46 protein-coding genes and 1 pseudogene (1 of these 47 running past the window's edge) are annotated in these 57671 nt (G+C 49.9%); 16 read left to right on the forward strand and 31 right to left on the reverse strand.

The annotated features are described in order from the left end of the window. Positions 1–177, forward strand: a pseudogene (locus Q4Q54_RS19295) (IS630 family transposase); the annotation flags it as partial. A 164-nt stretch (positions 178–341) separates the two neighbouring features. On the opposite strand, the gene hemB reads toward Q4Q54_RS19295, so the two are convergent. From hemB to rraA, 12 genes are all read right to left on the reverse strand, one after another. Next, complete coding sequence (gene hemB / locus Q4Q54_RS19300; protein WP_311989290.1) at positions 342–1349, reverse strand: porphobilinogen synthase; 1008 nt, start codon at positions 1347–1349, stop codon at positions 342–344. Between the two features lie 13 nt (positions 1350–1362). Further along, the gene (locus tag Q4Q54_RS19305) at positions 1363–3246 is read right to left on the reverse strand and encodes a diguanylate cyclase (protein WP_311989291.1); all 1884 of its coding nucleotides are present in this window, start codon (positions 3244–3246) and stop codon (positions 1363–1365) included. Next, complete coding sequence (locus tag Q4Q54_RS19310) at positions 3239–4042, reverse strand: TatD family hydrolase (protein ID WP_311989292.1); 804 nt, start codon at positions 4040–4042, stop codon at positions 3239–3241. The genes Q4Q54_RS19305 and Q4Q54_RS19310 overlap by 8 nt, the downstream gene beginning before the upstream one ends. Further along, positions 4042–4569: a hypothetical protein gene (locus tag Q4Q54_RS19315; RefSeq protein WP_300483046.1), complete on the reverse strand. Its 528-nt coding sequence runs from the start codon at positions 4567–4569 to the stop codon at positions 4042–4044. Before Q4Q54_RS19315 ends, Q4Q54_RS19310 begins: the two co-directional genes overlap by 1 nt. A gap of 45 nt (positions 4570–4614) precedes the next feature. Continuing rightward, entirely contained in the window at positions 4615–5370 is a 756-nt protein-coding gene (gene tatC / locus Q4Q54_RS19320) for a twin-arginine translocase subunit TatC (RefSeq protein ID WP_012586613.1), read from the reverse strand. Between the two features lie 3 nt (positions 5371–5373). Next, positions 5374–5874: a Sec-independent protein translocase protein TatB gene (gene tatB / locus Q4Q54_RS19325; RefSeq protein WP_311989293.1), complete on the reverse strand. Its 501-nt coding sequence runs from the start codon at positions 5872–5874 to the stop codon at positions 5374–5376. 6 nt (positions 5875–5880) lie between these two features. Beyond that, a complete protein-coding gene (gene tatA / locus Q4Q54_RS19330) occupies positions 5881–6120 on the reverse strand; it encodes a Sec-independent protein translocase subunit TatA (protein ID WP_006083329.1) in 240 nt (79 codons plus the stop codon). A gap of 59 nt (positions 6121–6179) precedes the next feature. Next, the gene (gene ubiB / locus Q4Q54_RS19335) at positions 6180–7829 is read right to left on the reverse strand and encodes a ubiquinone biosynthesis regulatory protein kinase UbiB (protein WP_311989294.1); all 1650 of its coding nucleotides are present in this window, start codon (positions 7827–7829) and stop codon (positions 6180–6182) included. Further along, the gene (locus Q4Q54_RS19340) at positions 7826–8446 is read right to left on the reverse strand and encodes an SCP2 domain-containing protein (protein WP_006083327.1); all 621 of its coding nucleotides are present in this window, start codon (positions 8444–8446) and stop codon (positions 7826–7828) included. Before Q4Q54_RS19340 ends, ubiB begins: the two co-directional genes overlap by 4 nt. Then, complete coding sequence (ubiE, locus tag Q4Q54_RS19345) at positions 8446–9201, reverse strand: bifunctional demethylmenaquinone methyltransferase/2-methoxy-6-polyprenyl-1,4-benzoquinol methylase UbiE (RefSeq protein ID WP_006083326.1); 756 nt, start codon at positions 9199–9201, stop codon at positions 8446–8448. The genes Q4Q54_RS19340 and ubiE overlap by 1 nt, the downstream gene beginning before the upstream one ends. A 245-nt stretch (positions 9202–9446) precedes the next feature. Next, positions 9447–10511, reverse strand: a complete 1065-nt coding sequence (locus Q4Q54_RS19350) for a formimidoylglutamase (protein ID WP_311989295.1) — start codon at positions 10509–10511, stop codon at positions 9447–9449. A 129-nt stretch (positions 10512–10640) separates the two neighbouring features. Next, entirely contained in the window at positions 10641–11126 is a 486-nt protein-coding gene (gene rraA, locus Q4Q54_RS19355; RefSeq protein WP_006083324.1) for a ribonuclease E activity regulator RraA, read from the reverse strand. 324 nt (positions 11127–11450) lie between these two features. Here rraA and Q4Q54_RS19360 point away from each other — a divergent pair, with 324 nt between their 5' ends. The 4 genes from Q4Q54_RS19360 (at position 11451) to Q4Q54_RS19375 (ending at position 15350) form a co-directional block, all read left to right on the forward strand. Beyond that, positions 11451–11699 carry a YgjV family protein gene (locus tag Q4Q54_RS19360; protein WP_006083323.1) on the forward strand — a complete coding sequence of 83 codons (249 nt, stop codon included), beginning with the start codon at positions 11451–11453 and terminating at the stop codon, positions 11697–11699. Positions 11700–12112: 413 nt separating this feature from the next. Then, the gene (locus Q4Q54_RS19365; protein ID WP_300483027.1) at positions 12113–12625 is read left to right on the forward strand and encodes a phosphatase PAP2 family protein; all 513 of its coding nucleotides are present in this window, start codon (positions 12113–12115) and stop codon (positions 12623–12625) included. Positions 12626–12700: 75 nt separating this feature from the next. After that, a complete protein-coding gene (locus tag Q4Q54_RS19370; protein ID WP_311891336.1) occupies positions 12701–13741 on the forward strand; it encodes an MJ1255/VC2487 family glycosyltransferase in 1041 nt (346 codons plus the stop codon). Positions 13742–13883: 142 nt separating this feature from the next. Further along, complete coding sequence (locus tag Q4Q54_RS19375; RefSeq protein ID WP_311989296.1) at positions 13884–15350, forward strand: thioesterase; 1467 nt, start codon at positions 13884–13886, stop codon at positions 15348–15350. 44 nt (positions 15351–15394) lie between these two features. On the opposite strand, the gene Q4Q54_RS19380 is transcribed toward Q4Q54_RS19375, so the two are convergent. From Q4Q54_RS19380 to Q4Q54_RS19395, 4 genes are all read right to left on the reverse strand, one after another. Next, the gene (locus Q4Q54_RS19380; RefSeq protein WP_311989297.1) at positions 15395–16009 is read right to left on the reverse strand and encodes a DedA family protein; all 615 of its coding nucleotides are present in this window, start codon (positions 16007–16009) and stop codon (positions 15395–15397) included. Positions 16010–16221: 212 nt separating this feature from the next. Further along, entirely contained in the window at positions 16222–17142 is a 921-nt protein-coding gene (locus Q4Q54_RS19385) for a manganese-dependent inorganic pyrophosphatase (protein WP_311989298.1), read from the reverse strand. 143 nt (positions 17143–17285) lie between these two features. Beyond that, positions 17286–17747: a YhcH/YjgK/YiaL family protein gene (locus Q4Q54_RS19390; RefSeq protein WP_006087102.1), complete on the reverse strand. Its 462-nt coding sequence runs from the start codon at positions 17745–17747 to the stop codon at positions 17286–17288. 148 nt (positions 17748–17895) lie between these two features. Beyond that, the gene (locus tag Q4Q54_RS19395; protein WP_311989299.1) at positions 17896–20289 is read right to left on the reverse strand and encodes a TonB-dependent receptor; all 2394 of its coding nucleotides are present in this window, start codon (positions 20287–20289) and stop codon (positions 17896–17898) included. Between the two features lie 350 nt (positions 20290–20639). Here Q4Q54_RS19395 and Q4Q54_RS19400 point away from each other — a divergent pair, with 350 nt between their 5' ends. The 4 genes from Q4Q54_RS19400 (at position 20640) to Q4Q54_RS19415 (ending at position 23963) form a co-directional block, all read left to right on the forward strand. Beyond that, positions 20640–21695, forward strand: a complete 1056-nt coding sequence (locus Q4Q54_RS19400; RefSeq protein ID WP_311989300.1) for an alpha/beta hydrolase — start codon at positions 20640–20642, stop codon at positions 21693–21695. A 184-nt stretch (positions 21696–21879) separates the two neighbouring features. Beyond that, positions 21880–22455 carry an LON peptidase substrate-binding domain-containing protein gene (locus Q4Q54_RS19405; RefSeq protein ID WP_311989301.1) on the forward strand — a complete coding sequence of 192 codons (576 nt, stop codon included), beginning with the start codon at positions 21880–21882 and terminating at the stop codon, positions 22453–22455. Between the two features lie 53 nt (positions 22456–22508). Continuing rightward, a complete protein-coding gene (locus tag Q4Q54_RS19410; protein WP_311989302.1) occupies positions 22509–23426 on the forward strand; it encodes a pseudouridine synthase in 918 nt (305 codons plus the stop codon). A gap of 147 nt (positions 23427–23573) precedes the next feature. After that, positions 23574–23963, forward strand: a complete 390-nt coding sequence (locus Q4Q54_RS19415; RefSeq protein WP_311989303.1) for a hypothetical protein — start codon at positions 23574–23576, stop codon at positions 23961–23963. A gap of 4 nt (positions 23964–23967) precedes the next feature. Here the strand turns inward: Q4Q54_RS19415 and Q4Q54_RS19420 are convergent, their stop codons facing one another. Beyond that, positions 23968–25818, reverse strand: a complete 1851-nt coding sequence (locus tag Q4Q54_RS19420; RefSeq protein ID WP_311989316.1) for an alkaline phosphatase D family protein — start codon at positions 25816–25818, stop codon at positions 23968–23970. Positions 25819–25996: 178 nt separating this feature from the next. Between Q4Q54_RS19420 and Q4Q54_RS19425 the strand changes: the two genes are divergently transcribed. Genes Q4Q54_RS19425 through Q4Q54_RS19435 form a run of 3 tightly spaced genes read left to right on the forward strand, consistent with a single transcriptional unit; the run spans position 25997 to position 28778 of the window. Then, entirely contained in the window at positions 25997–26911 is a 915-nt protein-coding gene (locus Q4Q54_RS19425) for an SDR family oxidoreductase (protein ID WP_311989304.1), read from the forward strand. An 8-nt stretch (positions 26912–26919) separates the two neighbouring features. Next, positions 26920–28230, forward strand: coding sequence for a sensor histidine kinase (locus Q4Q54_RS19430; RefSeq protein ID WP_259586678.1), 1311 nt, complete (start codon positions 26920–26922; stop codon positions 28228–28230). Further along, a complete protein-coding gene (locus Q4Q54_RS19435; protein WP_259483819.1) occupies positions 28227–28778 on the forward strand; it encodes a response regulator transcription factor in 552 nt (183 codons plus the stop codon). The genes Q4Q54_RS19430 and Q4Q54_RS19435 overlap by 4 nt, the downstream gene beginning before the upstream one ends. A gap of 209 nt (positions 28779–28987) precedes the next feature. On the opposite strand, the gene Q4Q54_RS19440 is transcribed toward Q4Q54_RS19435, so the two are convergent. The 11 genes from Q4Q54_RS19440 to Q4Q54_RS19490 form a co-directional block, all read right to left on the reverse strand. Next, positions 28988–31324 (reverse strand): M4 family metallopeptidase, encoded by a 2337-nt coding sequence (locus tag Q4Q54_RS19440; RefSeq protein WP_311989305.1) that lies wholly within the window; start codon positions 31322–31324, stop codon positions 28988–28990. A gap of 612 nt (positions 31325–31936) precedes the next feature. Beyond that, on the reverse strand, positions 31937–32644 hold the full coding sequence (locus Q4Q54_RS19445; protein WP_311989306.1) for an SDR family oxidoreductase: 708 nt from the start codon (positions 32642–32644) through the stop codon (positions 31937–31939). A 13-nt stretch (positions 32645–32657) separates the two neighbouring features. Then, positions 32658–34223: a cryptochrome/photolyase family protein gene (locus Q4Q54_RS19450; protein WP_311989307.1), complete on the reverse strand. Its 1566-nt coding sequence runs from the start codon at positions 34221–34223 to the stop codon at positions 32658–32660. Between the two features lie 513 nt (positions 34224–34736). Further along, on the reverse strand, positions 34737–36206 hold the full coding sequence (locus tag Q4Q54_RS19455; protein WP_311989308.1) for a P-loop NTPase fold protein: 1470 nt from the start codon (positions 36204–36206) through the stop codon (positions 34737–34739). Between the two features lie 477 nt (positions 36207–36683). Further along, positions 36684–37070: a gamma-butyrobetaine hydroxylase-like domain-containing protein gene (locus Q4Q54_RS19460; RefSeq protein ID WP_071938738.1), complete on the reverse strand. Its 387-nt coding sequence runs from the start codon at positions 37068–37070 to the stop codon at positions 36684–36686. 207 nt (positions 37071–37277) lie between these two features. Then, on the reverse strand, positions 37278–38606 hold the full coding sequence (gene hslU / locus Q4Q54_RS19465) for an ATP-dependent protease ATPase subunit HslU (protein WP_311989309.1): 1329 nt from the start codon (positions 38604–38606) through the stop codon (positions 37278–37280). A gap of 19 nt (positions 38607–38625) precedes the next feature. After that, positions 38626–39150, reverse strand: coding sequence for an ATP-dependent protease subunit HslV (gene hslV / locus Q4Q54_RS19470; RefSeq protein ID WP_006083300.1), 525 nt, complete (start codon positions 39148–39150; stop codon positions 38626–38628). Between the two features lie 144 nt (positions 39151–39294). Further along, positions 39295–39870, reverse strand: a complete 576-nt coding sequence (locus Q4Q54_RS19475; RefSeq protein ID WP_311989310.1) for a type II secretion system protein — start codon at positions 39868–39870, stop codon at positions 39295–39297. Between the two features lie 165 nt (positions 39871–40035). Beyond that, positions 40036–40587: a dihydrofolate reductase family protein gene (locus Q4Q54_RS19480; protein ID WP_311989311.1), complete on the reverse strand. Its 552-nt coding sequence runs from the start codon at positions 40585–40587 to the stop codon at positions 40036–40038. A gap of 15 nt (positions 40588–40602) precedes the next feature. Continuing rightward, complete coding sequence (locus Q4Q54_RS19485) at positions 40603–40878, reverse strand: hypothetical protein (protein WP_259541889.1); 276 nt, start codon at positions 40876–40878, stop codon at positions 40603–40605. A 414-nt stretch (positions 40879–41292) separates the two neighbouring features. After that, positions 41293–41895, reverse strand: a complete 603-nt coding sequence (locus tag Q4Q54_RS19490) for a response regulator transcription factor (protein ID WP_063883311.1) — start codon at positions 41893–41895, stop codon at positions 41293–41295. Between the two features lie 206 nt (positions 41896–42101). Here Q4Q54_RS19490 and Q4Q54_RS19495 point away from each other — a divergent pair, with 206 nt between their 5' ends. Next, complete coding sequence (locus Q4Q54_RS19495) at positions 42102–43913, forward strand: PhnD/SsuA/transferrin family substrate-binding protein (RefSeq protein ID WP_311989312.1); 1812 nt, start codon at positions 42102–42104, stop codon at positions 43911–43913. Between the two features lie 7 nt (positions 43914–43920). Here the strand turns inward: Q4Q54_RS19495 and Q4Q54_RS19500 are convergent, their stop codons facing one another. Beyond that, positions 43921–44832 (reverse strand): LysR family transcriptional regulator, encoded by a 912-nt coding sequence (locus tag Q4Q54_RS19500; protein ID WP_071938732.1) that lies wholly within the window; start codon positions 44830–44832, stop codon positions 43921–43923. A gap of 111 nt (positions 44833–44943) precedes the next feature. Here Q4Q54_RS19500 and Q4Q54_RS19505 point away from each other — a divergent pair, with 111 nt between their 5' ends. Genes Q4Q54_RS19505 through Q4Q54_RS19515 form a run of 3 tightly spaced genes read left to right on the forward strand, consistent with a single transcriptional unit; the run spans position 44944 to position 47707 of the window. Continuing rightward, positions 44944–46080, forward strand: a complete 1137-nt coding sequence (locus Q4Q54_RS19505; RefSeq protein ID WP_311989313.1) for an alkene reductase — start codon at positions 44944–44946, stop codon at positions 46078–46080. Then, positions 46080–46718 (forward strand): ester cyclase, encoded by a 639-nt coding sequence (locus Q4Q54_RS19510; RefSeq protein WP_261272954.1) that lies wholly within the window; start codon positions 46080–46082, stop codon positions 46716–46718. The genes Q4Q54_RS19505 and Q4Q54_RS19510 overlap by 1 nt, the downstream gene beginning before the upstream one ends. Then, positions 46715–47707 carry a polysaccharide deacetylase family protein gene (locus tag Q4Q54_RS19515; protein WP_006087074.1) on the forward strand — a complete coding sequence of 331 codons (993 nt, stop codon included), beginning with the start codon at positions 46715–46717 and terminating at the stop codon, positions 47705–47707. Before Q4Q54_RS19510 ends, Q4Q54_RS19515 begins: the two co-directional genes overlap by 4 nt. A 120-nt stretch (positions 47708–47827) precedes the next feature. Here the strand turns inward: Q4Q54_RS19515 and Q4Q54_RS19520 are convergent, their stop codons facing one another. Continuing rightward, the gene (locus tag Q4Q54_RS19520; protein ID WP_311989314.1) at positions 47828–48988 is read right to left on the reverse strand and encodes a putative sulfate/molybdate transporter; all 1161 of its coding nucleotides are present in this window, start codon (positions 48986–48988) and stop codon (positions 47828–47830) included. 259 nt (positions 48989–49247) lie between these two features. Beyond that, on the reverse strand, positions 49248–57671 hold part of the coding region annotated (locus Q4Q54_RS19525) for a VCBS domain-containing protein (protein WP_409438293.1) (this coding region is incomplete at its 5' end). The annotated region continues 10299 nt past the right edge of the window; 8424 of 18723 annotated nt are visible.

The raw sequence follows: 57671 nt of genomic DNA on the forward strand, positions 1-57671 counted from the left end.
AATGCGGAATGGTATTATGCACCGGAGTTGAATCCGATGGAGCCGGTATGGCAATGGCTGGGTCAAAATGTGTTGGCCAATCGTCGTGTTAGTGGCTATGGCGACATTGTCGAGCAGTGTTCTATCGTATGGAATGAGAGGAAAGTAAGAGTGATAGAGTTGCGTACTAGCCAGTGAAATGTTCTGACCAGTTAATTCATTAAGTTGGTATAGGTTTGTCTCCGGTTACTCTCTCCATAACTCCAAATGTGCTGATTTAGTCTCGATAGTTATCACCGGCTAGATACAAAAAAGCAGCCATAAGGCTGCTTTCTTCAATTGATTCACAGCTATCGCGAGGTCTAAGCTTCTTTAAGCCACTGGGCGGCACGTTTAGCGAAGTAAGTTAAGATGCCGTCTGCGCCTGCGCGTTTAAAGCAAAGTAGAGATTCCATGACGATGGCTTTTTCGGCTAACCAACCATTTTGGATGGCGGCCATGTGCATGGCGTATTCACCACTGACTTGATAGGCGAATGTTGGCACTGCAAGTTCAGTTTTAACGCGATGCACTATATCTAAATACGGCATGCCTGGCTTAACCATGACCATGTCAGCACCTTCTTGAATATCAAGTGCGACTTCATGCAGAGCTTCGTCACTGTTTGCAGGATCCATCTGGTAGCTGTGTTTATTGCCGCCTTTGAGATTGCCTGCTGAGCCTACTGCGTCACGAAACGGGCCGTAGTAGCTTGAAGAGTATTTTGCTGAGTAAGCCATGATTTGGGTGTTTACGTGGCCTGCAGCTTCTAAGGCTTGGCGAATAGCGCCTATGCGGCCATCCATCATGTCTGACGGTGCAACTATGTCTGCACCGGCTTCAGCGTGTGACAATGCTTGCTTCACTAAAATCTCGGTGGTGATGTCATTAAGAATGTAGCCTGTCTCATCTATGATGCCGTCTTGACCGTGAGTAGTGAAGGGGTCTAGTGCTACGTCTGTCATGATGCCAAGTTGAGGAAAGGCATTTTTGAGCTCGCGTACAGCACGTTGCACTAAGGCATCGGCATTATAAGCTTCTTCTGCCATTAAGGTCTTTTTCTCTGCAGGCGTCACAGGGAAGAGCGCAATTAATGGGATGCCTAACTCAACCGATTCTTCTGCTTCTTTTAGTAGGAGGTCTATTGAGTAACGTTCAATACCTGGCATAGAGGCGATCTTTTCACTGCGATTGCTGCCTTCTAGAACAAACATAGGATAAATCAGGTCGTTGACCGTCAGCTGATTTTCAGCCATGAGACTACGGCTAAAATCATGTTTACGCATGCGGCGCATTCTGCGCTGAGGGAAGGCACTGGTAATGATATTCAAATTTGACTCCTAATTAGGTACTGGTCTTACTTGGAACGGATGAATACAAGCTGACTTGATTACGTCCACTATTTTTGGCTTGGTAGAGGGCTTTATCCGCTTGTTCTAATAATTTGGTGCTGTGTTGATCGTTAGTGACGATATCGGCACTGACCCCAATACTGATAGTCAAAGGTATCACTTCACCTTCCCATTCGAAATGGAGAGAGGAAACTGCGTCTCTTATCGTTTCAGCGACTTGGAGTGCACCATCTTCTGCTGTATTAGGCAGGATGATAGCAAACTCCTCGCCTCCATAACGTGATACGAGATCTGTTGGCCGCTTTAAATGTTGCTGTAATGTTTGGGCTATGGTTCGTAAGGCTTCATCGCCTGCAAGATGGCCAAATCTATCGTTGATCAGCTTGAAGCGATCGATATCGAGCATCAACAGGGCTATGGGTGTTTCTTGCCTGCGGCTGATCCGGCTTTCAGCAATCAAACGTTTATCGAAAGCACTGCGGTTTTTAACCCCAGTTAAACTGTCAATAGTGCTTTGTTCGGTGAGCTTTTGGTTCACCTCATGCAATTCTCTGAGGGTGATTTCAAGTTCTAAGGTGCGCTCTTGCACCATTTGCTCGAGTTTCTCATTGCTCTCGGCTTCCGCTTTTAGGGCTTCTTCCCGTGCACTACGAATTTTCTGTGCTTGCTTTAAGGCTTCTTGCTGGATACGTAGTTTAGCTTTGCGCTCATCGTTATAGCGGATGGCGAGCACCAGAGACATGAAGATAATTTCAAAAGTCAGCCCAAGCATCACAGGCGTTTGCGGTTTTAAATTGAGGTCAATCACGCTGAGGTACAACAAGCTACTGATGCAAGCTCCTGTCAGCATACTCACCCAGCCAATAGTGTACATACGTGCGAGTTTATGGCCATTGATAGCCTGAGTAATGGCAAAGACCATCAGTACCAGGCTGAGCACTGCAACGGAAATGATCTCGATATAGAGCGCCGTTCCATATTGGATAAAAGGCGTGGCGAGTCCAATACATAGGATATACACAGCGCTATAGCGACAAGTCAGCAGCATGCGGCGGTTTAAATATTTGAGCTGTAATATTTTTTCGGTAAACATCAGCGCAAACGCCATAACGATTGGCAGTAAAAATGGCACCATAACTTGCTGTAATATCGGCCAATTGGGCCAGAGAAATCGAAAGGCAAAACCGTTGATGGTAGCGACGAGTAAGGTCATGCTCAGCACGTAGCCGGAATAATAGCTGTAACTGAATGAGCCCGATGCAATGGCAATAAAGAGGCTAAAGATACCAATCGCGGCCAGTACGCCGAGTTGGAAACCATGTTCGACGGCGGTTGATTCAGCAATCTGGGCTAAGTCGTTAGATGACCAGAGATTCAACGATACCGCAGCGCTGCCTTCGGTCTGAATATGCAAATAAAAAGTATGGGTATCATCCATGTTGAGCTTAAAAGGATACAGGAAGATATTGCTCAAAAATGGCCGTTCGTTATAGAGAAAGGTGTCGCCCATAAGCACAGTATTAGCGAGCTTATTATTGACTAAATGGTAGATAGTCACTTTGTCTAACAAGGGGTTATCTAACGCTAAAATGCGTGAAAGTGTTTCGTCTGGGCTGGTTAAGCTGAAACTCAGCCAAAAATCATGGCCGCTGAGTTTTTGAATGTCTTTATTGGTGAAGTTATGCCAATCCGTTTTTGGCAAGGCTTGGATCTCGGTAAATTCCTTCGCCGAAGTGGGGTGGCTCACCATCAACCAAGGCGTAAGGTTTAACGGTGTTGCCGTTGATTCATCAATGCTTAATAGGGTTGCGAATGAAGGTGTTGAACACATCCATAGCCACAGCAAGAGTATGAGTGACGAGTTTCGTTTAAGCATGGACTCGGTCCAAATTAAAAAAAGCTACGCTATTCTGGTAGCAACGCGCTGCAAACTCATCAGCATTTTCACCGCGCAAGTTTGCAATATAACTCGCGATGTAGGGGAGATATTCGGGCTTGTTCTTACTCGATTTAGGCTTAGGCCGCATGCTGCGAGGCAATAAGTACGGGCTATCTGTTTCGATTAAAATGCGGTTCTGCGGAATAAATGGCACGAGTTGCGCCAATTCTTGGCCACGTCTTTCATCGCAAACCCAGCCTGTAATGCCTAAATGCAAATCGAGGTCGATATAGGCTTCCATTTGGGTGTGAGTGCCAGTGAAACAATGCAAAAGCGCGCCACTAAGCTGTGGGCGATATTCCCGCAGGATAGCAATAAAGTCTTGGTGGGCATCGCGTTCGTGCATCAGCACGGGCATTTGCAGTTCAACGGCTAAGGCGAGTTGGGCAATAAATGCTTGGCGCTGGATAGGGCGAGGAGAGAAATCACGATTGTAGTCTAAGCCACATTCCCCAACGGCAACCACTTGCCGTGCTTGGCAGAGTTCGGCTTGTTGCTTGCTTGAGTCAGCTTGCCAGCCACTGGCATGGTGAGGATGTACGCCAGCAGTGCAATAAAGTTGATTGGGATATTGTTGGCAAATCGCGATGGCAGCTGCACTTTCAGTTAAATCGCTGCCAATAACAATTAACGGCGAAACCCCTTGGTCCGCCGCCGCTTGTATTATCGATGCTGTGTCTGGCTCGAGTGCGCTGCCAAGTAAATTGACAGCGATATCTATGTATGAGGGCATTAGTTTAGGCGTTTTACCCGTGCCTTGGCATTGCGCTCATCAGTGCCCATTAAGAAAGAGCCTAGGGCTGCTTTTTCAATGTAGACTTTTTCGCCTTGCTTTAAGTTGAACTTACGGCCGTCGGTTTGTTTCCACACCTGACCATTAGTGAATGTTACTTTGATAGCACCGTAGGGATCTTCAGTAATAGACTGTACTTCCAGATAAATCTTATCGACCGTATTTTCTTGAACGCGCTTAGCTTCCATCCCAAAGTCATCGACAATATTAGCGGCTTGCGCTTGGGGCGCGGTGGCCGCTACTGCTACAGCAGTCGGGGCTGCAATGGTTGCTACAGTCGCAGGCGCGGCTTGAGTGCTCGCTAAAGCAGGCGTTACGCTTTTGACGTTTTCTGCTAGCTTGTCATAGCAAATCAAGCGGTCGAGTTTATCGGCTGTTGCTGCACATTGGGTTAACTGTTGTTCAATGCTGGCATTTGCTTGGACTGATACCAGCATAATTGCTGCTGCCATAAGAGTTAAGCGCATGAGAATGTTCCTTATTATATTATTCCCCTAACGCCATCGAGGACGTTAGTCGTTTGTTTGTTCGCTATCTTTGTCAGACTCGTCGTCACCTTGCTTACTGTAGAAACGAGCCGCTAATAAACCGCCTTCGAACAATAACAGCATTGGTACGGCAAGCATAGTCTGGGAAATTACATCGGGTGGGGTTAACAGCATGCCCACAACGAAGGCGCCTACGACGATATAAGGACGTTTTTGCTTAAGTTCTTCAGGTGTTGTCACACCCGCCCAGCATAGTAAAACAACGGCGATAGGGATTTCAAAGGATAGACCAAAGGCAAAGAACAGCTTCAGAATGAAGTTAAGGTAACTGGTAATGTCGGTCGCAACTTGAACGCCCTCTGGCGCATTGTTAGCAAAGAAGCCAAAAACGACGGGGAATACTATGTAATAAGCGAAGGCGATACCAAGATAAAACAATAAGGTACTGCTAAATAGCAGTGGCATCACTAAACGTTTTTCATGCTTGTATAAACCCGGTGCGACAAAAGACCAGATTTGGAACAACACATAGGGCACAGCCACAAAAAACGATAATACTAGGGTCAATTTAAAAGGCGCGAAGAAAGGTGCAGCGACATCCGTGGCAATCATGCTGCCACCAAGGGGTAAAGACTGCATTAAAGGTATTGCCATGTAATGGTAGATATCATTTGCCCAGTACACGCTGCAAATGAATACTAATAACACGCTGGCAATGGATTTTAGCAACTTGGACCTAAGTTCAAGCAAATGGCTGATAAGTGGCTGCTGTTGCGACATGAATTATCCGTTGGCTTTCGGGTTAGAACGGGTATCCGCGCCCTGAGATGGCTCACTTGGAGTAGCGGGAGATGCCGGTGCTGGACTCGCCTCTACAGTGGCAGTCGGATTAGCTTGGCTCGATTGAGCTGGACTAGTTTGAACTGGGCTCGCAACTGGAGAATGTATTTGATTCTCTGACGCAGGCGTGTCTTTTACCGGATCCTGAACTTGATAAGGACGGTTCACAGACTGTGCCGCTTGCTTCAGTTGTTCAATAGACTCTTTGAGTTCAGGTGAGAGGTTAGATAAACCTTTGCTCTCGGCTTTTTTAAGATCCGCATGTAACTGCTCGATCTTCAGCTCCTGCTCAAGTTCTTCTTTTACCGAGTTAGCCATGCGTTTCATCGCACGGATCCAACTCGTTATCGAACGCACCGCAACCGGTAGACGTTCGGGGCCAAGAACCACTAGCCCCAAAACACCGATCAGCAGCAGCTCCATAAAGCCGATACCGTCAAACATAAAGAGTTACGCCTGTTCTTTGTTAGACTCAGGTTTCTTTTCAGTCGCCTGTTGAGTCGTTTGTGCTGTTTTAGCCGCTTCGGTGTCTTCTAATGCCTTTTTATCTTCTTCTGAAGACATGGCGTTTTTGAAGCCTTTCACCGCACCACCTAAATCACCGCCTAAAGAGCGTAATTTTTTAGTTCCAAACAACAAGACAACGATTAATGCAACGATAAGAAGTTGCCAAATACTAATACCACCCATGAAGGTATCCTCTTAATTGATATCGGTTCTATTATGAACCTATGATTTATTAGTGCTAGCTAAAATTTGCGATTCTTTGGCCTAGATCGCCATCCGACAAACCACAATATAATGCCTGAAACTAGACAAACATAAGGGGTCCATAGTGTAGCGTCTCTATTGATCAATAACGTGCCACAGATCAATAAAACTGCAGAAGTGATAAGCAAGTAGTTACTCTTGTGAGCCTGCTGCTGGTATTTCAAATACTTATCTAGCATTTGTTGCTGAGAACTCAGCAATTTCCTGCCTAACTTAAGGTTATCGTAAATCAGTTCAGGGAATTCTGGTAGTTTATCAGCCCAATATGGCAGTTTTGTGGATACCTTTTTAAACATAGCCTTAGGTCCCACTTGGTCGGCCATCCACTGCTCTAAAAACGGTTTGGCGGTTTGCCATAAATCCAACTGCGGATACAGCTGACGACCTAAGCCTTCGATATAGAGTAAGGTTTTTTCCAGCAATACCAATTGCGGTTGCACCACAATATCGAAGTGGCGTGCAGTGCGGAATAATTCCAGTAACACATGACCAAAGGAAATCTCGTCGAGCGGCTTGTTGAACATAGGTTCGCACACTACTTTGATGGCCTGTTCAAAGGCCTGTAGATCGGTTTTTTCCGACACCCAGCCTGATTCAATGTAGAGCTGGGCAATTCGGTGATAATCGCGATTAAAGAAGGCGAGGAAATTCTCGGCGAGATAGCGTTTATCGACTTCGCTGAGTGTGCCCATGATGCCGCAATCGAGCCCTATGTAATAAGGGTTCTCTGGGTGATCGCGGGAAATAAAGATATTGCCCGGATGCATGTCGGCATGGAAAAAGTTATCTCGGAACACTTGGGTGAAAAACAGCTCTACTCCGCGCTCAGCCAATAACTTAAAGTTGGTGCCTTGCGCTTTAAGGGCGGCAATATCCGAGACCGAAATACCGTAAATTCGTTCCATCACCATGAGGCGCGGATAGCAAAACTCCTCATACACATAAGGCACATAGAGTGCATCTGAGTCGAGGAAGTTGTTGCGTAACTTGACTGCGTTTAAGGCTTCGAGCTTAAGGTTTAACTCACCTAAAATGGTCACTCGGTAATCTTCAATTACTTCTGCAGGGCGCAGGCGGTTACCTTCACCTAGGAGATATTCAATCAACTTGGCGGTTTGCGACATCAACTGCAGATCGGCCTGAATCTTGGTTTCTACATTCGGCCGTAGTACCTTAAGCACGACGTCTTTACCGTTAGATTTTAAGGTCGCTGTATGCACCTGCGAAATAGAGGCTGAGGCCAGCGGGATTTCATTAAAGTCATCGAATAGGGATTCAATCGGCGCTTTTAGCTCAGCTTCAATCGCTTGGCGGGCCAGCGCACCATCAAAGGGCGGCACCTTGTCCTGTAGCATGGCCAATTCACTGGCCCATCCATCGCTGAGTAAATCGCGGCGGGTCGAGAGCATTTGTCCAAGCTTGATATAAACGGGGCCGAGTTCCTGCATCGCCAATTTTAAGCGTTCGCCACCGGGCTTATTTTTATGCTTATTGCGGATCCAGAACAGACTATTACGGGCGAGTTTAAAGTACCAAGGTGTCATCTTTGGCGGCAATACGTCATCTAACCCGTACTGAAGCAAGGTCTTGATGACATGGTAACCGCGGCGGATACTGGCAAGGGTCATGGCTTAATTTGGTCTCTTAATTGGGCAATCCGTTGTTCAATCGCGCGGGTATCGGCAACTAAATCATCCATTTGATCGCGAAAATGAAGTAACTCAATTGGGTGCGGTGCGAGGCGATACTCTTCAACGGCGAGTTGGCCTAAGTGGGAGCGCGTTTTACGCAACACTTCGAGTGCAAAACCCTTTGCCTGATGGCCAGTGCTGATGAGCTTATGGGTGGGACCATCGCCTAAATAACGCGAAATTGGCTCGGCAAAGTCAAACTCGATGCCGCGTAGATATTGGCTAAAGCTTTGTAATAGATTGAGATCTCCCTCAAGCTTGAGCTTATCTTGCTTGATAAGTTCAGTCAGGTTTGCGCCTTCGGACACGCGATAAAGCGTGGTCGCATCGGCATGCAGACTGACATCGACATCGCCTTCATAGCGGCTCAGTACTTGGATCTCTTTGGCAAACACCAAATAGAGTGGCCAGCTGAGCTGCGATAATTGGATGCGGAACACTTTGCCATGCAACTGGCGCTGGCGCGAATAGTCGTCACCCGCTTGAGCCTGAAGTTTTTTCAGGCCCGTTTCAATTGCGGCGCAGACAAGCAGCACAACTTCTTGCGGCATCATTAGAATTTATAACCACGGTGCAATGCGACAATGCCGTCGGTCATGTTGGTGTAGTCGACTTGCTCGAAGCCGGCATCTACCATCATTTGCTTTAATGTATCTTGATCTGGATGCATACGAATCGATTCAGCCAGATACTCGTAGCTGTCGGCATCTTTAGTGATGAGTTCGCCCATCTTAGGTAAGACTTTGAAGCTATATAAATCATACACTTTGCGCATGATTTCATGCTGAGGCTTAGAGAACTCAAGCACTAATAACTTGCCACCTGGCTTAAGCACGCGGTTCATCGAACGCAGCGCCGCATCTTTATCGGTCACGTTACGCAGACCAAAGGCGATGGTAATGATGTCGAAGTGGTTATCGGGAAACGGCAGTGCTTCGGCGTTGGCTTGCACATAACTGACATTGTTGACTATGCCCTTGTCGCGCAACTTAGTGCGACCGACTTTCAACATGGAATCGTTAATGTCAGCTAAAACCACTTCACCTTTATCGCCCACTAAGTGAGAGAATTTTGCGGTTAAGTCGCCGGTGCCGCCAGCCAAATCGAGCACTTTCATGCCAGGGCGTGCGCCAGATACTTCAATGGTGTAACGCTTCCAAAAACGGTGAATGCCGAAGGACATCACATCGTTCATTATGTCGTACTTAGCGGCAACAGAATGAAACACGCCGGCAACGAGTTCGGCCTTTTTATCGGCCTCTACGGTTTTGTAACCAAAGTGGGTACTTTTAGATTCGCCCTCAGACATCAATGTGTTCCTATTGTTTTGCAATGTATTAGTTGCGAGTGTAAGCCATCGCCTGCATTTGCTGAATCTTTGATCTATCACTCTGTGATCGAGCTAGTAAACTAACTGCAATGCCTTAGCTTGAGGCACTCCCTAACAGTCGTAGGATTAAGTGCTTGTCGACCACGTAAAATGGACTGGCATTAGACCACAATATCAGGATTTGGTGAATAGCTTAGCGTCCAGTTGGCTATAACTGATGGCGCTCATTGTGCCAAAAACTGCATCCGAGCCTGCACATAAGCGTAGATAAGCTCGCTGAGGCTTTGGCCAACATCCCTAAATCCAGCTTCAATTCCCGCTTCGTGGCAACTTGGCGCAGCCTCGGCTAAATGCAAATAAGCACAAGGGCAGTGGCGGGCGATATAACTGACATAATGCGCCGCATCGAGCAATGGCACCCCCGCTGCCGTTGAGGCGCTACTGGGCATTTTAGCGATAGCGTCGACGTCGAGCTCCAGCCCTACGGGCAAACCTGTGTCATTCAGTTTGGCGGCGATCTCAAGCAAGGCTTGGCTGAGACTGATTTCGCGGCGCACCCAAATCTGTTGCAAGCTATGCCAAGTACCACCAAATTCGCCGAGTTGACTTAGATTGGCTTCGCTGTTTTTTAACTCGTGTAAACCCAGCACATGGTAGCAACCTAAGGCGCCGCGATCGGCTGCGTAACTAAAGCCATTGCCGCTGTGACGACCTTCGAGCAGACGAAAATCCGAATGAGGGTCAAGATTTACCGCCGCAACTTGGCGCTGATAGTGGCCGTAGGTCGCCATCAATAAACCATAGGCATTGTTATGCCCGCCGCCGATGAGTATGGGTTCTAAACCCGCCTTTAAAATTGCACTAACGATGCGGATCACGCGCTCATCGAGTTGCTCCACCGCGTCGCGTAATTCATCTAAGGTGACGTCGGTATTAGCTGTTGTATTGTTCGCGGTTTGTTGTTGCAGATCGGCGGTGTTAACTTGGCCTAACACTAGGCATTCGGCACCAGAAAGAAAGCGATTCGATTGCAGATTGAGCCATTGGCGCATACTGGTAGTGAACGCATCGGTCGCACCGCCACGGCCTAAGTTGGCACGTGGGCCGATATCTTCACCGACGCCGAAAATAGCAAAGCTTGCCCCGTGGGCTTTGGCAGTGGCGAGTATGGTCTCTAACGTATGTTCGTGATTAGCCAGATGGACGCATTGGCCTAACTTAGTTTCGCCGGTTCTTGGGCTGACTAATGAGGCAATATCTGTATGGGTAAAGGGAATAAATTCAGGCATAGATTGATATTCTTATTCGGCCGGAGTCGAGCTATTGTGGCCAGTGTGGCGCGAGGATTCAATGGGGAAACGCTGAAAATAGTGAATAAAAAAGCCAGCTTAGCTGGCTTTCTTGGCTGAACAGTGAGATTACTCAATGTCGAGTGGTTCAGGTGATAAAATCACACCTGTGTTATCAGCATAAATGTGATCGCCGGGTAAGAAGGTCACACCGCCAAAATTGACCGGAATTTCCACTTCGCCCACTGAATTGCCATCAGCACCCACTGGAATTGAGGCAAGGGCTTGAATACCAATGTCTAACTCTTCCAATGCATCCACATCGCGTACAGAACCGTAAACGATAATGCCTTCCCAGTTGTTGCTAACCGCAAGTTCAGCGATAGCACCATCGATCAGCGCACGGCGTAATGAGCCACCGCCATCAACGAGTAAGACTTTACCTTGACCATCCTCTTGTAGGACTTCGGTGATTAGGCCGTTGTCTTCAAAGCACTTGATGGTGCTAATAGAACCGCCAAAAGAGCTACAACCACCGTAGTTACTGAACATGGGCTCGACTACATCTACGACATCTAAGTACATGTCACATAATTCTGAGGTGTTGTATTCCATATTTACACTCCTATTGATCCGCGTTGCGTACAGTTTAGCGAGTTTACGCCAGTATAAAAGGGATTCTTGAAAAGAAAAGTGTTATCAATCACGGTATTGTTGCCATTGGGCTGTTAACACATCTGTAGTAAATTTTCGTCGCACTTTAGAAGTTATGCGGTAAAACTTGATATTAGTCATTAAATAACGGTTTTTTATTACAACTCTGTTGCGTGCTTTGGTATTATATCCCAAGTTTAAATTAACTTACTTAACTTAATTTGCTTTAGGGGCATGGACCCCCCGTTACGCTTATGGACGGTAGAGGGCCTTCGAGAGGTGCCTATGGAAGCTGTAAATACGATTGAAATTATTGGTTATTTTGCCTCTGTAATGGTGGCGATCTCTCTAATGATGAAGAATATCATTTGGTTGCGATGGTTGAATTTTGTGGGATGTACCCTATTTGTTGTTTATGGGGTGTTTATTTCTGCTTGGCCAGTGGCTGGCATGAATGCGTTTGTTGCTTGTATTAATATTTACCATTTGACGAAAATTTACCGCGCTAAGGCGAATACTCCCGCCGCAGCCTAAGTTTATTTGATTGTGTTGCTCTTGGGATTCACATTTAGAGCAACACAATATCCTGTCTCAGTCCTATCGCTATAACTGAAAAAATCCTTTAGCTCCAGCATAATGTCCCTAGAATCCTTCTAGATCAAAGCCCAAGACATGCTTCTTGTCATAAAACCTTCGAGCAGATGTCACTTAGCCGTCACAGGTCTTTCTTAGTCTCAAGTTATCTAATAGTGCTTTAGCTAATTCGACTCGGGTTTGACCATTAGCAAACTTTAAATTAGCCAGCAAACGGTAAATAACGAATTCAATCGTGAGTAGGGCCTTGGTGAGTCGGTTGCGTGATACCAAGCACTCTAAGCGTCGTCGAGAGAATGCACAGATTAACATCGCAGTAAAACTCGCTGGCATGCCAGCAAGGAGCCTGTTTTATGTTGAGTTACGTTGCTGACTTAGATAAGCGAATGTTTTGCCATATCGTGAGTTTTACCCAACGTCATGGTTTATATGCCCATGCAAAGCGGGTATCGGCGAGTGGCGATGGGCATGTGTATTTATATTTGTCAGTGGGCTTGATGCTGACTCACGCTCAAGGGCAGGCCTTATTCAACTTGATGTTAGCGAGTTTTTTGGTGGAGTTGCCGCTGTATTTACTGCTGAAAAATAGCATTCGCCGTACACGACCTTGCCATGCGCTTGTGGGATTTGAGAGTGGTTTTGAGCCATCTGATCGCTTCAGTTTACCGTCGGGTCATACGGCCGCAGCCTTTGTGATGGCAACGAGTGTGGCGCAAGTTTATCCCGTTGCGGCTCCTATCGCGTTTTTATGGGCTTTTAGCATAGGGGGCTCACGTATTGCACTCGGCGTGCATTATCCCTTAGATATTTTGGCGGGAGCCTCATTGGGGATGGGGGCAGTATTACTGGTCCATCCGGTGATTTAATTCAAGTAAGCGCACGTTAATCATTTCATCTCATTAGTTGGAATTCTCCTTCACTCATCAGTTTAAGGATACGTAATGCGAATACTCTACGGAGTTCAAGGCACAGGGAATGGCCACTTAAGTCGTGCACGCGTCATGGCTAAAGCACTGATGAAACAAGATATTGAAGTGGACTTTTTATTTTCGGGGCGTAAGCCAGATCAGTTTTTCGATATGGAATGCTTTGGTGATTATCGCGTACAAGCGGGCATGACGTTTGCGACTCACTCCGGGCGCGTGAATGTGCCGCAAACGGTTCGGCAGAATCTGTCATTGTCGTTATTTAAAGATATTAAAGCCTTAGATCTCAGTTGCTACGATCTTGTGCTCAACGACTTTGAGCCAGTATCGGCTTGGGCGGCGCGGCGCCAAGGCGTGCCATCGATTGGCATTAGCCATCAGGCGGCGTTGACTCATCCTGTGCCAAAACTCGGTAGCACTTGGTTTAATGAAATGCTGCTCAATTACTTCGCCCCTGTGGATATCGCGCTGGGGTGCCATTGGCATCACTTTGGTTTCCCTATCTTGCCGCCTTTTGTCGAAGTGGATGCCAGCCCATTCGAACACACGCATCAAATCTTAGTGTATTTGCCATTTGAGGATGCGGATGTGATTGCTCGTTTCCTGTCGCATTTCAGTGACTATCAGTTTTTGGTGTACCACAGCCAACAGCCTAAGGGACAAATTGCGGAACACATTAAGTGGCACGGCTTTAATCGTGAGGGCTTTAAGCAACATCTTGCCAGCTGCGGTGGTGTTATCGGCAATGCGGGCTTTGAGCTTGCCAGCGAAGCATTAACCTTAGGTAAAAAGTTGTTAGTGAAACCACTGATTGGCCAGTTTGAGCAATTATCGAATGTGGCGGCGCTGCAACTCTTGGCGGCCGCAGATAGCATGATGAGTCTCGATGTGAACGTCGTTAAGCGCTGGCTGAAAACGGCATCACCTAATCCGATTGCCTATCCTCAGGTTGGGGATGCGCTGGTTAAATGGATTGATGGCGGCGATTGGCACGATAGTCAGCCGCTATGTAAAGAGCTGTGGAGCCAAGTTACGCTGCCTGATACTTGGCGTTAAATCAGCTCATAAGCTGTGGCGAAAAGCAATTTAGGCACTAGCTGGGTCAATGGGGTTAGCGTATAATTTCGGCACTTTTGCTGTTAGCCCCTTTCAGCACGTCTATTTTGGCCTAGCTTGGCCGTTAATTATGTTGTTATAAATGAGCCTGAAAAAGTTTACCCAGTACAAGTTACTGTTTTTAATGTTGTTGTCGCTTTGTGTCTTACTCCCTTTTATTCCAGATCAGGCTTACCACATTCCCGGCCCAGATATCGCGAAGCAAAACTTCCATGTGATTGAGTTTAACGATCAAGGTCAGCCCCATGACGAAAGGCAATGGCAAGGTCTAGAGGCGCGCATATCTCAGCCTGAGCCTGCTCAAATCCCTGAACTATTGATCTTTATCCACGGCTGGCACCATAGTGCAGAGCCTAAAGATGAAAACTTTATCGCCTTCGAGCAGTTTTATCAGCAGATGGCGGCGTCCGATACGCAGCGCAACTTATTGGGTTTGTATATTGGCTGGCGCGGCGATAAATACGATCCTTTCTGGCTCGATGGCTCAGATGATGCGAAAAGCTGGATTGAACCCTTAGATTTTCCTACCATTTTACAGCGTAAACGGGTTGCTAAACGCATAGGTCAGCTAGGTTTATCCCAACTGCTTGATAAGCTAGATGGCTTAGTGACAGAGCATAAACTGCTGCGTTATACCGTAATTGGTCATAGTCTTGGCGGGGCGGTTGTTTTGCATGCCAGCAAAGACCGCATCAAGGCTGCTATCGATCATCAGCAGGATAATCCTAATTTATTCTTACTGTTAAATCCTGCCGTGCCCGCGAAGGAGTACCAGCCACTCGATACCTTAGTGAGCTTAGATAGGCAAAAACCAAGTATGGTGGTATTGCAGTCGAAGGGCGATTTTGCGGTGAAAGAAGCCTTCAATTATATCAAGGATGGCGAGCGCGCCGTCGGTAACTCTTGGGCTATTACCCACGATATCGACAAATGCTCAGGTGGCAATTGCACTACGCCGATGAAGATGCCATCGGCTTTGATGGCGCACGATCAAATCCCTGGCTGTATGATGACCTTGCCCCATTCTGGCTGGAAAATTCGTGCTCGTCTGCAGGCCCGTCGTACCGTGCAAACCTGTCCCGATGCCAATATGCAGGCCGTGTGGGTGCTGGCGGTGTCGGATGAAATCGTCTCAGGACACAATGGTATTCTGACGCCGGATCATGCCAAAGCTTTGTCTGAAGTGATGAGTATGATTGATTTGTATCGAAATCAATTACCTAAACATGCAGTGGAAAGTCCCGCAAACCAAGATCTCGGTACTTTAGCGCCAGAGTCAGAAGCTGCAACATCCACACAAGGTGAAGCGCCTGTGCCACAAGAGCCGGTGATGATTGTCGAGCCCTTACCTGAAGAACAAGGTTCACCGACGCCTGAGGTCAACGCACCATTGCAGGAACCAAACGTATCACAGGAACAAGATAAGTCTGCCGTTACTGAGGTACCGCACGCGCCAATCAAAGCGCCAGAACTAGAATCAAAACCTGAGGCTAAGCCAAATGACGGCGCAGAGCCTCAACCTAAGGTTGAGACTGAAGGCATAAAGTGATTTAGGTAATCCAAAAGGAATCGGAAGAATAGATCCTAAATCGCTTACTGCGGATTTTTGGTTTGCCACTTGCGCCAAGTAAAAGTGATTAACGCGGCGAGTATTAGGCTGACAATGGCCCATGTGGGGTATTTGTGCTGGTGGTAAAACGTCAGCATAGGAGCAATTTCATCGCGGATTAACACTGGGCCTAACCCAAAAAGTGCCACCCAAATGCTGGTGGCTAGGGCATTACCTATTACAAATTGCTTAAGTGGCATTTTAGCCAAGCCGCAGCCGATAAACATAAATTGTTTTAATCCCTCAACAAAACGACTCAGCACTAAAGCGGCAATGCCATATTGACCAATAACGCCATGGATTTTGTCTTCCAATTGCGGTTTTATCCAGCCCTTCTTAAGCAACACATCACCAAAGCGCCAACCGATAAAATATCCCAAACTGTTACCGCAGAGTGCAGCGCAAGCTGCGACGATCAAGACCAATGGCAGTGACATTTGCCCTGCAGCAGCTAATAAACTTGCGACAATCAATAAGGATTGCCCCGGCGCTGGAATGCCAAAACCCTCGACAGCAATCGCGATAAATAGCAGCACATAGCCGTATTGCTGCAGCCAAGGGATGAGTTCGGTGATGATATGTTGTAGCGCTTCTGGCATGGATGAAAGTGATCAAATCAGTGTGACGATTGGCCCATCATACTCGCCAACTTCTCTGGCTGGATAGATTTATGAGCAAAGTTTCATGCCAGTTTTAATTAGCGGCGGTGAATAGACGTAACGCAGGGGTTATGAGCTTTTACCTGAAATATAAAAAAGGCCGAACTCAGTTCGGCCTTAATATCAGTACTACCGTCGCGACCATAAAACGACTATGCGAATGCCGCTTGTAGCTGAGGAACAACTTGTTTCTTACGGCTTAACACGCCGTCTAACCACACTTTGCCATCAACCGGGGTTTTGCCATAGGCGCGTTGGGTTAGGTCGCTATCGTCAGACACGATTAACAGCTCTGAGCCTTCTTTCATAATGTCAGTCAGCAGTAACAATACGCTGTGGCGATTGCCTTCCACTTTCAGTGCTTTGATATCGGCTTCTAACTCGGCCTTGATATCGTCAAATACTGACAGGTCGATGACTTCTAACTGGCCAATACCGACTAAGTTACCGTTCATGTTGAAGTCTTTAAAGTCACGCATAACGAGGTCGCGTGCTGGCGTGCCTTGTACGGCTGATTTCACTTTGAACATTTCCATGCCCAGTTCTTTGAAATCTTCAACGCCAGCTATTTCAGCTAAGGCTTCAACGCAACGAATGTCGGCAGTGGTGCAAGTCGGTGATTTGAAAATCACGGTATCGCTCAGAATGGCGCACATCATGATGCCAGCGATATTTTTAGGGATAGCGACTTGGTAAAAGTCGAACATCATCTTGATCACTGTGTTGCTGCAACCTACTGGGCGGATCCAGCATTCTAACGGGGTATCTGTGGTCAGATCGCCAAGCTTGTGGTGATCGACAATCCCGACGATGGTCGCTTGGGCGATATCATCCGGTGCTTGAGTCAGTTCTGAATGGTCAACAATATACACTTGCTCGCCAGCGTAGCTGGTTTTGTATTCCGGTGCTTCGAAGCCGAAACGTTCCAGAATAAAAGCGGTTTCGGGTGACAATTCACCTAAACGTGCGGCAATGGCTTCTTCACCGATTTGGTTTTTTAAATAGGCTAACGCGATAGCACCGCAGATTGAATCAGAATCGGGGATCTTGTGACCGACAACGTAAATAGGCATTTCAGGGACTCTCCTTTAAATTTGTGGCAATTTTAGCAATATTTGGCTCGGATCGGAAATAGCCAAAGCGCATATCACTGCGCGCTTAAGACGCTATAACGCTAAAAATCCCGAGCTGAGATTCGGTAAAGATGGCTTAAGGGTTAGATCTTTACTTTTATCACGACTTTACGCACTGCTGTGGCGATATCGCCCGTGCCAGGCATATGCATGTCACCGGGGAAAAATAGCGCAAACATACCCGCTTTGAGTTGCACATAAGAGGCATTGGCTTTGTTTGTCTCGTAATCAAACTCGGCGTAATCGTGTTTGTCAAAATAGGGCTTTGAGGGTGTTTGGCCCGCTAGTGGCAAATAACCAAACTCTTCTTCACCGCTGAACACATATTGCACATCGATATATTTTTGATGTACTTCAAAGGGTTCTGTTGATTTATGCTTAGTGTGGTAGTCGTTGACTATCACAAAAATGTTGTCGCCATCGAGGGGATAATTGCCCACGGGCAGCTGACTAAAGTCTGTGGTGGCAAGATGTTCTAATGCTGTGGCAAGCCGAGGGCTTAGGGATTGATAAATATGGCGGTTTGCTAAGGTATCGACGATCATCGGTTACTCGACATGGCGGATGTGAATGAGTGAATTGTAAAGATTATAATCAGATAGTCGCCGTTAGGACATAAGCTTTAGACATAAAAAAACAGGCCGTAGCATGGCCTGTTTTATATCAAGTGTCACTTTGTTCGCTAAGACTCGCTTAGTAAGTGTATTTAGCTTCTAAGAAGTAATAGCCACCATTAAAACCAAACGGGGTGTTGGTTAATGGGTAGACGAAGATGCCTCCGAAGTTATTGTCATCAGGGCGTTTTTCTGGATACACATCAAACAGGTTTTGTACCCCAGCGGTGAAACTTAGCGCATCGGTTGCCGCGTATCTCACCGACAGATCCATCACCCATTGATCGCTGTAATTCACATCGCCCGTTGAATAGCCGACAGTGTAATCACCAAAGTAGCTGAGGCGAATATTGGTCTTAAAGTCGCCTAGCTCATGGGTCAAGCCCAAATTACCCGTGTTATGCGGTGTCGCCGAGGTCATGCGAGTTTGTTCAATGCTATCGAATAGTTTAGGGCCGAGTCCGTCTAAAATCTCTGGGAAATTAATATCTTGGATTTCAGTCTTATTGTAGGCATAGGCTAAGTTAGCCCGTAAATCACCCCAAGAGCCGATATCAAAATCTTGGCTCACTACAAGGTCTACGCCACGGGTACGGGTATCGACGGCGTTGATAAAGAAGCGCGCCGATTCCGCATTGGTGCCTGCTAACGCTGCCGCTACGGCGGGCGAATCATTAGGCGTCACTGAGCTCGACAGAATAATGCGATCATCGATGGAGATTTGATATGCATCTAATGTCAGTGCTAAGCCTGTGTCATTGGTGTACACCAAGCCTAAACTGAATGACTGGGATAGTTCGGGATCTAACTCATTAATACCCAGTGCTTTGGTCACTGGCGATAGGGTGTTAAAAGTGCCTGACTCAATAGGCACCAGCTGACCAGTTACAGGATCGGGATTAAACAGCGTCGAGATATTGCTGAAGTACAGTTGTTGTACGCTCGGCGCTCTAAAGCCTGTGTTGATCGTACCGCGCAGGGCTAAGTTTTCGGTGAAGTCGTAACGGCCCGCTAACTTCCAACTGGTGTTGCCACCAAAGTCAGAATAGTTTTCATAACGCAGCGCCGCCGCCCAGTAAAACTCATTGGTTAACTGATTTTCGAGTTCCATATAAACGCCGGTGTTATCACGGGTTTCATCCACTTGTGACTCAGGGGTAAAACCGGTGAAACCTTGGCTACCCGCAGCGCGGTTGTCGTAACCCCCATTGATGTATGAACCTGTTTCACCCGCTTCAATTTGATAGCCGTTTTGGCGCCACGACACACCCGTCGCAAACAGGATTTCAGAGTCATTGGCAAAGGCAAAGTAGCGCGAGGCATCGAGATTAAGATTGGTTTCACGGGTCGTGAGTGTGCCCGCGTCAAACTCGGTTGGGCTATCTGGGCCTAAAGAGGCGTTTAAGGTATTAACAATATTGTAGTTAAATGAGTTTTCACCATGACCAGCCGAAGTATCGATATTCCACTCGCCTAGGCTGAATTCATACCCCAGCACTAAGGAAGCATCGATAATTTTAGGATTGATTTGCGGCAAGAAACCATCTGGATAGATTTCAGTTAAGTTACGGGCGTCGAGTGCGCGGCGGTAAAAGGCGCCTGACTTAGTCTCACGTTGGCTGATGCCACCAAACGCATAGAGTTTGCCATCTTTTGTGATGGGCTGGGCAGCGTTGATGAATAGACCTAAGTTGTCATATTCGGCATCGCCGACTTGGTGGCTCTTACGGTTAAATGTGGCTTCGCGGGGATCAGCTGAGCCATCGGGTAATTTTTCATACTGTTGACGAGGGTCCAATCCAGCGCGGTTAGTGCTGTCTTTATGGTGGGCTTCTAGGGAGACATTCACAAAGCCATCGTCACTTAAGCTAATGCCGTGGTTTACACCCACACGCCATTGCTCGCCATCACCTATGTAGGTTTGTCCTGCTTGAGCCGAGAGGCTACCGCCTTGGTCGCTGTCCTTTAGCACCACGTTGATGACGCCAGCAATGGCATCAGAGCCGTATTGTGCCGAGGCACCATCACGCAGAATTTCGATACGCTTAATCGCCGTCATAGGGATAGCGTTTAAGTCGACGTTAGATGAACCTTTACCCACAGTGCCACTTAAATGCACTAGCGCTGAGCCGTGACGACGTTTGCCGTTAACGAGTACTAAGGTGTGGTCGGGAGACAGGCCGCGCAAACTCGCGGGGCGCACCGCATCTGAACCATCTGTTACTGATGAAAATGGGAAGCTGTAGCTTGGCGCAGCAAATTGCAGTGCTTTAGCGGTTTCAGTCATGCCGGTCGATTCGAGCTGCTCGGCAGTGATAATGTCTACGGGAGCAACACTGTCAGTTGCTGTGCGCAGCGCTATGCGTGAGCCTATGATCTCGATTTTCTCGAAGCCAGGCTGTTGCTCTTCGGCTTGAACAGCTGGAATGGCCAGTGTAGACGACACTGCTAATGCGATAATCGCTAGACGCATAAAAACCTCTCAATGATGTTTGTAACCCGATACTCAAACTTAGGAGCGCAGATTAAAGATAACGTAACAATTTAATGTGGAGAAGGTTATCACTGTAACAATTGTTACATCTAGACGTAAATGTGCTAACTCAGAGCCGAGTGTTCTAGATAATGTTCAAAATGCAGTTGAATATATGGATGAAACCTTGTTATCTGCAGATATGTTATGAGTGTTTGGGTGCTTGAGTCGCTTGCCACATATTGATGACGAGCGAGTTAAGTCCATGATACGAATTGTTTATTGACGTGCGCCATCGTGGTTTAATGCGTTATTTCATTTTAATGGCACTGGCTTGAAGGAACACAGATTTGTCAGCGTTACGATTTCTCGCGGGAGCAACAGCATTTAATACCTTGGCAGAACAAGGCCTTAAATCTGAACATTTTACCCAGCTACTTGCCGCCTCCGGTGGACCTAAATGGCTTGGTATCGCAGGGCTAGATAAGTATCTGTTTTCTGAGTTTTTCAAAAACAGACAAACACCGCTTTATACGCTTGGCGCGTCTTCAGGGGCGTGGCGTTTAGCCTGTTTGGCGCAGCAAGATCCCCTTGCAGCCTATGGTCGCTTAGAGGATTTTTATATTGGTCAGCGTTACGACAGCATGCCAACCCCGCAGGAAGTCAGTGCACAAGTTAAAGGCGTAGTGCAGGGGATTTTAGGCGCCAGTGGTGGTAGTGAGATCGTCAATAACGCTCATATTCACAGTCATTTAGTGGTGTGCCGCGGCAAACATTTAAATCGTTTAACGGCTAAGTTACCTCTCGCTGCCGGACTGGCGATGACGGCGGCGACCAACTTAGTCAGCCGCCGAAGTTTAGGCTGGCATTTTGAACGTGTGGTCTTTAGTCAACAAGCTGTAGCATCCCCCTTTTTGCAGCTCAATGATTTACCTAGTCAGCAGGCCGAATTAACCGAGGCCAATGTCGATGCCGTGATGTTAGCAACGGGGTCGATTCCGTTATTGCTAGCCCCAGTGCCGCAAATTGAGGGCGTTGCCGATGGGCAATATTACGATGGCGGCATTACCGACTATCACTTCGACTTGCCTTTATCCCACGCAACTGGCTTGACGCTGTATCCGCATTTCTATCCGACGATCAGCCCTGGATGGTTCGATAAATCCTTGAAGTGGCGCCAAGGTCGAGCCAATTATCACAATGCACTCGTGTTAGCACCATCGGCTGAATTTGTGGCTTCATTGCCCTTTGGCAAAATCCCCGACCGCGAAGATTTTAAACAACTGGATACGGCGCAGCGGATGCAATACTGGCGAACAGCGGTGGCCTTAAGTGAGCGTCTGGCCGAGGAGTTTGCCGAGGTTGTCGCAAGGGGAAATGTACTAGAGCGACTGGAGCGTTTTTAGTTCGCAGTGATTGGGCTTAGAAAACGGCGGTTGAAATGCCCTGATTTAATCTAGTGGGCTACCAATTTATTTTGCACTCAAGGGCTTCAGGAAGGAAATTATTCCACCTGCTACACTCTAAGGTAATAAGGAATACGAATGCATTGATATTCGTTTCCTTCTATTTGAGGGGCAGGAGGTTGCTATGCAAACACGAGAAATGGCGTTACTCATGCGCGATGCCTTGTTGCTGCCACAGGGACGGGTAGAGGTTCGTGTGGTCGACCCCGGTCATCTGCGCATGGTGGCCGATGTCTATAAAGGAAAATATGCGCTCGCTTTTGCCACTATCAGACCCCGCGGCAGTCCGCCCTGTTATCCCACCGCTACCCAGTGCGACATTATCGATTTTAATCAGCTAGAAGACGATTCACTCAGCATAGTGCTCGAAGGGCGCCAGCGCGTCAGCATCCTCTCGGCGGCGCAGGCCAAAGATAAGTTATGGATGGCGCGCACTTTACCCTGCCGTAACTGGCAAGAAGAGCCGATTATAGGTGAATTTGAGCTAATAAGTGCCGCATTAGAGCAATTTTATGAGGTGAATCCCGATCTGTTTGAGCTCTATTCTCAAGTGCATTTAGAAGATGCAGCTTGGGTAAGCCAGCGCTGGCTCGAGGTTTTGCCCATGTATAATAAAGACAAATTAGTGTTAGTGAATCAGCCCGATTGCCACAAAACCTTGGACTTCGTGCTGCAACTTATCAAGTCCCATGTGGACTGAAAAACCACAAAAAGGCTAGAATAGCGGCTTTCTATAGCCGCTTTTTTTGTGATATGACAGCATCTGCCCGCGCCGCCCAACCTTCTTACATAGTGCTTCCTGTGAATGTCACAGATAAACCCACAGTGTTTGCCTTTCTCGCGCAGCATTTTGCCCGCATAGGTAAAGATGTGTGGCGTCAGCGGATCCTCGATGGAAAAGTGCATTGGCGCGACGGCAGTTTGATCGCCATGGACACCGAATATCGCCCAGCAGCGCGGGTGTATTACTACCGTGAAGTGCCGGTCGAAGCGAAAATTCCCTTTGAAGAACAGATCTTATTCCAAGATGACAATGTTATTTTGGCCTATAAGCCACACTTTTTACCTGTGACTCCAAGCGGTAATTATGTGAACGAATGTCTGGTGCATAGACTAAGATTGCGTACTGGCATTGATACTATTGCGCCTGCTCATAGGCTTGACCGTGAAACCGCAGGGGTGATCTTGATGACAGTCGCTCCCGAAACCCGCGCCCTTTATCATCAATTATTTATCGACGATGCTATTCGTAAAGACTATCAAGCGATTGCCAAGCTGACACCTGAGATTATTGAACAATATCAACAGGGAAGCTTAATGTTACCCCTGCATTGGACGGTAAAAAACCGCATGCAGCCGAGCGACCCGAGTTTTACCATGAAAATCGTTGAAGGCGAGGCGAATACCCATTCCGAAATCAGCCTAGTGGCCATAAAAGGCGATCTTGGTTTGTTCCACCTGAGCCCGATTACCGGCAAAACCCACCAGTTGCGGGTGCATATGCAAAGCTTAGGTATGCCATTGTTAAACGACAGATTTTATCCAAGCTTATTACCCAAAGGGCCGGATAAATTTGCGACGCCTCTTAAGTTGATGGCGCAGCGTTTACGTTTCATTGACCCTGTGAGCGGGATCCATCACGACGTGCAATGTGAGGGTTTTGCGTTTTAGTCAGCGGAAAGCATTATTTCCAGTCTGCTTGAAGGAAATGATCGGGTGCAATTGTGCGCTTGGCCCTGTGATGGTATGAATACAAGCTGCAGTATCTGAGTCTCTGCCATAGGGAGCCATATTACGATTGTTTGAAGGAAGTCCATTATGACTAAATCTGCGATGATCTCTATCTTACTTTGCGCTGCGGTATTAGTGGCAGCCATGTTTGTTGGCGACTGGACGAAACAACCTTATTTAAAAGATATTGCCGCAGAGATCCGCAAGGGGGCTGCGGTGATTGAACCAAAGAAACCGAGTTCGTCTGCAGCATCGGTCATTGAGGCTGATGATGTGGACCAAGACTCGAAAGTGATTTGGGACCAAATGGTGCATGAAAAGCCGACGAATAAGCCGCAGCCAGAGGCGTTGATTTTTAATCAAGTACAGCCGAAGAAAGTCGACACCGATGAGGCTTTATCTAAAAATCTTCCGCCGTTGGATTCGGGTTCTGGTGCCACTCAGTCTGAGACGGTTAAACATCATAAACCTGTCTAATTCGTTATTCCTGTTTGGGAGGTTCGAACAAGGTTTCGCTCATATCACCATGTAAAACCGCAATTTTTGTCGGCGCACCATCATCCGCAAGTTCCAAAATCCCAATACCGCTTTTATTCACTAAACGTTTGCTTGGCGCACCATTCGGTCTTCTGCCGCGCAGCGACATACGTTTTCGTTTTGTCAGTAAGTTAAGCGGTGAAAAGTGGCCGTAAAGCCAGCCATTGAGTTTATCGAAAATCGGTAACAGCTTCTCAGGGAAGTGATTTTTAATGCCGCTGCAGGTGATCTGGTAGATGTTAGGGCTGCTGCGCCGAAAGCGAATACTGATGTCGTAACTAAAGGAGTAATGCACATCGCCGGAGAGGATCACAAATTCCTCTGGGGTTTTACGGTGCATAAAAATACTCAGTAGCGCGTTGGCGGCACCGGGGTGGGCCATCCAGTTTTCGGCGTCCACCAACAAAGAAGCGCCCATCAGCGTGGCAGTGCGCTGTATCGCCTCAATCAATTTGACCCCAAACATAGGTGCAGGCGAGACAATAATGACCTTCGACTGGCCGAGCAATTCTTGCTGCAAATCCATTAACGCCTCCCAATCCATTAAGCCGGAAGGTTTTGCGAGATTGGATTCACTGCGCCAGCGGCGAGTGCGGGTATCGAGCACCACAAGTTTGGGCGAGGTCGATAAGGTGTAATGCCATTGCTCAAATTTAAGTAATTCGTCGATGAGTAGATCCTGACTTTCACTCTGTGGCTGTACAAAAAAAGCATCGAGCAGCGGGCGGATTTCATCAGCAAATTTATCGGGCGCATTGCCAAGCCCTTGGAATAAGGTATAGCCAATCAGGGCATTACCTATAATGCGTTTTGAAAATGCATGCTCGTAGGCAGCGAGTTCCCATTTGGCGGTGAGGTTCCAGTCGTCGGTGACGTCGTGGTCGTCAAACATCATGTAAACGGGAATGTGCGCCATAAAGCGCCTCACCTGCGTCAGCCCAGCTTTAAAGCCGAGCAAATGTTGCCATTCATTCTGCCAGCGGGCGTTATTGGCGGGTATTAAGCCATCAACATCCTTGGGGATATTGACTAATTCCCACAGCTCTGGCGACCAAGTAAGTAAATACAAGGCGATGATTTCATTCAGGCTGACAAGATGATTCTCAGCGATGGAGGAAGTGAAAATCGGGTGATTGCGATACCAACGCCATAGTGCGGTTTTGGCGGGATATTGAGTGTGCGGCAGCAGGTTTTTATGGCGCTGATACAAATCGGCTGGTTGATAATGCAGTGTTTCACTACTGGCTATGTTCGCCCCTTCAAATTGCTCATGCTGAAGGCCAAGCAAGTCGATGACTTGTCCTATGGCGTTTAACATGGGGCCTGCCACATCATCGATATAAACTTGATCGCCACTCATCACGATAAGAGCGGGGCGATCGTCCGCTACACCCGTGTCGATTCTCTTGGCTAAATAGGTATCTGCGGCGACGAGCGCATCGTCACTGTGGTGATGCGGATTGCGGCAAGAACCATGAAATACTTGGGTTAATTCTGGGATAAAACGCACACTTGGCGATGAGGCATCGCCATAGTTCAGCTGACTGATGTTGGCAAAAATATCCCCATGTTGGGCGGCGGATACTTGGTAATTTGTGACTCGATTCGGCGTGAGTAACTCTGGTCGCGACAGCATGATCAGATATTGATGGGCGTGCTGCCCGAGTGGCACATAGTGCACATCGGCATCCTGCAACGGAACCTCATGTTCACCTAGGCGCAACGTAAGATCAGTTAATGGCTCACGACTCACAAACCACAAGGTAAAATGTGTGGCATCGCAGTGGCGCAGCATAGGGCCTGCCAATATCAGAGGAAGTGTCGGACTCAAATTCAGCCTATTGGTGCTCAGGTTAATCTCAAGTGAGTTAACCCTAAGTAAGTTTGGTTTAAAAGAGTAAACAAGTGCGTTGAATATGAAAAGCTTTTAGAATTGTCAGTCATACACATGAGTTGAAACTGAATGGGGCAATATGGCTAAGATCATGGTAACTGGCGCGACTGGGCTACTCGGCCGAGCTGTTGTAAAACAGCTTGAATTAACGGGACATGAGGTTGTGGCCACAGGTTTTAGCCGCGCAAGTGAGCGAGTGCATAAACTCGATCTGACAGCCCCTTTGGCTGTCGAGGCATTTATCGCCCGCGAGCAACCGCAAGTCATAGTGCACTGCGCCGCCGAGCGTCGCCCCGATGTGTCGGAGCAAAATCCGCAGGCGGCATTGGCACTTAACTTAACCGCCAGCCAAGCCCTCGCTATGGCAGCTAAGGCCAATAATGCTTGGCTTATCTATATCTCCACCGACTATGTGTTCGATGGCACTCAGCCTAAGTACGCCGAAGATGCCGCCACTCATCCGGTTAATTTTTATGGTGAATCTAAGCTAAAGGGTGAAGAAATAGTGCTTAACACGAGTGCTGATTTTGCCGTGCTACGCTTGCCAATCCTTTACGGCCAAGTCGAGAAGCTGAGTGAATCTGCTGTGTTAGTGCTGATCAATCAACTGATTGAACGTCATGCTCAGGGTGTTGATCATTGGGCCGTACGAAGTCCAACCTCGACCGCCGATATTGCCCAAGCCATAGACAAGATGATCGCACAGCATATTGAAGCACCTATCGTGCAGGGGATTTATCACTTTAGCGCCGCAGAGACTATGACTAAGTATCAGATGCTGCTGACCTTAGGGGAGATTCTCCAACTCAGCACGGCGCACTTAACGCCTGAGTCGACACCGACAGATAATGCCAAACGGCCAAGGGACTGTAGCTTGAGTTGTGCACGTTTAGCGGCGCTCGGTATTCGCTCCGACATTGATTTCGCCACTGGCGCACGCAAAGCATTAACGCAATCGAGTGGCGCACTGGCCGCACTCGGACTCACACTGTAGGAATGGCTATGGCTAAGATCTTAGGGACTAGTCTACAGGCCGCCGACCAAGTCGCATTACTGCGAACCTTAGGATTGCTGCTGCAAATTGGCTTAACCATGTTTGCCGCCGATACTTTTGGTCTTAGCCTGCAAATGGAGCCGTTAGTGCATGTGTTAGTGCTGGAGGTGTTATACCTGTCACTCACATTAGCCTTACGTAAACCTTTGTTTGCCAAGGAACGTGGCCTCTTTATCGCGCTCAGTTTAGACACACTATTTTGGATCTCTTGGCTGCACTTTTCCGGCGGCGCGACTAATGCGTTTATCTCGTTATTACTGCTGCCGATCGCACTTGCGGCTGTGACTTTGCCAATCTGGGCGCCTTGGGCACTGACGGCTATTTCAACCTTAGCCTACAGCTTGATGATTTTTACTGTGCCCGAATCCCCCATGCAGCACCACGGTATGGATATGAGTTCCCACTATTTAGGCATGTGGTTTAACTTTGTGATTTCAGCTTTGGTGATGACAACCAGCGTGGCGTTAATCACTAAACGTATGCGCCGCCAAGATGCGCAGCTAGCCTATATGCGCGAGGGGCAATTACGTCAGGAACAACTCTTGGCCCTAGGTACGGCATCGGCGCAGATGGCGCATCAACTGGCCACACCACTCTCAAGCCTGAGGTTGTTACTCGATGAAGTCAAAGAAGATATGAGCGGCACTTCGATAACGGTTGTCGAGATGGAGACTGCGTTAGGCCGATGTGAACATACGCTCACCGAGCTGCGATTGGCGACTGAGTCGATCCGCGATCGCCGCCAGCGGCCACAAAAGATCGCTGAGCTGGTGGACGGTTTAAAGCAAAAAACCTTACTGCTCATGCCGCAGACCGAACTGAACTGGCTGTTTACCTGTGCGCCTGAGCAACTGGCAGAGCAAAGCATTCTGACCGATATGAGTCTCACACCTGCCATCATGGCTTTGATTGAGAATGCCGCCCGCGCCAGTGTCGAAACCTTAGGTGCCCCGCAGGTGGATATCAGCTTAGATATCGCGCCAAGTGAGGCTCAGATCTACTTGCAGATCCGCGATTATGGCCCTGGTATCGCGCCCTCTTTATTGCCGCAATTGGGCACCTTATTAATTGAGAGTCCCAAGGGCTTAGGTGTTGCGCTGCTACTCAGTCACGCCAGTCTAGAGCGTTTGGGCGCAGAATTGATCCTGGCCAATCATCCCCAAGGCGGTACTGTGGCACAAATTCGCTTTACGATTCTCAAGGACAAAGCGGCATCGTTATCGCCCAACACTCAGGCTGCTGGCGGAGTCAGATCATGAAACGTTTGTTAATCGTCGAGGATGACCTTTCTCTGGCGAGTATTTTAGGCCGACGTCTCACGCGCCACGGCTTTGAGTGCCGCCTAACCCATGATGCCAGCGATGCGCTGCTGGTGGCGCGGGAGTTTCGCCCTAGCCACATTTTGTTGGACATGAAGCTGGCCGAAGCTAATGGCTTAGGGTTAATTGTGCCACTGCGTAACCTGCTGCCCAAGGTGACCATGGTGTTGCTCACCGGCTACGCCAGTATTGCCACTGCGGTGGAAGCGATTCGCCTCGGCGCCGATAATTATTTAGCTAAACCTGTCGATACCCAAACCTTACTCGCCGCGCTGGAAATGGAAGGGCATTCCCATACACTTCAAGAAGATGAAATCGATGACTCGCCCCTTAATCCTAAGCGTTTGGAGTGGGAACATATTCAGCAAGTGCTCAATGCTAACCAAGGCAATGTGTCCGCTACCGCCCGACAATTGGGGATGCATCGTCGCACCTTACAACGTAAGTTGCTCAAAAAACCTGTGGGTGAAAGTGGACATTTGAAGTAACGCTTTATTTTCATAAGTTGGCAAGTGACGCCGACTCAAGCACATGAAATAAGGATGCTGACGGGATTGAGGCTGGCTTAGTGCACCGAATTTGCGCATAAAAAATGCCACTCAAAAAAGACTGAGTGGCATTAACAAGAAACGAGAAGTTTATCGATGAGTCGGCGCTAGGATTTTACGCTAGCGCCACGATACGATTTCTTATGCGATTAAAAGTTAACGGTTTCTTCGTTTGAGCAAGGGCCGTTAGTTTCACACACTTTATAGCTGAAGCTAGTGCCAGCTAGGTCGGTGAAACGGTCAATAAACGATGAACTGCTTGAAGTACCTACCGCAACGCCGTTACGGAAGATAGTGTACTCATCAGCGTTATGACCTTCCCATGCGAGTGCAACACGAATGCTGCCGCGACGAGATTTGTTAGCGTTTTTCACTGTCATTTCTAACGCCACTTCTGGTACTTCAACTGCAAATTCTTCAGAAGTGCTTGCTGTTGCGCCATCGTTGTCAGTCACAGTCAATGTCACTGTGTAGTTGCCTGACTGAGCATACTGATGATTTACACTTGCGCCTGAAGCAGTTGTGCCATCACCGAAGCTCCAGCTCCATGCAACGACATCACCGTCGCTGTCAGTACTGGTGCTAGTGAAGCTACCGTTACCGTTGGCAAAGCTTGCAGTAAAGCCCGCTGTTGGATCTTGGTTTGGTATCTCATCGCCACCGTCATAAGCACCCACTAGGCTCACACCTGTGTAGCTGCTATAGCCACTGACCATGACCCAATAAGTTCCTGTTTGGGCTGGATCGATAGGGCAGCTTTCGGCATTACCGGCTTTGTATGGACGGCAATCATAGCTACTAGAGGTAGGAGCTTGGCCGAATTTAACATACATGTCCGCATCACCCGTGCCGCCTGACATATTAAAACTCAGGTTGGTTGCACCGCTTGCTACGTCGAGTTTGTAGTATTGTTTGCTACCAGATGCGCCCGCTAAATCCGTCACAGCGACACCGTTCGCGAGTTCAGTCGCTTCTGGTGGTGGCGGTGGTGGTGGCGTTTCACAAGGTGTGATACCCACAGCGGCAAACGCAGTAACCACATCGTCAGCACTTAAGCCTAAGTCAGTCGCCGCAGATTTAACGCCACAAGCGCCTTGCCAGAACAAGCTGTCAGCCGTCCAATATAATTGGTTAGCAACCACAAATGTTTGGAATGCAGTGCGTGTATCCCAGCCCGGTAAGTTTGCGAGTGTGTAGAAGGCTTTGTTGAAGACACCTGAACTGTGGTGTACGTCGATGCCATCATAGTAATCGTCGATATGGCCGATTGAGATTCCGTCTAAGGTTGGATCTGCCATGTAACGCAGTGCGCCATTGCCTTTAAAGATATCAGCGCCGACTAACCAGTCGTTCGTGCCGTGCATGTAAAATTCAGCAGCTTCACCCGCCATATCTGAGAAGGCTTCGTTCATGCCACCAGATTGAGCATCGTAAATCAGGCCTGAGTTTTGCTCAGTGAAACCATGGCTCACTTCGTGTGCCGAGACATCTAAGCTCACTAATGGATAGAAGGTTGTTGCGCCATCACCGAAGGTCATAGCACTGCCGTCCCAGAAGGCGTTTTCATAGTTGCTGCTGTAGTGAACCCGCATGGTTAACTGGAAAGTTAACGGCGCAGTGTTGTACCACTCGCTATACATGTTGTAGATCACGTTACCAAAATAGTGCGCATCGTTTAATGGCGAGTAAGCACCGTTGATCTCTTTAACTGTATTGCGTGGGCAAGTATAAGAGAAGGCTGTTGCGCCTGATGTGGCACCGTTCAAGTTAACGGTTTTCACGTTAGGTGAGTTCATGGTGCAGGTGTCACCACTCACTTCAACGTCTAAGTAAGAAAAATCCGTACCGTATTCGTATTGGCCAGTCTTGATGTTACCGCCAGGACCTGTACCGCTCGCGGCGTGGTTAATCCCTTCCCAACGCTTGAGCACTTCACCTGAGTGCGCGTCAATCATAGTGAATGGACGGCTTGGCTCATCGCCATATACCACAAAAGACGTCACATAAACGAGGCGAGTTTTAGCCGTATCATCAAGGTAAAGCCATAATTTTGCTTGTTTGTTTTCAGCTTTTAGGCCTGCAACAGCTTTCTCTGACTTGCCACGAATGGCAATGTCTAACGCTTTGTTAGCCGTTAATGTGGGTTTGACAAAATCAGCCGACTTTTCAATATTTTTTAATACGCGGCCAGACATGTCGCTGTAGAAGCCCATGCTCGATTGTGACGTTGCAACAGAGAAACCATAAACAGGCACGTCATGGAAATATTGTTGTAAACGTTGCTTTTGCTTGCCTTGACCTAGGTCGAGTTTTTTCTCGACTTTGAGTTGGCTACCTGCGTCTAAGTTGAACTGAGACACTAAGTTATTGCTTGAAGACGCACTTCTGAGTGTACCGACATCGACAATATCAGCAGCAAATGCTGATGTGCCTAACGTAGCCGACACTGCAATGAAGAGTAGCGACAGTTTTTTGTTTAGCATCATGCTTAAAATCCTTTTTCCGTTTGTCATTAACGTTGGAATGCCATACTGCTTAACTGGCTCGGGCGAGCGTTTTTTATTGTGATTTCTACAGGGTCGTCGGCATACCTCTGCCATGGCCGAATAGAATGAGCTGTTGCTCAGGCGGAGATTCTCAGATTTTTATTCTGTGTAAAGCGTGAATGACCGCATGACCTTAGATGTTATTTAAATGTAAAAGTGTTAACAATCGTACAAAGGAACTATCTTCAGCGTTCATTTAGGTGCTTTTAAATTCGAATTAGGACTTTTGGGTAATAGCGATTTAGCCTAGTCAAATGGCGGGTTTTGTGAGTCGTAAAAAGTGCTTTATTGATGGATTTTCATTGGGTTAGGTTGGGTTTTATGGCGAGGTTAAGCGGGTAATTTTTAGGTAGGTGATTTTTAAGCGGGTGGCTTTAAGGATTAGCGGTGCTTTTGGGCATAACCCTTTTTTAAGGGCAAAGATCCATCGCTTTGCCGGATTCATTTTGAAAAATGCACTTTGCAAGGGCCATTTGAAAGATGGCCTTTGAAATATGTACGTTGCAAGAGCCCGTATGCGTCGCAATGGCTTGACTCACTGTTCAGCTTATTTCACCAAGGTAACTCTGTGCCATCGTAGGCGAAAAAGCACCCTGTTTGTGCCGGAGTGGCATTGGCAATGATCGGCAGCAAGCAGTTGGCGACATACTCAGGTGTAAACAGTTTGCCTTTAGGCACACTCTGTTGAAAGGGTTGAGACAATGGTGTGTCTGTGGTGCCCGGATGCAGGGATAACACCACGCAGTGTTTCATGGTTCGTTGCCACTCAATCGCCAGTGTTTTGAGAAACATATTCAGCGCGGCCTTTGAGGCGCGATAGCTGTACCAGCCACCTAATCTGTTATCGGTAATGCTGCCGACTTTCGCCGATATCACGGCAAATCTTGCTGAGTCACTTTGTTTTAAGGCATGGCAGAAGTGCTTCGCCAGCATGACGCTGGGCAGGGTGTTGAGCGTTAAATTGTGCTGGAAAAAGGCGATATCCAGTGATTGTAGGCTTTTCTCTGGCCCTTTATCTTGGGTGTGCAAAATCCCGACACAGTTAATCAGCCAATCTAATTCAGTGAGTTGTTCACTCAGCTGTTTAATCTCGGCCTCATTGGTCACATCTAACTGATGCCATTGGATATTACTCTGCCTGTTGTTAGGAAGATGATGCCTGTAGGTGGCGTGCACTGTGGCGTCGGGATATGTCTCTTGGACTTGCTTAACTATGGCTTGGCCAATACCCCCACTTCCGCCGACGATAAGTACTTTCATAGCAAACTCTCCACTATAAACGGTTTAGATGAGCAAGATTGTGCTCGGCCGTGGCTAATATGGCGTGCCTTACGGATTCGTCCATCTTGTCCCAAGTCTGGTACAGCATGCCGATCCTTGGGTTCTGCGACAATCTTGCGCGGTGTTTGTCCATAAAGCGCCAATAAAAGCTATTGAACGGGCAGGCAAGTGCGCCGCTGCGTTCTTTTATCTTGTAATGACAGCCGCTGCAGTAATCACTCATTTTATTGATGTAGGAACCGCTAGCGGCGTAGGGTTTAGTACCGACAATACCGCCGTCGGCAAACAAGGCCATGCCGCGAGTGTTAGGCATTTCAACCCATTCGATGGCATCAACATACACGCCTAAATACCACTCATCGACTTGATTTGGCTCGATTTCGGTTAATAAACAGAAATTGCCGATCACCATTAAGCGCTGAATATGATGGGCGTAGGCAAAATCTAATGATTGGGATAACGCTTGTCGCATGCAGTTCATCTTAGTGTCGCCATGCCAAAAATAATCGGGTAGCGTCCCATGGGCATCGAGCGCGTTGGTGCTGGCGTACTGCGGCATATTGGCCCAGTAAATGCCGCGAACGTATTCTCGCCAACCTAATATCTGCCGCACAAATCCTTCGACTTGGGCGATATCAATTTCAGCATTCGTTTGATAGCTGTCGATGGCCGCATTGATGACTTCTAACGGGCTGATTAATTTACTGTTAAGGCTGAATGATAGCCGACTATGGCACAAGCTCCACTTAGCAGGATGTTGCGCTGTCATGGCATCTTGAAAGCGGCCAAAGGAAGGCAAGCAAACCTGACAAAAATAGGTTAATAGCTCGAGGCTTTGTGCACGGTTTATAGGCCACAGCAATGGCCCATCAATGCGACCCATGGTCGGGATTTGGTGACGCTCAAGCCTAGCGAGAATTTCAGTTACATCGAGGCTAAACATTAATGGCTCAGGCAAGACTTTTATATCCTGAGGTTTAAGCTTCTGACGGTTGCTGGCATCAAAGTTCCATTGCCCACCGAGTGGCTTTCCATCTTGCATCAAGATGTTGAAGCGTTTACGCATACGGCGATAAAAGTGCTCCATCATAATGTGTTTGCCGACGGGGAACTGCGTATCGATTTCGTCAAACGGCAAGATAAAGTGCTCTGTATCAACACTGTTCACCACGGTGGTGTTGAGCTTAAGCTGGCTCAATTGCTTGAGTAAGCGGTATTCATCAGGCCTTTGGTATTCAAACTTTATTGCGCCAACCAGCGTCACTTGATGTTGAATGAGCCCCAATAGATCGCTATAGCCCTGAGTGTTATTGAAGGTGTCATCAAGGGTTAAATAGAGCACTTGATGCCCTTGCGCCCGCAGCTCTTTGGCAAATTGCGCCATTGCCGCAAAGAAGGCACATATCTTTTGCACATGATGCGTCACATAAGTGTTTTCTTGGTGCAATTCTGCAATCACATACAGCACTTGATCATCAACGCGGTTAAACCAAGAATGCTGGGCATTGAGTTGATCACCTAAAATTAACCTGACGGTATGGAATTGCTGTAATTGCATTAAGTGGACTCTGGTGAATGACTTTCGCGGTTAAACATTTCGCGATGGGATATTGCAGGACATTACGAATTGGGTTGCTGTGAGGATCACAAGGCTGGGTATTTGTCGTGATTTCGACAAAGAGGTTTATCTGTAAACTTCGTTTAATTGCGTTTAAAAGGCTTTTAAAAGCAAAGTCAAAGTCGTGGGGCTTCACCCCACACCCGACCAAAAGGGAAAAAACGCCTGTTCCCCTTTTGGAAATCCCCCGGCGCCCCTAGCGAAGTTACATGCATTAGTTACTGGTCTCATACTCCAATAAAAATTGCCTAACGGCTCAGATGAGACATCCCTGTCCCCCCGAGCCTGCGCCCTCATCCATGATGTCGCCACTGCATTTTTATCTGCGTATTTCGACAACTTCGCAGGGGAAGGTTAAATCCTGAAATTTCAGTGTTAGCTTCTAATCTCAAAAGAATTTTGCCTGTCGCATCTATTATTTAACAATGGGTGCCTTAATAAGTTTGGCGGTGTTTATTGAATATGCCCTGATAGTTCTATTACTCTTTGATAGTTCTCCCATAACCAAAAATTGCAGTTAGGATCGTTGTGTTGGCGTATGATTTCTGTAAATACGGTTATGCGATCTTGAGAGAAACCCAATATTTCTATCTTGTCAAAATTGTACGATTCAATAGTTAGCATTTGTTGTGCGTATGCATGCTCCTGATGACTGCCGCGCCCTCTATATCGAGTTTTAGACTCTGTCGTCATTACGCAATTAAACATAGCATCGATAGTGTTACTTAGTTGGCTAGTATTTATTTTTATATTTGTCCCTAAAGGGTTATTGTTTTTACGTTCGGAAAGTTCTAGTTTGTCGAAATACTGTTCTATCAAGCCAACAATTAGAACCACAGTGTTTATAACAGTATTAGAATTTTCTTTAATTCCTAAGGCATAATCCAAGCTAGTAAAAAATCTATTAAGAATTTGCTCAACACCCCTTAATTCGATGTTGTTGGCTTCAAAAAGGGCTGCAAATACTTCAATGATTGTATCTGGAGAGCTAATAGGGTGGAGGTTGATTCCATTGTTTGTATATTTACTAAAATCGAGTTGTTTTGCTTTTAAGTAATCAACTGTTGATACTTGTGGTAGATTCACTTTTCTATCAAAGAATCTTCGTAAATAATGTTTGGCGTCAAAAGTTGAACCATACACGGCTTGAACAGAATGCTCTAAAACATCGGTATTTGTTGCTACTAAGAATGTGCAGCCTTTTGTTTCAAAGAAATGTTTAATGACTTCAAGAGTCTCAATAGCGTAAGTAGGTCTGCACCTATCCAGTTCGTCAATCAAGATAACAATAGGGATATTTAGTTCGTATATAACCTCTATCAACTCGGATATATAGGTTATGTACTCTTTAATTTCTTTCATGGCCTGCACAGCCTCTACATGATTTTTTTGAATTGTTTCAACGTACTTTTTAGATTTTGATTCAGTTATTAAGTTTGGGATAGCTGATATGGCCGCGTTAACTGAGGATATTTCCGTCGAAATGGAGTTATCAGCACCAACGAGTGAAACAAGTGTGGCGTAATGTAAGCAAGTACCTAATTTAGCTTTCAGCTTGTTAAAAGTTTCGGTTGCTTTATTTTCATGCTTTATTTCTCCATTTGGGATTTTTTCTTTTAATATGAACTCAATCTGTTGAAGTAATTCGCTGCAAATCACGGCTAGAGGGTTTGTGGAAAAGTCGCTTTCCCAAATATCAATATAGACAACAGGATGATCTCTTTTGGCTAGTTCAATATATAAACGCCTAATGAACTCTGTTTTACCTGAACCATATACCCCATCTAGATTAATAACACGGCTATCTGCAGTGAGAAAGTGAGCGATGAACTCACCAAACTCTCTTCTGTTGGTTCTACAGGTCTCCCAGTTATATATAGGTTCCCATTCCATGTATTTACTGGCGTGATTTGAACTTTCCATTTCTTTCCCTTTCTTAAGTACGATTTAGCTGGCCATAAAGTGTAAAAGGAATTTATCGAGACATTCATTGTTAAATTTTACAATGCTGATGGCTCTTGGTATTAACAGTTTACGCCGAAGTCACAGAATACACATCCCCTCGGAGTTGCCGAAGGGCATTTGCGTTCGTTGCGTGATCGAGGCATGGATGCCGAGATAGCGTCAGTCGAATCAGGGACGAGCGTCTGACGCGATAGCATAAGGACGCTAAATGCCCAAGGGGCTTTCAACTCCGTCGGGGGCGTCTTGGAGAATCCAAGGAGGATAGGACGAGCAGTCCTCCTTGGTCGGGTGTGGGGTGAAGCCCCACGACTTTAAGTGTTATCGTGGGAAATAGAATATTTATCAGTTTGGTACTACCAACTCAGCCTTTAGCGCATAGGTTTCTAGCTTGGCACTATTAAGGTTTGGCGGGCTATTCAACCGATTAGCAACCGATTAGTTGTACTTTATATTCATCGCGATCAGCGGTTCGCGTGAGGCTTTTTCGGCGCGTAGGCGGGCGAGGTATTTTTCCCATAGATCCACTTGGTGGGTGGCGAGATCGTAGAGTACTTTCCACGAGAATAGGCCTGTGTCGTGGCCGTCATCGAAGACGATTTTCACTGCGTAGTTGCCGACGGGTTCAATGGCGCTGATGTTGACGTTTTTCTTGTGGGTGACCAGCTTAGGGTTGCCGTGACCATGCACTTCGGCTGAGGGCGAGTAGACTCTGAGCATCTCGCAGCTGAGCTGATATTGCTCACCATTGTCGAAACTGACTTCTAGAATGCGTGATTTACGTTTCAGTTTAATATCGGTGACATTCGGCGTTGCTGTGGTCATAGGTTGGCTACCAAGAAAATGCTAAGGATAGGATAACGACTCATTAAAATAACACCTGACTAATGTAACCGCTGGCGGCCAAGGATACAAAGGGTAAGCTAGGGTCGCCTAGCGTTTGGAGTCGACTTTTCGGTTGAGTCACACTTTTGCATTTGAGTCGCCGTTCACCGCCAAGTCGTTTGGGCTTGGCGGTGAACGGGTTTTGCACTAGAGGATAAAGCGGCTGAGATCTTCGTCTTGGACTAAGTTATCTAAGTGGGCGCTGACATAGTCGGCGTCGATAACAAAGGCGGAGCCCGATTTTTCCGATGCCTCGTAGGAGATATCTTCCATCAGCTTTTCCATCACAGTGTGTAAACGACGGGCGCCGATATTTTCGGTGCGTTCGTTCACTTGCCATGCGGCTTTTGCAATGCTGTCGATACCCGATTCGCTGAATTCAACTTTCACGCCTTCTGTGTTCATCAGCGCGATATATTGCTCGGTGAGCGAGGCGTGTGGCTCGGTCAAAATGCGTTTAAAATCATTGGCTGACAGCGCATCTAACTCGACACGGATCGGCAAACGACCCTGTAGCTCAGGAATTAAATCCGATGGTTTCGACATCTGGAATGCGCCAGAGGCGATAAACAGTATGTGGTCGGTTTTTACCATGCCGTGTTTTGTGGTCACAGTGCAGCCTTCGACTAACGGCAGTAAATCGCGCTGTACGCCTTCACGGGAAACGTCTGGGCCAGAGGTTTCGCCGCGCTTACAGATTTTGTCGATCTCGTCGAGGAACACTATGCCGTGTTGCTCAACCAATTCAATGGCTTGCTCTTTTAAATCTTCCTGATTGACCAGTTTTGCCGCTTCTTCTTCGATCAATAGCTTAAAGGCTTCTTTGATCTTCATCTTGCGACGTTTTGCTGGTGCTTGGCCCATGTTTTTAAACAGACTTTGCAGCTGGTTGGTCATTTCTTCCATGCCTGGAGGCGACATGATTTCAACACCAATTTGCGGTTGGGCCACATCGATATCGATTTCTTTATCGTCTAATTGGCCTTCGCGTAGTTTTTTGCGGAAGACTTGACGGGTATTTGAGTTGGAATCGGTTTCAGTGCTTTCCCAGTCGTTTTTCGGCTTAGGCAACAGGGCATCGAGAATGCGCTCTTCGGCATTTTCTTCGGCGCGTTGGCGACATTTGCCCATTTGCTGTTCACGGGTCAGCTTGATGGCGATATCGGTCAAGTCGCGGATGATTTGCTCGACTTCCTTACCGACATAACCCACTTCTGTGTATTTAGTCGCTTCGACCTTGATAAAAGGCGCGTTCGCCAGCTTGGCTAAACGGCGGGCAATTTCAGTTTTACCAACGCCTGTTGGGCCAATCATCAGAATATTTTTTGGGGTGACTTCTTGACGGAAATCTGCGTCAAGTTGCATCCGGCGCCAGCGGTTACGCAGGGCGACAGCAACAGAACGTTTGGCCTTTTGTTGGCCAATAATGTGTGCATCCAGCTCGTGGACAATCTCACGGGGGGTCATTTCAGACATAATATTCCTCACGGGCTGTTTAGTAATTGAGTTCTTCAATCGTTTTGAATTGATTGGTGAATACGCAGATATCCGCAGCAATAGTCAGGGATTTTTCGGCGATTTCTAAGGCTGACAGCTCAGTATTTTGCAATAGTGCAAGGGCCGCCGCTTGGGCATAGTTGCCGCCTGAACCAATGGCGACTAAGTCGTGTTCTGGCTGAACGACATCACCATTACCTGTGATGATCAGCGAGGTTTCCGCATCGGCCACGACTAACAGTGCTTCGAGTTTACGCAGCATACGGTCGGTACGCCAATCTTTGGCGAGCTCAACGGCCGAGCGCAATAAATGGCCCTGGTGCATTTCAAGTTTGGCCTCAAAACGCTCGAATAGGGTGAAAGCATCGGCGGTGCCGCCTGCAAAACCTGCCAGTACCTTGTTGTGATATAAGCGACGCACTTTTTTGGCGTTACCTTTCATGACGGTATTGCCTAGGGAGACTTGGCCATCGCCGGCGATGACAACTTGATTATTACGGCGTACTGATACGATAGTGGTCACAATGAATCCTCTTCTGGCCCGCAGCAAAAGTTGCGGTGGATGATGGGATATATATGGGGATGGATGACAATAATTCAAGTAATCGCGGCAAATGCCAAAGGAGTTTGCGATCTTTCGCGCTCCTTTAGCAATAAAAATAAGCGCTTATTGGGAAAGGGTGGATCGACCTACAATAGTGCGGCCATCGAAGGGATAGTATTTAAGATCCCAGTTTTCACTGCCGAAGCTGCGATCGTCAGAGACATAGTTGAAAATGCAGTAAGCATTGGGATCTTTTATGTCGACGGCACCATACCAGTAAACAATGTCGACATTGGGAACTGTGCGCCAAGAGTATTGATCGGCAATGACAAATTCATTATTAGCCAAAAGACCTTGCCATAACTGACCACAATAATCGCCCTGCAATTTAGCACCGGCATCAGCGGTTGCAGTCTCTATTCCCAGTGGAAATCCTGTGGTGGTCGAGTCGAGTTTTCCGTCACCATAACAGGCGAGATCTTGGATATAACCAGAGTGACCGCCCGCAAGCCAACAACTGTGGTAAAGCTTAACACCAGAGGTAAAGGCCGCAAATGCGGTTTTGGCTCTGGCATCGTGAGCATCTTGGCCTAGGTTTAAAAACCGTGGTGCTGCGACGACGGCCAAGATCCCAAGGATGATAATGACCACAACCAGCTCAATTAATGTAAAACCCTTCGATGACTGCAAACGACTCATATTGCTCACCTATTTGTTAGAGGACAATATTCTAACGGAACTTTGATTTGCAATCAGTAAGCCATTGATAATATTTAGTTGTTTAACATTGCTGTTACATAGTTATGCAGCAAGATGGCAAGCCATCACTTCACCCTTCAATGCCATCAGCCGAATGTAAACGGCTTATAAAGCCATTTTGTCTATAACACGATAGCGGGTTTGTACGTAGCCATTGTCATATTGCTGCGTGTGGATTGGGATTAATTGAATCGCTTGAGCTAAGTCGCCAAAGAGGGGAATACCTTTACCCAGTAAAGTGGGGATGCGAGTGAGCGTGAGTTCCTGAATTAGCCCTGCCGCTAAAAAGCCTTGGATTGTTTGGCCGCCATCGATATAGAGATGCTTAAAGCCATGGGTTTTAAGTTGCTCGCTAATGCTTGCTGCATCGCCATTTAGCACTTGCACGTGCTCACTTAACGCCGACGGTACTGTTACACCGCTGCGACTTAATACAAACACTGGGATATTCATATAGGGCCAATCACAATCGAAGGAGAGGACTTTTTCAAAGCTTTTACGTCCCATCACTATCGCATCGACAGTGTCGATAAAAGCATGGTAACCAAAATCTTCATCGGGATTAGTACTAGGATGCTGGTTTAAAAAGTCGATATCCCCATCGGGAGTGGCGATATAGCCGTCGAGGGTCGCGGCAATAAAAACGGAGGCTTTCATTCATCTTCCTTAATGCTATTTTCGAGCGTGTTTCTCTAATGATTCTTTTAGTGCCTGTTGCTGAGCGAAGCAGTCTTGTTTTGCTTTGCCCGACATATCGTTACACGTTTGACCTTTATCTGGGCCTTCTAATATGGCGGCTGCAACATAAACAGCGGCATCGGCTGCATTGCATTCTTGTTTGCTGTAGGGGGAATTTGTATCACATTTTGAATTAAGCGGCCCAACGCAGCCACTCATGCATGTCAAGGCTAAGGCGCTAAAACTGAGTAATATTAAAGGTTTGAACATTCGCTCTTCCATGATTCTTGTTATTTAAGACGGTTGGAAAGTATATAACTGCTTTACAGACGGAGCTAGAACTGGATCGTTTCATTTCCACTTTGGTTGTTATCTCAGAGTAAGGCATTCGCGGGTGGGAGAAAAAATCCCCGAGGGCATAGTTACCCTCGGGTGGAGGTTCAAAAAGCAGTGGATTTCTTGAGCGCCTGCGGGGCACAAAGGAAGGAACCTATGGCGCGATTGTGCGGGCTGATACGATATTTAACAAAGCCAAATGCACAAACTGCGACAGCTTGTCGCAGGTAGGATGAAAACTGTGTAGTTACGGTATCTTGAATGGTCTGGGTAAAAAGGGTTTAACGGTTAAATCCTTATGCGTGGCGAGAAGGCGTCGCGGTTGTTTAGCGACTATGGGTCACTGACTTATAAGGCTGAATGTAGATTCCCTAAGTGCTGCACTAGCTCTGCCATATTATTCACTTCGAGTTTCTTCATGATTTTTGCGCGGTGCACTTCAATCGTGCGCAAGGATAAAAACATCGCCTCCGAGATTTGCTTGTTAGTCATTCCTTGGATCACATGGGCTAACACTTGCTGTTCGCGCTCGGTCAGTTGGTCAAACTTATGCTGCAGACTTTGCTGCTCGAAGGCCGCTTGGCTTTCACGCTGTGCTTTTTCTATCGCTTGTACTAATGCCTTACCCGATACGGGTTTTTGAAAAAAGTCGCAGGCTCCCTTACGAAATGCGCTGAGTGCCATAGGTAAATCGCCGTGGCCAGTGAGAAATATCACGCCTAGCGGGCTGTGGGTTTCGATCAGTTTTTGCTGCACTTCTTGGCCGGTGATTTCTGGCATTCGACTATCTAAAATCACGCAGCCCGCCTGTGATAATGCACAGTGCGCAAGGAAGTCGCGGCCGCTGTTGAAGGTTTGCACTTGGTAGCCAAATTGCCCAAGCATAAAACCCAGCGAATCCAGAATAGCTTCATCGTCATCAACTAAATACAGTGGCAATTTTGTAGACATGGATTTCCTTATGGAGGCGGGAGAGCTATATCAGCTTAAGCCGCGTCTGTGCTTGGCTCAATTTTAAGCCTAGGTCTTGGGAGGTGCATCACTAAATTAGCCGATTATCTTAGGGCAGAAACCAGAGTTTGGCGGCATTTCACAGCTTGATTTTTATCTGCGAGTTAAAGTCGTTTAATAGCATATAAGGCAAGGTAATAGCGGCGATGGCGACGGGCTCTTGGTGTAAAGCGGTAGTGATGGGATTATGCCTAAGTGTCATTGGGCTCAGTCAGTCCTATGCCGATGACGTGCCGCAGGTGAACCACTTTAGAGTCGGAGTGTTGGCAAATCACGGTGTGTTACAAGCCAAGCAGCGTTGGCAACCTATGATGGATTATCTGACTGAACAAGTGCCCAATAGCCATTTTGAAGTGGTGCCCGTCGACTTTAATGGCATGCGTAGCCAGTTACTCGGCCATGATTTGCAGTTTATCGTCACCAACCCCGGGCAATATCTGCATTTAAGCAATAACTTCCCGCTGTCTTGGCTTGCGACGATGAAGAGCCGCAAGCATCAAGGCAGCACTTTTACCATAGGCGCAACCATTATCGTCCGCGCCGATAGCCCAATCCGCACCCTGCAGGATTTGCGCGGGCGCAATGTGGTCGCTAGTGATCCGCAGGCATTAGGCGGGTATCAGGCGGCCATGGGGTTACTGCATAAAATGGGCTTTTTACCCGAACAGTTTTTTGGGCAAGTGCGCTTTCTCGGGTTCCCGTTAGAACCGCTTATTTATCAAGTGCGCGACGGCAGCGCCGATGCCGCCATCGCGCCCTTTTGCACCTTAGAGGAAATGATCGCAACGGGCCTAGTTAATCAGGCCGATTATCGGGTGATCCACCCGACTAACCCCGCAGGATATGACTGCGAGGTCAGCACTCAGTTATACCCCAACTGGTCATTCGCCGCAGCGGATACGGTTGCCCCTAAGCTGACGATGGCGATCACCCGCGCCTTATTCGATTTACCCGCCGACCATGTCGCTGCCATTACCGCCGATACCTTGGGCTGGACGGCACCAGTGAGTCAGTTGAAAGTCATTGAGTTATTTAAGGAATTACAACTGCAAGGTGCGTCGCCGCCACTCTATCAAACTGTATACAAATGGATGGCGAAAAATAAAGAATGGGGCGGTGTACTGCTATTAATCTTCATTATTTCGACTATTTATCACCTCTGGCTCGAATATAAGTTTCGCCAGAAAAGCGAGTTCTTACTCAATACTGAGCGGCAATTAAAGGACAAGGCATTGCAGCTTGAGCGATTGCAAAGCGCGGCAATTCTGGGGGAAATTGGCGCTGGCCTTGCCCATGAACTCAATCAACCCATAGCTGCCATTACCCAATACAGCGAAGGCGCCATGCTGCAACTGGAAAGGCTTGGGCAAGATAATCCCGAACTCTATGATGTGCTTGGGAAAATTAATGCGCAGTCGATTCGCGCGGGTGCGGTTGTGCACCGTATTCGCGGTTTACTCAAGCGGCGTCAGGCCAAGACTGAGCCTTTAGATATCGTGCTGGTGGTGAAGGAGGCGTTAGCTTTACTGCGGCGCGAGTTAGATCGGGCTAATGTGCAAGTGAATGTGCGAGTGCAGGGCGAGCCCTTTGAGCTGATGGGGGATAGCGTTGGCTTAAGTCAAATGTGGGTCAATCTTGTGAAAAATAGCTTAGATGCGTTAGAAACCTGCGGCGATAACCGCGCGCGACAATTATGGATCGATATCTATTTTCAACCGCATGAAATCAAAGTATTAGTGATTGATAATGGTGAAGGGTTACAGGGACAGGCTAGTGAGTTGATGGCATCATTCGCCTCAACCAAAGATGCGGGATTAGGGCTTGGCTTAGCCATCTGCAAGGATGTGGTCAGTCGCCACCATGGCAGCATTCAAATCGAAAACTGCCAGCAATCCACGCAAGCTTTACTACCGTGGCAACAGGGCTGTGTGGTGACAGTCGTACTTCCCAAGGGATAAATTACCATTAGGGCAGTGGATAGTTTTGGGAAAACTGGCTGAGCTTTTCTACTAAAAACTCTATGGTGCGACGGATCTTATGGCTGGGATAATCGGTTTGTAGGTATACCAATTGCAGTGGGATCGGTGGGGCTATTTTATCGGCTAGCACTAAGTGGAGTCTGCCTTCGGTCACATCTTGCGCCACATCGAGCCAACTCTTATAGGCAATTCCACGACCTGAGAGTGCCCAGTCGCGGATCACTGCGCCATCGTTACAGAAACGTTGGCCCCTGACTTCGATTTCAACGGGTGCGCCGTTATGACTTAACTTCCATTTCTGCCACGGCTCACCGCCGCGATTTAAGATCAGTACTGCGTGTTGGCTAAGTTCATTTAGCGTGCTTGGTGTGCCGTGTTGTGCCAGATAAGCGGGTGAGGCGACCAGTACCCTTGGGGTCATGGCGAGCTGACGCCTTTTAAGGTTTGAGTCGTCAAGCTGGCCATAGCGCAAAGCCAAATGGATATTTTGGTCGATTAAGTCTGTCATATGATCGCCAAAATACAGCTGCACTGTCAGTTCTGGGGCGCTGTCCATCAATTCATCGAGCCAAGCACGGATCTGGCTGCGACCAATATCCGAAGGTAAGGCGAGGCGTACTTCGCCCTTAAGCTCACCCCTGTGTTCGGCTAAATTGGCGCTAGCGGTTTCGAGAATCGCCAGTGCGGGTTTCGCCGAATCGAGAAAAATCCGCCCTTCTTCTGTGAGCTGTAAGCGCCGCGTCGAGCGAGCAAATAGCTGACATCCTAGCTTTTTCTCTAATCTTTGCAGCGCGGCACTTGCCGCTGCCGGCGTCATGCCTATTTCTTTACTGGCTGCCGAGAGACTCTCTAAGGCTGCGATACGCAGCGCTAATTGCAGATCGTTTAAATGATACATATCAAATTATTTTTGAAAATGATTTTAATAATAGCCTGATTATCAATATAGATTAACTAATGCACAATTGCACCACTGATGTTTCATCTTAATTTCTGGTTCGGAGTGTGTATGAGTTTATTCATGTCTTACAAATTAGCGTCACTGGCGCTAAACAATCGCATTGTGATGGCCCCTATGACTCGGGCGCGTACCATGCAGCCAGGCAATATTCCTAATGACCTGATGGCGCAATATTATGCCCAGCGTGCCTCGGCGGGGTTAATCATCACAGAAGCGACACAAATCTCCGATGACAGCCAAGGCTATTCATTTACGCCGGGCGTGTATACCGCGGAGCAAATTGAGGGTTGGAAAAAAGTCACAGCGGCAGTGCATCAGGCTGGTGGTAAAATCTTTAATCAAATTTGGCATGTTGGCCGTGTATCACACCCGATTTTTCAGCAGGGTAATGCCCCTATTGCGCCATCGGCCATTGCGCCCGTTGGCACTAAAGTATGGATTGTGGATGAAGCGCATCCTGAAGGGCAAATGGTGGATTGCCCAGAACCTAGGGCTATGGTGCAAGCCGATATCGACCGCGTTGTGGCCGATTTTGCACAGGCGGGAGTGAATGCGGTTGCGGCGGGTTTTGATGGCATCGAAATTCACGGCGGCAATGGTTATCTGATTGACCAGTTTTTACGCACCAATTCAAACCACAGAACTGATGCCTACGGCGGTTCTCAGGAAAATCGCATTCGTTTTTTACTCGAAATTGTCCAAGCCGTGAGTGCGAAAATTGGTGCCAATAAAGTCGGGGTTCGCCTCGCCCCTTACGTGACGTTTAAAGATATGGCGTGTCCTGAAATTGTAGACACTATTCTGTTAGCGGCTAAGCATTTATCGGCATTGGGCGTGGCATATTTACATCTTTCAGAGGCGGATTGGGATGATGCGCCCAAGGTGCCAGAATCCTTTAGAGTCGAGCTGCGCAGAGTCTTTAAGGACAGCATTATTGTTGCGGGTCGCTATGATGTGGCGCGTGCCAATGAAGTGATTGATAACGGTTATGCGGACTTAGTTGCCTTCGGTCGACCTTTTATTGCGAATCCTGATTTGCCTTACCGTTTAATGCATCAATTGCCTTTATCTGCATTCGACAAAGGGCCCTTGTTTGGCGGCAGTGCGGCGGGTTATACCGATTATCCTACACACAACGAAGCATTGAGAGCCGTCATCCGTTCGGATGACGATGAGGTGGCATAATGGATAGGGTTAACCGTTTATCTGTGCAGCGATATCCCGCATGGCTCAGTCTAAGCTTATGGTTTTCAGGCGTTATTGGTATCGTAATTGTGGGTTTTAGCTTAGCAAGTCTGAGCATGGATGCGTTAGCCGCTCAAGGGGCAACAACACAGGATAGTGCTAAAGTGCGAGCGGCGTTAGTGCCAAAAGTGGCGGCAATGGAAACAATTTCTGATGAATCACCGCAGGTACAAGCTATCGCCCGCGCCGCTTTGTTATATGCCAGTTTTTGGCACACGGGCGATGCAAGTTTTGCCCACGGCGCATTGGCGACTGGGTTTATCGACCGTACTCTGCCCGCTGGCCGCGCACAGGGAATCACGGGGCCACTCGAAGCCTCAAAGGCATTTAGGGCAGCGGTCCCCGATCTCTCTGTTTCAGTTGAGCATTTGCTAATAGTTGGCGATCGTGCAGTGGTGCGGCTGCGTTTTAATGGCCGTTTTACTGGTGTCTTTGGTGAGCAACAAGGCCAGGGGCAGAAAATCGATTTTCGTGCTGTTGACATGTATAGAGTACGGGATGGTTTCATCACAGATAACTGGCACCTCGAAGATTATCAAACGCTATTTTCTCAATTAGCTGCAGGGACTCAATCATGAATCAACGTCGACGATTTTTAATGGCAGGTGGCGCCATCGCTGCTGGGTTCGGCCTAAGTCAAACGGCGCTTGCTATTGGTTTACCCTCATTAGATACCTTAGAAAATGACTCCAAAAGTTCAGGTGGCAGTGGTATGAACAAAATATTTTGGCCAAGTGGTGAGCAGTTAGTGATTTCAATCTCAATGCAGTTTGAAGCAGGTGCTCAAGATAAAAATGCCGAAGGGCCGTTTCCGCCGATGGAAAAGGGCTATCCAGATACCATCACCCCGACTTGGTACGACTACGGTATGAACGAAGGCATTCCAAGGCTGCTGCGTCTGTGGCGTAAGCACAATATCAAGGTGACTTCTCACATGGTTGGGCGCGCCGCTGAGCTACATCCTCAACTTGCCAAACAAGTTGCAGATGAGGGGCATGAGATTTCGGGCCACGGACAAACATGGACGCCACAATACAGCATGTCGCCAGCAGAGGAACGCGCCTCCTATGTGGCGAGTATTGAGACGCTGCAAAGGATCACAGGTCAGCGCCCCTTAGGTTTTAATGCCTTTTGGATGCGCCACAGCACTCAAACCCTCAATATTTTGCAGGACTTAGGTTTTATTTATCACATCGATGACCTATCGCGGGACGAGCCTTCAATTATCCCTGTAGGAAATAAGCCCTTTGCAGTTGTGCCTTACACTTTACGTAACAATGATATCGGCCGTTTTGGTGGCAATACTGCTATGACTGCCGCGGCCTTTTTGCAGGAACTAAAGGATGAGTTCGATATGCTCTATCAAGAAGGTTCGACGCAGCGACGGATGATGTCGATCAGTGTGCATGACCGTATTGGTGGCGCTCCTGGATTGGTGACCGCTTTAGATAAGTTTATTCAGTACGCTAAAGGTCACACTAACGTAGGCTTTATGCGTAAAGATGCCATTGCTAAATGGGCGCTGGCGCAAAAGGACACACCGACCAATCCTGCAAGAACCTTTTAGCCTGCTATAACTCTTGCTCTCGTTGATGGCAGTTGGAAGAGGTTTGAATGGTTAACAAAAAGCGCGTTGTTTAACGCGCTGTTTGATTTTGGGAACCTTATTACTGCGGGTCGGAAGCGATTAACGCGTGGCGAACATGGCCCAAGTGCGGCGACCTTGCTCCAGAATGATCCCCACGGCAAGTCCCGCAGCGGCGTTGATAGCGAGGCAAGTCACAGCGGTTGATAAAATCACAAAGATACAGAAGGGCTTACCATCGATTAAGCGTTTCGACCATGCTAATTGTAGCCCCGCAGTGGTCAGTAAACTGCCGAGGATTGCCATAGGAATAAGGCTTAATAGCCAAGCGATATTAGTACCCCAGCACAGGGCTATCATTAAGCACGTACTGCCAAAAATTAACGGCGCCAGATAAGTGCGAGCGCCAAAATGGTATTGCACCGCAAGTCCGCCCGCACCGTGGCACATGGCCGAGGCACCAAAGGGCGCGAGCAGCAAGTTGGCAAGCCCTGAGCTTATGGCGAAGTTTTTGGGCGTGAGTTTGGCGGCATCTTCGGGGAACTTCTCCTGTGCCATTACAGAGGTGGCAATCACCGCATTGGTTAAGGTTAATGCCAGTTGTGGTAGCACTAATAAAATGGCGGCGGAAGTCCACTCAATAGAGGTCGGCCAAGCTAACTGAAATGGCGCTGTCATGGCTTGGATATCAAAGTTAGTGGCTAGATTAGTTTGTGTATTGGCCTGCCAAATCATCCCTGCCGCTATGACTAAGGGCATGGCAAGATAACGCAGCGGTAAAAACTTACTGATAAATAACAGGATAAAAGCGCCCACCCCAAGCAGCCAAAACTCACTCATCATCTTAGCGCCCATCCACATGAGTTGCAGACCAATCGCTAATTGAATGCCGACACTCACAGCTTGGGATAACTGTTTGGCTAACCAAGTAATGGCGCCGCTAAAGGCCAATATTAGCAGGATTACGCCCATCAACATGGCACTGGCTTGGAGCATTCCTGGCGTTAAGCCTTGGGCTATGACGAGGGCCGCAATGACTTTCATCGGTTGTATGGGAATGGGGCGGCGATAAAACAGCGCGCTTAGAATGGCGAATAGACCAAACCCCAAAAATATCCCTTGGGGCGAAAATTGATTGAGGGCAATCAGCCCTAATACTAAAGGCAAAAAAGTACCTAAGTCGGCGAAGGCGCCACTGGTTTCACCGAGTAAACGATTGATAGGTTGAGTGATGAGATTTGTTGGGGTTTTGCCCGGGATCATAAAGGTTGCCGCAATTGAACATATACTCACTAGGCAAAATAAATGCCAGATTTTTAAGGGTTTAAGGGGGCTGTAGGGAGCAATTTTCTGTATTATTTTTAAGCGGGTAGACATTTTGGCTACCCACCGCATGTTGCCTTGGCCTAAATGTCAGTTATAGGCTTTTAGCCCAATAGACCATAGGTAACTCCCTATGGTCTATTGCGGATAAGTTATGGTCAGCTAAAGGATTGAGTGAAACGTAGTCACTTCCTCCTGATTACATTTGGTTGTGCATGTCGTTGAGTGCTGAATGTAATAGGTCATCGTCATTCGGATTCGTGTGAAGTTCTGTTACATCAAATAGGTCGAAATGACGATCTTTATGTTGCTCCTTTTCATTATCTAATAATGGGTTTTCAAAATGGTTCACCTCAGGGATAGCGTGCATCGGTGCATCAATATCATTGAAGTGATTGCTTGAGGATAGCGTAGGCAATAATTCCACTGGCACAGAAGGAGATAGGCTCACTGTCGTTGGGCTAAGTCCTAACATTTGCAGGTAGTGATCAACCGGTGAAGCTTGGGCTGTAAAGTGTGCATCCGTTGTCGTGAGAGGAGTGCCATGACTAGAAGATAACGACAGCTCGCTGAGGTTCCCTATATCTCCCTTGGCGGTATTCGAAGGGAGAGGCTGGTCGTTATTACCTGTTATGGCATCCGTCACGGTAAGCTCGCCTTTAGCCACGATCGCGCCAGCTGCTATAACGTGATTGTCCTCGACCACACTGCCACTGTCGGCTCCTGCGATCACTGCACCATCATTCTGGTCGTGGATAGTAATTGACACCTCATGCGCCTTGCCGTCTTCGCTATGCACGGTGATGGTGTCGACCAGGGTCTGGCCATCGGCCAGCTGCTGCACTTCGGCGCGGCTGTTGTCGATCTGGTAGACCCAGTCGCCATTGGCGTCGATGCTGAAGCGGCCGTAGTGGGTGGCGGTGTCTGTTTGAGGCTTCATCGCCGACTGGCCAGCGTCCGCATCTTTGACCTCGATGAAACCGGAGATCAGCTGGCCGTTGTCCTCCAGCACATGGGCGCTGTCGAACTCAAGCGGCGCAATGGCCGGCGGCATGAACCCAGAGCCCTGCACGGCAGCGCCGCCGCTGGCCGCGGCCACGTCATGCATGACCGGGGTCAGCTGAGCCGCGTTTTGTTCCGGGTGAAGCACAAAATCCGTGTAGGGATGGCGGCCCGAGAGCATGCCGGGGTTGCCATTGTTATAGGCGTAGACACCCACTTCGCTGGCTTTTGCGTCGGTGAACACCACCTGATACCCGGCGCCCTTGGCGTGCCAGGCGATCATTTCACTGATCGGGACTTCCGTCAGGGTGCCGCCATGGGGACCAAAGGCCTTCGCGACGCTGCCATCGGGCGAAATGAAGGAAATGCCCGCGTTCTTGATGATGACCAGGGCCCGCTCGAACGGGTACGTGTCGGCACCTTGGAGCATCATGCTGGCGAGGTACTTGAAATTCGGATGGCTCATCCATTCAAACGCATGGCCGATCTGGGCGTAGGCATCGTCCGATTGCGTGGGGCCGGCATGGGGCACAAAAGCCGGGGCATCGTCCTGGCCCTGGATGGTCACGGTGATGGTCTGCGCCGTGCCATCGGCGCTGTGCACGGTGAAGGTGTCGGTCAGGTGCTCGCCGGTCTTGAGCTGCTGGATCGCCGCTAGCTTGTTGTCGGCTTCGTACAGCCAGTAGCCCGTCTGATCAATGGTGTAGTGGCCGTAGGTGGCGCCCACCGCGTTTTGCGGAACAAACAGGGCCTGGCCCGCATCCGGGTCGACGATGCTGAGCTGGCCAAAGTGCTCCAGATTGCCCTGCGAATTGACCTGCTGATCTTCCGTCACCGTGACGGCAGTGTCGCCGCCGATCACCGCCACATGGCTGACGGGCACACCGCTGAGATGCAGGGTGAAGTCTGCCGCGCTGGCGCTCTGGTGATTGCTGCCTTCTTCGGCACGGGCGCTCACCTGGATGCTGGTATCGCCCTGGAAGCCATGCGGCGCCCGCAGGGCCAGCGCATCCTGGTTCCAGCCTGTGGTCTCGATCACCTGCCCGGCTGTGGCGACCGTGGCGCTGTGCGTGCCGTCCGTCAGCGTGAAGCCGACCGGCAGGCCATGGATGGCGTAGCTCAGGGTCTCGCTGCCATCGGTGTCCGCCAGCTGGTAGCCGAGGTAGGGCTTGAGCAGGATGTCCTGGTCGCCCAGCGTCAGGTGGTCGGGGGTGCCGATCTGGATGTTGTCGAACAGCGCGCGCGCCTCACCCTGCCCCGTGGCGCGGAACTCCAGGCGCGAGCTGCTGCCGGTGGCCACCAGGTCGTAGGCATGGTGCTGCATGGCGAAGGTGCCGGCGGTCGGGCTGATGGTGTCGACCACCTTGCCTTCCCACACCACCTCGACAGGCGTCATCGCAAAGCCTGGGCGGGCCGAGAGATCAAAGCCCACATGCACCTTCTGACCAGCCTGGGTGGCCAGGTCGCGGAAGATATTGCTGCTCCAGCTCGCGGTCAGGCTGAGGATCTGGTTGTTGCCACTGCCGCCGTAGAGCCGCTCCTGGCCGATTTCCACACCGCTGGCTTCAGAGCTCTGCCAGCCCAGCGGGGTCGGGTCGGACAGCTTCCAACCGCCCGCCCCCACATCGACGCTGTTGAAATCGGTGGTGATCGAGAGCCCGCCCCGGACCGGCGCATCCGCTACCGGCGTGATGTCCAGCGTGGCAAAGGCATCGCGGCTCACCGTCCCGTCGCTGACGCTGAACTTCAGGTCCACATCCTGGCCGCTGAAGTTGGCGGCCGGGGTGAAGGTGAATCCGTGGGCGGCATCGCCGGTGAAGGTGCCGTGAGCTGAGCTCAAGGAACCGGCCACGATATGCAGCTGGGCGCCGTCATCCACATCGCTGGCGCCCACCGCCTGCAACAGCTCGGCCTCGGTGAACAGGCGCGGCGCGTCTTCATTGATGGCGCCCAGGTCGGCGGCTGTCGCGGCCGTGGCGTGGGTGACCAGCGGGCCGTCATTGGCACCGGTGACCGTGATCGTCAAGTTCTGCGTGGCCGTTGCCCCGGCGTGGTCAGCCACCGTGACCGGGATGACGATGTCCTGCGTTTGGCCGGTGGCCAGGTGCTGGTAGCTGGCGTGCGTGGGGTCGAAGCTGTAGCTGCCGTCGGCGTTGAGCGTGAAGCCGTCCGCCGTGGCCGTGGTGCTGAAGGCAAGGGTGTCGCCGGCATCCGGGTCGGAGGCCAGCACATGGCCGTTGAACACGGCCGCGTCCTCGGTCACCGCCTGGGTCTGTGCCGCCAGCACCGGCCCGTCATTGACCGGTGTGATGGCCAACTGCAACGTGGTGCTGATGGGCTGCGCGCCACCGGTCACGGTCAGCGTGAGCGGCACCTGGTCGGCATTGACATTGGCCGCCGGGGTGAAGGTCCAGCTGCCGTTGGCGTCGTGGCTGAAGTGACCAAAGGCCGGGTCCACTTGCACATCACCTAACGTGTAAGTCTGTCCGGCGGGCGCGCGGATGCCGGACAGTCCCAGCAATTGCGCATCGGTGAAGGTTTTGGGGGTGTCTTCGGCAACGCCCAGCTTGATGAAGGACAGATGCAAGGGAAGGACGTCGGATGTGGCCGTCTGGTGGTTGGCCGTTTCCTCGCTCTGCGCCACGACCCGAAGGTTCAGTTCGCCCTCGAAGCCTTGCGGCGCGCGCACCGCGAGCGCATCCTGGTCCCAACCCTTCGTATCGATCGCCTGATCGGCCGTGGCCACTTTCACGCTGTGCGTTCCATCGGTCAGCGTGAAGCCGAGCGGCAGCCCCTTGATCACATAGCCAAACGTTTCGCTTCCGTCGGTATCAACAAAACGGAAGCCGGTATCCAGGGCCAGGTCATGGTTGGTGGCGGCAAACTGCGTTGCGGGTCCGACCGCCAGGTTGTCGATCGCGGCCATCCCTCGTTGCCCATTTCCGGCCACGCGCAATTCGAGCCGCGAGGACGTTCCCGTCGCCACCAGATCGTACTTGTGATGCGCCCAAGTCAGATCATCGCCCGCTGTGGGGAGCAAGGTATCGATGACCTTGCCCTCCCACAGCACTTCGATCGGAACCTTGCTATGCAGGTACTCGGTCGTCCATGCCGTATCGAACGAGAAGTGGAATGCTTCGCCGGCTCGGGTGGCCAGATCGTGATAAAGCGAGTGGTGATCACCGTATTGCGAGGAGAACGTCGCAATCCTGTTTTTTGGGTCACCATGATAGACATCTTCAGGAACCCGCTCGATACCCTCTCGATTATTGCTGGACCAGCCAAAGTCATCCAGCTTGACCCACTTGTCAGGTGCGTTGGGATCTGAATCAAAATCCAAAGCATTGAACGCGGAGGCGTGCACTGGCGCATCTGCCACGGGGGTGAGGCTCAGGGTCAATGAGCCTGTGATCGGCTGCGCTCCGCCGTCAACGTGCAGCGTCAAGGGCACCGCATCGGCCGAGACATTGGCCGCAGGCGTAAACGTCCAGCTGCCATTGGCTTCGTGGGTGACGTGACCGAGCGCGGGGTCCACCTGCACATCGCCAAGCGTATAAGTCTGCCCGGCGGGCGCATGAATACCGGCCAGTTGCAGCAACTGTCCTTCAGTGAAAGTCCTGGGCTTGTCTTCGGCGGTGCTCAGGCTCTCAAAGCTTAGTTGCAACGCAATCTCGGTCGAGGTCGCCGACTGATGATTGGCGATTTCCTCTGTGCGCGCGGAAACCTGAAGGTCCAGCCGGCCATGGAAATCTTGCGGCGCGCGCACCGCGATGGTGTCCGGATTCCAGCCGGTCGTCTCGATCACCTGACCGGCCGTGGCCACCGTGGCGCTGTGCGTCCCATCGGTCAGCGTAAAGCCAACCGGCAAGCCCTTGATGATGTAGGTTAGCGCTTCGCTGCCGTCGGTATCGACAAAACGCAGGTTGCTGGTCAGGTCCAGATAAAGATCATGGTTGGTTGCGGCCACAAGCGTCGGAAACGACTCGACCACAACGTTGTCGAGGATCGCTCGCGCATCGGTGTGATCGTCCACGATGCGAATTTCAAGGCGCGAGTCCGCGCCGGTTGCCAGGACGTCATACGCGTGCGTTTGCATCGCGTAGCCGCCGGGGGTGAGGGTGATGACGTCAATGACCTTGCCTTCCCACAGCACTTCGACAGGGGCAACGGCCCAGCCCGACCGCGGGGACAGATCAAAGCTCAGGTGCAGCATCTGGCCGGACTTGGTCGGTAAATCCTTGTAAATATTTGGCGAATTTGTGGAAGCGCCTTGTGAGACCAGTTCCAGCACGTGGTTCTTGCCGCTACCGCCAAACACGTCTTCGGTGGTTTGCTCTACGCCAAATTTGGAATCCGTCTTCCAACCCAAGGGCGTGGGGTCAGCGAACTGATCATGCAATAGCACCGAGTCGAAGTCGGTCACGATGCGCTGTGCGGAACCGGTGACACCGATGACCACCGGCGCATCCACTACCGGGGTAACGCTCAGCGTCAATGAGCCTGTGATCGGCTGCACACCGCCACTGACATGCAGCGTCAGCGGCACCGCATCGGCCGAGACATTGGCGGCGGGCGTGAACGTCCAGCCCCCATTGGCGTTGTGGGTGACTTGGCCGAAGGCCGGGTCCACCTGCACATCGGCCAGTGTATAAGTCTGTCCGGCAGGCGCGCGGATGCCCGCGAATTGCAGCAATTGCGCTTCACTGAAGGTCTTGGGCGTGTCTTCGGTAAGGACCAAGCTATCGAAGCTCAGGCGCACAGCCATGTCGGCCGAGGTCGCCGTCTGGTGGTTGGCGGTTTCCTCTGCGCGCGCGGAAACCTGAAGGTTCAGCTGGCCCTGGAAGTCTTGCGGCGGGCGCACCGCGATGGTGTCCGGATTCCAGCCTGTCGTCTCGATCACCTGATCGGCAGTGGCCACCGTCACGCTGTGTTCGCCATCGGTCAGCGTGAAGCCCACCGGCAGACCTTTGACGAAGTAGGTCAGCGTCTCGCTGCCGTCGGTGTCGGCCAGGTGCAGCGCCGGCGTCAGGTCCAGTTGCAGATCGTGGTTGACCAGAGCCGCCCGCGTCAGCGTCGGGCTGATCTGGATGTTGTCGAGCAGGATGCGCACATCGCCGCTGCCGACTACGCGCAGCTCGATGCGCGAGGTATCGCTCGCAGCCACGAGATCGTACTCGTGATGCTGCATCGCATAACCGTCGGCACCCGGCGTGATCGTGTCGATCACCTTGCCTTCCCACAGCACTTCAAGCGGCGCCTTGCTGAAGCCGGGCCGGGCGGACAGGTCAAAGGCCAGATGCACCTCCTTGCCTGCACCGGTGCTCAGGTCCTGGTAGAGGTTCTTGCCGGCATTGGCGATCAGGCTGACCTCAACGTTGGTGTTGCTGCTGCCGCCATAAAGTTTGTCCTGCGCCGCCTCCACACGGCCACTGCCATCGGTGTGCCAGCCAAAGGGGGTCGGATCGACCGAGTCCCAGCCCTTGCTTCCCAGCGCCAAGCTGTCGAAATCCGTCATGCTGCCCTGAACGCCAGGCGTGATGACTGGAGCGTCGGTCACCGGCGTGATGCTGAGAGGTAGATGGGCCGTGATGGGCTGCGCGCCGCCGGCCACTGTGAGGTTCAGCGCCACCTGATCGGCCGAGACATTGGCCGCCGGCGTGAAGGTCCAGCTGCCATCGGCGTTGTGCGTGACCTGACCGAAGGCCGGGTCCACCTGCACATCGCTGAGGCTCAGATGCTCGCCTGCGGCCGGGACTACGCCAGCCAGCGCCAGCAACTTGTCCTCGTCCAGCGTCAGTGCTGTGTCTTCAGTGGTGGCCAGACTCTCGAAGCTCAGGCGCACCGGCAGCTCGGCCGTGGTGGCCGTCTGGTGCGTGCTGCCCTCCTCGCTGCGGCCGCTGATGCTGAGGTTCAGCGTGCCTGCAAAATCCTTCGTCGACTGAATGCTCAGCGCATCCTGCTGCCAGCCCTGGGTATCGATCACCTGATCGGCGGCCGTGACGGTGACACTGTGGCTGCCATCGGTCAGCGTGAAGCCCACCGGCAGGCCCTTGATCAGCAGGCTCAGCGTTTCGCTGCCGTCGCTGTCGGCCAGCCGGACGTAGTCATCGACCTTCAGGTGCAGGTCGTGGTTGACCAGGGCCATCTGCGGCGGCGGCCCGACATAGAGGTTGTCGACCACCGCGCGCTGGTCCACTGCGTTGCCCGGCACCCGCAGTTCCAGCCGCCCGCTGGCACCGGTGGCCACCAGATCGTAGGCGTGGTGATGGAAGGCAAAACCGCTGTCGGTGGGCGTGATGGTGTCGATGACCTTGCCTTCCCACAGCACCTCCACCGGCCCGACCGCCCAGCCGGCACGGCGGGACAGGTCGAAAGCAAAGTGCAGCTGCTGGCCCGAAAAGGTCGTCAGGTCGCGGTAGAGGTTGGGGTCCTTGAAGCCACTGGCACCCTGGGAGATCAGCTCCACCACCTGGTTGTCGCCATGGCTGCCGCCGAAAGAAGTCTCCCGCCCCACCTCGACGCCATGCACGCCATAGCTGTGCCAATCGTATTGGGTAGGGTCGTAGAACTGGCTGCCGCTGGAGTCGGTGACGCGTTGTTGCTCGAAGTCGCTGCTGCTGACCCCGGCGCCCAGCAGCGGGGCATCGGTGACGGCGGTGATCTGGATCGGCAGGGCCAGCTGCTGCGCTTGGGCGCCACCGGTGACGGTGAGGTTCAGGGCCACCTGATCGGCCGAGACATTGGCGACGGGCGTGAAGGTCCAGCTGCCATCGGCGTTGTGCGTGACATGGCCGAAGGCCGGGTCCACCTGCACATCGCTGAGGCTCAGATGCTCGCCTGCGGCCGGGACTACGCCAGCCAGCTGCAGCAGCTCGTGTTCGCTGAAGCTGCGGGGCGTGTCTTCCGCCGTGGACAGGCGCTCGAAGCTCAGCGGCAGCGGCAGTTCGGCCGAGGTGACGGTCTGGTGCGTGGCGCTTTCTTCGGTGCGTGCGCTGATTTTCAGGTCGATCTGGCCTTCGAAATCCTTGGGCGCCTCTACGGTCACGGCATCCATCTGCCAGCCTGCCGTGTCGATCACCTGCCCGGCCGTCGTGACGGTGACACTGTGGCTGCCATCGCTGAGCGTGAAGCCCACCGGCAGACCATTGATCAGGTAGCTGATGGTTTCGCTGCCGTCGGTGTCGGCCAGGTGGAAGGCCTGACCCACATCCAGATGCAGCGCATGGTTCACAAGCGCCACCTGGGGCGGCGGACTGATCTGAAGGTTGTCGAATAAGGCCCGCGCATCGCCCTGGCCGCTGGGCCGCAGCTCCAGGCGCGAGTCAGGTCCCGTGGCCGTCAGGACATACTCATGCCGCTGCATGTCGTAGGCCTGGTTGCCCGGCGTCAGGGTGTCGATGACCTTGCCCTCGAACAAGACCTCGATGGTCGCCGCAGGCCGTCCCGGGCGCCCGGTCAGGTCAAAGCTGAAGACCAGGGTCTGCCCGGCCTGGGTGTTCAGGGTGCGGTAGAAATTCATGGGCGACGAGGCCAGGCCCGACAGCTCCAGCAGACTGTGGCTGTCGGCGCCGCCGTAACGGGTGGCCGTGCCGATGTACACCCCCTCATGGTGGTCGGTATG

Source organism: Shewanella sp. SP2S2-4 (genome assembly GCF_031932025.1).
In the GTDB taxonomy this organism is placed as follows: domain Bacteria; phylum Pseudomonadota; class Gammaproteobacteria; order Enterobacterales; family Shewanellaceae; genus Shewanella; species Shewanella baltica.

Coding starts and splice junctions, on each gene's coding strand:
- Q4Q54_RS19500 (WP_071938732.1), bottom strand. CDS start 44,832: ATGTATCATTTAAACGATCTGCAATTAGCGCTGCGTATCGCAGCCTTA.
- Q4Q54_RS19385 (WP_311989298.1), bottom strand. CDS start 17,142: ATGCCTATTTACGTTGTCGGTCACAAGATCCCCGATTCTGATTCAATC.
- Q4Q54_RS19450 (WP_311989307.1), bottom strand. CDS start 34,223: ATGCAATTACAGCAATTCCATACCGTCAGGTTAATTTTAGGTGATCAA.
- Q4Q54_RS19425 (WP_311989304.1), top strand. CDS start 25,997: ATGGCTAAGATCATGGTAACTGGCGCGACTGGGCTACTCGGCCGAGCT.
- Q4Q54_RS19375 (WP_311989296.1), top strand. CDS start 13,884: ATGAGCCTGAAAAAGTTTACCCAGTACAAGTTACTGTTTTTAATGTTG.
- Q4Q54_RS19310 (WP_311989292.1), bottom strand. CDS start 4,042: ATGCCCTCATACATAGATATCGCTGTCAATTTACTTGGCAGCGCACTC.
- Q4Q54_RS19410 (WP_311989302.1), top strand. CDS start 22,509: ATGACAGCATCTGCCCGCGCCGCCCAACCTTCTTACATAGTGCTTCCT.
- Q4Q54_RS19430 (WP_259586678.1), top strand. CDS start 26,920: ATGGCTAAGATCTTAGGGACTAGTCTACAGGCCGCCGACCAAGTCGCA.
- Q4Q54_RS19475 (WP_311989310.1), bottom strand. CDS start 39,870: ATGAGTCGTTTGCAGTCATCGAAGGGTTTTACATTAATTGAGCTGGTT.
- Q4Q54_RS19370 (WP_311891336.1), top strand. CDS start 12,701: ATGCGAATACTCTACGGAGTTCAAGGCACAGGGAATGGCCACTTAAGT.
- Q4Q54_RS19455 (WP_311989308.1), bottom strand. CDS start 36,206: ATGGAAAGTTCAAATCACGCCAGTAAATACATGGAATGGGAACCTATA.
- Q4Q54_RS19485 (WP_259541889.1), bottom strand. CDS start 40,878: ATGTTCAAACCTTTAATATTACTCAGTTTTAGCGCCTTAGCCTTGACA.
- Q4Q54_RS19440 (WP_311989305.1), bottom strand. CDS start 31,324: ATGATGCTAAACAAAAAACTGTCGCTACTCTTCATTGCAGTGTCGGCT.
- Q4Q54_RS19445 (WP_311989306.1), bottom strand. CDS start 32,644: ATGAAAGTACTTATCGTCGGCGGAAGTGGGGGTATTGGCCAAGCCATA.
- tatB (WP_311989293.1), bottom strand. CDS start 5,874: ATGTTTGACGGTATCGGCTTTATGGAGCTGCTGCTGATCGGTGTTTTG.
- Q4Q54_RS19390 (WP_006087102.1), bottom strand. CDS start 17,747: ATGATCGTCGATACCTTAGCAAACCGCCATATTTATCAATCCCTAAGC.
- Q4Q54_RS19520 (WP_311989314.1), bottom strand. CDS start 48,988: ATGATCCCGGGCAAAACCCCAACAAATCTCATCACTCAACCTATCAAT.
- Q4Q54_RS19515 (WP_006087074.1), top strand. CDS start 46,715: ATGAATCAACGTCGACGATTTTTAATGGCAGGTGGCGCCATCGCTGCT.
- Q4Q54_RS19460 (WP_071938738.1), bottom strand. CDS start 37,070: ATGACCACAGCAACGCCGAATGTCACCGATATTAAACTGAAACGTAAA.
- Q4Q54_RS19340 (WP_006083327.1), bottom strand. CDS start 8,446: ATGATGCCGCAAGAAGTTGTGCTGCTTGTCTGCGCCGCAATTGAAACG.
- ubiB (WP_311989294.1), bottom strand. CDS start 7,829: ATGACCCTTGCCAGTATCCGCCGCGGTTACCATGTCATCAAGACCTTG.
- hslU (WP_311989309.1), bottom strand. CDS start 38,606: ATGTCTGAAATGACCCCCCGTGAGATTGTCCACGAGCTGGATGCACAC.
- Q4Q54_RS19420 (WP_311989316.1), bottom strand. CDS start 25,818: ATGCTGCGCCACTGCGATGCCACACATTTTACCTTGTGGTTTGTGAGT.
- Q4Q54_RS19395 (WP_311989299.1), bottom strand. CDS start 20,289: ATGCGTCTAGCGATTATCGCATTAGCAGTGTCGTCTACACTGGCCATT.
- ubiE (WP_006083326.1), bottom strand. CDS start 9,201: ATGTCTGAGGGCGAATCTAAAAGTACCCACTTTGGTTACAAAACCGTA.
- Q4Q54_RS19495 (WP_311989312.1), top strand. CDS start 42,102: ATGGCGACGGGCTCTTGGTGTAAAGCGGTAGTGATGGGATTATGCCTA.
- Q4Q54_RS19360 (WP_006083323.1), top strand. CDS start 11,451: ATGGAAGCTGTAAATACGATTGAAATTATTGGTTATTTTGCCTCTGTA.
- Q4Q54_RS19405 (WP_311989301.1), top strand. CDS start 21,880: ATGCAAACACGAGAAATGGCGTTACTCATGCGCGATGCCTTGTTGCTG.
- Q4Q54_RS19510 (WP_261272954.1), top strand. CDS start 46,080: ATGGATAGGGTTAACCGTTTATCTGTGCAGCGATATCCCGCATGGCTC.
- Q4Q54_RS19365 (WP_300483027.1), top strand. CDS start 12,113: ATGTTGAGTTACGTTGCTGACTTAGATAAGCGAATGTTTTGCCATATC.
- Q4Q54_RS19305 (WP_311989291.1), bottom strand. CDS start 3,246: ATGCTTAAACGAAACTCGTCACTCATACTCTTGCTGTGGCTATGGATG.
- Q4Q54_RS19315 (WP_300483046.1), bottom strand. CDS start 4,569: ATGCGCTTAACTCTTATGGCAGCAGCAATTATGCTGGTATCAGTCCAA.
- Q4Q54_RS19480 (WP_311989311.1), bottom strand. CDS start 40,587: ATGAAAGCCTCCGTTTTTATTGCCGCGACCCTCGACGGCTATATCGCC.
- Q4Q54_RS19380 (WP_311989297.1), bottom strand. CDS start 16,009: ATGCCAGAAGCGCTACAACATATCATCACCGAACTCATCCCTTGGCTG.
- Q4Q54_RS19350 (WP_311989295.1), bottom strand. CDS start 10,511: ATGCCTGAATTTATTCCCTTTACCCATACAGATATTGCCTCATTAGTC.
- rraA (WP_006083324.1), bottom strand. CDS start 11,126: ATGGAATACAACACCTCAGAATTATGTGACATGTACTTAGATGTCGTA.
- Q4Q54_RS19435 (WP_259483819.1), top strand. CDS start 28,227: ATGAAACGTTTGTTAATCGTCGAGGATGACCTTTCTCTGGCGAGTATT.
- Q4Q54_RS19505 (WP_311989313.1), top strand. CDS start 44,944: ATGAGTTTATTCATGTCTTACAAATTAGCGTCACTGGCGCTAAACAAT.
- tatC (WP_012586613.1), bottom strand. CDS start 5,370: ATGTCGCAACAGCAGCCACTTATCAGCCATTTGCTTGAACTTAGGTCC.
- tatA (WP_006083329.1), bottom strand. CDS start 6,120: ATGGGTGGTATTAGTATTTGGCAACTTCTTATCGTTGCATTAATCGTT.
- Q4Q54_RS19415 (WP_311989303.1), top strand. CDS start 23,574: ATGACTAAATCTGCGATGATCTCTATCTTACTTTGCGCTGCGGTATTA.
- Q4Q54_RS19490 (WP_063883311.1), bottom strand. CDS start 41,895: ATGTCTACAAAATTGCCACTGTATTTAGTTGATGACGATGAAGCTATT.